The sequence below is a fragment of the Paracoccus sp. 08 genome (assembly GCF_024105395.1).
GTDB classification, from domain to species: Bacteria; Pseudomonadota; Alphaproteobacteria; order Rhodobacterales; family Rhodobacteraceae; genus Paracoccus; species Paracoccus marcusii.
In genome coordinates this window covers 1-41925 of sequence record NZ_WEKR01000032.1, presented here as the reverse complement: position 1 = coordinate 41925, position 41925 = coordinate 1, and the positions used below count along the sequence as shown (strand labels likewise).

Genomic DNA, 41925 nt, shown 5'->3' with positions numbered 1-41925 from the left:
GGGTTGCTCCTGACCGGCTGGCTGGCCGAGGGGCGGCGTCGTCCCGCCTGACCCGCTTGCCATCCGGCCCCCCGGTTGGTAACCCCGACGAAACCGTCTCAAGGAACGCAAATGGCTGACGACACGCGCAATCCCGCCCCCTATACCGAGGCCGACCTGTCGCTGATCAAGCGGATCATCCCCCACCGGTATCCTTTCCTGTTCATCGACAAGGTGCGCGACATCGTCCCGTTCGAGAGTGCGGTGGGCATCAAGAACGTGACCAGCAACGAGCCGCATTTCCAGGGCCATTTCCCAAACCACCCGATCATGCCCGGCGTGACCATCATCGAGGCGATGGCCCAGACTGCGGCAGTCGTGGTGGGCATCAGCATGAACGTCATCGACGAGGAAATGCAGACCTATTTCATGGGCATCGACAACTGCAAGTTCCGCCGCATGGTCGTGCCGGGCGACGTTCTGGAGCTGCATTGCCGCGCCATCCGCGGCGGCGGCAAGATCTGGAAGTTCGAGGGCAAGGCCATGGTCGACGGCCAGCTGTGCGCGTCGGCGGAATACACCGCGATGATGGCCCGCAAGGATGGCTGATGCCCTGATCCACCCTTCGGCCGTGATCGAACCCGGCGCCCAGATCGGCGCGGGGGTACGCATCGGCCCGTTCTGCGTGGTCGGACCCAAGGTCCGGCTGGCGGACGGGGTGGAGCTGAAATCCCATGTCGTCGTGACCGGCGACACCTCGGTGGGCGAGGGGACGGTGATCTTTCCCTTCGCCAGCATCGGTGAGGTCCCCCAGGACCTGAAGTTCAAGGGCGAGGACGTCCGCCTGCAGATCGGCGCCCGCAACCGCATCCGCGAATACGTGACGATGAACCCCGGCACCGCCGGCGGCGGCAGCGTCMCCACCGTGGGCGACGACGGGCTGTTCATGGCGTCCAGCCATGTGGGCCACGACTGCCGGATCGGCGACCGGGTGATCCTGGCCAACAGCGTGGCCATCGCGGGCCATTGCGTGTTGGAGGATGACGTGATCGTGGGCGGGCTGTCGGGCGTGCATCAATGGGTCCGCATCGGCCGCGGCGCGATGATCGGGGCGGTGACGATGGTGACTGCCGACGTGATCCCCTATGGCCTGGTCCAGGGGCCGCGCGGGCATCTGGACGGTCTGAACCTGATCGGGCTGAAGCGCCGCGGCGCGACCCGGTCCGACATCGCGGCGCTGCGGTCCCTGCTGGGCGATCTGGGCCGCGGATCCTTCCGCGATACGGCCCGTACGCGTGCCGAGGCGCAGGTGGCCGGCATGGAACGCGACGTGCTGGACTTCATCCTTGGCCCGTCCGACCGCAGCTTTCTGGCGCCCAAACCCGAATGAGCCGGATCGCCATCATCGCGGGGCAGGGCGCCCTGGCCCCGGCCGTTGCCGCCTGCCTGGACGATCCGTTGGTCTTCGCCTTGCCGGGCTTTGCCCCGGACGGCCTGACCGCCACGACGTTCCAGCTGGAACGCCTGGTGCCGTTCCTGGATGATCTGCATGCCAAAGGAGTGACCCGCGTGGTCTTTGCCGGCGCGATCCGGCGACCGCGGCTGGACCCCGAGGCGTTCGACCCGCGGACCGCGCAGCTTGTCCCCCGCATCCTGACCGCCATGCAGTCGGGCGATGACGCCGCACTGCGAACGGTCCTCGGCATTTTCGAAGAAAATGACCTTACGATTTGTTCCGTTAGTGAAATTTCGCCTGACCTTATCCCGGCGGAAGGCATCCTGACCGGAGAGCCGACCGATGCAGACCGCAGGGACGCGGGCCGGGCCGCGCGGATCCTGGCCCAGACCGGGCCGCTGGACCTGGGCCAAGGGGCGGTCGTTGCGCAGGGCCTGTGTCTGGCATTGGAAACGCTGCCTGGCACTGCCGCGATGCTGGATTTCGCCGCGCGCCATGCCGACCTGCGCCCCAATCCCAAAGGCGCCCGCGGCGTCCTCTACAAGGCGCCAAAGCCGGGACAGGATCTGCGCATCGACCTGCCGACCCTTGGGCCCGACACGGTGGATCAGGCCGTATCGGCGGGACTTGCCGGCATTGCCTGGGCGGCGGGACAGGTGATCCTTCTGGACCGCCCGGAAATGGTGCGCCGTGCACAGGCGGCGGGCCTGTTCCTGTGGGCAGCAGGCGGGCTGGACTGAAAAGGCTGGCCCTTTCGCGTCCGTCCCAATACCCATGGCTAGGCAGCAACAAGGCAGCACGGCATGCATTATTTCCTGATCGCGGGCGAGGCTTCGGGCGACCAGTTGGGCGCCGCGCTGATGGCGGGACTGCGTCAGCTTGATCCGCAGGCAGAGTTCCTGGGCGTCGGCGGCCCTGCGATGACGCCCCTTGGCCTGACCAGCCTGTTCCCCATGGACGAGCTGTCGATCATGGGCATCTGGGAGGTTCTTCCCAAATACCGCCACCTGAAACGCCGCATCGCGCAGACCGCGCAGTCGGTCATCGATGCCGCCCCCGACGTCCTGATCACCATCGACAGCCCCGATTTCGGCCTGCGCGTCGCACGTCTGGTCCGTGCGAAGCGTCCCGATCTGCGGACGGTGCATTACGTCGCGCCCTCTGTGTGGGCCTGGCGGCCGGGGCGGGCGCTGAAGATGGCGCAGGTGATCGATCACGTGCTGGCGATCCTGCCGTTCGAACCGCCGCTGATGCAGGCCGCGGGCATGACATGCGATTTCGTGGGTCATCCCGTCGCCACCGCCGACGTGGCCGGCCCGGACGAGGCGCAGCTGTTCCGCAACGCCCATGGCATCGCGCCCGACGCGCCGGTGGTCCTGTGCCTGCCCGGTTCGCGCCGCGGAGAGGTCACCCGCCTTGGCCCGCGCTTCGACGAGGCGCTGATCCGCCTGCGGGACCGCGTGCCCGAGGTCCGCGTTGTCCTGCCGACGGTTCCGGGCGTGTCCGGGATGGTCCGCGACATGATCCGCCGCTGGCCAACAGCCCCCATCGTGATCGAGGAGCCGGACGAGAAGCGCGCCGCCTTTGCCGCCGCCGATCTGGCGCTGGCGGCGTCGGGGACCGTCAGCCTGGAACTGGCGGCCAACCGCATCCCGATGGTCATCGGCTATGACATGGCGCCGCTGTCGCGCCTGATCGTGGGGGCGCTGCTGCGCACCGACACCGTCACGCTGGTCAATCTGGTCAGCGAGACGCGCGCCGTGCCCGAGTTCCTGGGCAGCCGATGCCAGCCGGGCCCCATGGCGCAGGCGCTGCAGGACGCGCTGGAGAACCGTGCAAGGCGGGGTGCCCAGCTGGACGCCATGGACCTGACCATGGACCGCTTGGGCAAGGGGGGAGAGGCGCCGGGCCTGCGCGCGGCGCGCTCTGTCCTTCAGGCGATCACAGGACCGCGGTGACGATGATCTCGACCGCGTAGTCGGGGGTCGCCAGCGCGGATTCGCCGGTGGCGCGGGCAGGCGTGTGGCCCTGGGGCACCCACGCATCCCAAACGGCGTTCATCTCGGCGAATTTCGCCATGTCGGCCATCCAGATCTGGGCAGAGACGATGCGGGTCTTGTCGGTCCCGGCCTGCGCCAGCAGCGCGTCGATCTGGTTCAGGATCGCGGTGGTCTGGTCCGTGACCGAGGTGCCCGGCTCTCCGACTTGGCCTGCCAGAAAGACGAAGCCGTTGGCGATGACCGCCTGGCTCATCCGCGGGCCGGTTTCCAGACGCTTGATATCGGTCATGATGCTCTCCTTTGGCGATATGCGCGCGGACGCTATACGGGGGGCGCTGGGGCGGCAAGGCGGGTTGCGGACGTTCCGGTTGCGTTCTATCCTGCGCCCATGTCCGACCTGTCCCCCTTGCCCGCCATGCCCGGCCAGCGCCTTGCGCGTGGCACTGGGCGGCTGCTGCGCAGCCTTGACCACGCGGTGCTGACCGAGTTCACCCCTGTCCGGGGCCTGCGCGTCGACCTGATCAGCCTTGGCCCCAAGGGAGAGCTGTGGGTCGTCGAATGCAAAAGCTGTCGCGCCGATTTTCAGGCCGACCGCAAGTGGCAGGGGTACCTTGACTGGTGCGACCGGTATTTCTGGGCGGTCGACTGCGACTTTCCGACCGATCTGCTGCCCGATGACACCGGCCTGATCCATGCCGATGCCTTTGGCGCCGAGATCACCCGCATGGCCCCCGAACATCGCCTGTCGGGTCCGCGCCGCACCAAGGTGCAGCGCGACTTTGCGCGGGCCGCAGCACTGCGGTTGCAGGTGATGTGCGACCCGGGCGCGCTTATCGCCGGGGCTTCTTAGGCTTGCCGCCCTGTGCCATGGCGCGGGCGGCCTCGGCCGCGGCCATCAGCTCTTCGGCGATCTCGGTCGCCTCCTCGGGGTCGAAGTCCATCGGCAGGTCCACGCCCTCTCCCTGCACATAGATCCGCACCATCCCAAGGTCGGTCGGGCCGATCTGGATGTTCGCGGTGATGTCGCTTTCGCTGTTGATGCCCATGGCTTGTCCTTTCGCGGTGAAACTTTCTGTATCGCGGACGCAATTTCACGGCAAGCGGGGCTTGCAACCCTGCGGACACGGGGCTAAAGAACCGCCCTGTGCCGCCTTAGCTCAGTTGGTTAGAGCGCTAGATTGTGGATCTAGAGGTCCCCCGTTCAAGCCGGGGAGGCGGTACCACCTTTCCCCAGCATCCGGCCACTTTCTGCACTGCAGCATCTTGCGCAGCGCGTCCCGCGCGTGAGACCATGCGCGCCATTGCAACCGGGAGAGGGACGCCGCATGGGCCTGCTGGGAATATTTCTGTCGCTGATACTGCTGATGTATCTGGCCTATCGCGGGATCAACGTGCTGATCCTGGCGCCACTGCTGGCGCTGCTGGCAGTGGTGATGTCCGGGGACCTGCCGATTCTGGCGACCTATACCCAAGTCTTCATGAATTCGCTTGGCGGCTATGTCATCACCTACTTCCCGCTGTTCCTGTTGGGCGCGATCTTCGGCAAGGTCATGGCCGACAGCGGTGCCGCGCGATCGATCGCGGAATGGATCGTCGACAGGCTGGGCGCTCAGCGCGCCGTGCTGGCGGTCGTCCTGTCCTGCGGCGTGCTGACCTTCGGCGGGGTGTCGCTGTTCGTGGTGGCCTTTGCGGTCTATCCCATCGCCAACGCGCTGTTCCGTCGCGCCGACATCCCCAAGCGCCTGCTGCCCGCGGCCATCGCGCTTGGGTCGTTCACCTTCACCATGACGGCATTCCCCGGCACGCCCGCGATCCAGAACGCCATTCCGATGCCGTTCTTCGGCACGAATGTCTTCGCGGCGCCGGTGCTGGGCACGCTGGCCGGGGTCATCATGCTGGCGGGCGGCACGATGTGGCTGAACCGCCGCGCCCGCGCCGCAGGAGCCGAGGGCTATGGCGACCACCCCGTCACCGCCGCTGACGCGACCCTGCCCGAGGATGCGGACCTGCCGCCCTTCGCGCTGGCGATCCTGCCTGTGGTGTCGGTGATCGTTCTGAACGCGGTCCTGACCTGGTTCGTCTTCCCGAACATGTCCGCGGACTATCTGGCCGAACCGCGCTATGGAGAGACGACCCTGTCGTCGGTCGCCGGCATCTGGGCGATCATCGTGTCGCTGGTCGCGTCGATCCTGCTGGCCGTCGGCCTGAACCTGCGCCGCTTTGCCAACCTGCGCGAGAGCGTCAATTCCGGCACGATGGGGTCGCTGCTGCCGATCTTCAACACCGCGTCCGAAGTGGGCTATGGCGCCGTCATCGCCTCGCTGCCGGCCTTTGCGCTGATCCGCGACGCCGTGCTGGGCCTCTTCCCGAACAACCCGGTGGCGTCGCTGTCGGTGGCGGTGAACGTGCTGGCCGGCATCACCGGATCGGCCTCGGGCGGCATGTCCATCGCGCTGAACACGCTTGGCGAACAGTTCGCCACGATGGGCCAGGAACAGGGGATCAGCATGGAACTGATGCACCGCGTCACGGCGCTGTCCTCGGGCGGGTTCGACGCGCTGCCGCATAACGGCGCGGTCATCACGCTGCTGGCCATCACCGGGCTGACCCACAAGAAAAGCTATCCAGACATCTTCGTGGTCGCGGTGCTGATCCCGGTCATCGCGCTGATCACGGTGATCGTGCTGGGGACCGTGCTTTAACGGTACCCCTGGGCCTGCAGCTCGAACAGCTCCTTGTAGCGGCCGGGCCGGGCGACCAGCTCGGCGTGGCTGCCCTGATCCTGGACGCGGCCGCCCTCCAGCACGATGATCCGGTCGGCCATCCGCACGGATGAGAAGCGATGAGAGATCAGCAGCGCCGTCCGCCCCTGCGTCAGGTCGCGGAACCGCAGGAAGACCTCGTATTCCGCCCGTGCATCCAGCGCCGCCGTCGGCTCGTCCAGCACCAAGAGTTGCGCGTCGCGCATATAGGCGCGCGCGATGGCCAGCTTCTGCCACTCGCCCCCCGACAGGTCCAGGCCGCGGGCAAAGCGCTTGCCCACCATCTGGTCATAGCCCTTGGGCAGCTTGGCGATGACCTGATCGGCCAGGGACCGTTCGGCGGCGGTCACGATGCGGGGGCGGTCGTCGCGCGCCTCGATCCGGCCGATGGCGATGTTCTCGGCCGCGGTCACCGCATAGCGGACGAAATCCTGAAAGATCACGCCCACCGTGCCGCGCAGCTGGTCCAGGTCATAGTCGCGCAGGTCGCGCCCATCCAGCGTGATGCGGCCTTCATCGGGGTCGTAAAGCCGCGCCAGCAGCTTGACGATGGTGGTCTTGCCCGCGCCGTTTTCGCCCACCAGGGCGACCGTCTCTCCGGCGCGCAGGTCCAGCGTCATGCCCCGGATCGCCCAATCGTCGCGGCCCGGATAGCGGAAGCCCACATTCTCGAAGCGGAACCCCTGCGCGATGGGCACCGGCACCGGCAGCGGATCGGCGGGGCTGGCGATGGCCGGGCGGGCGGKGAAGAAATCAAACAGGTCGTCCAGGTACATGGCCTGACCCGCCATGCTGGAGAACCCCGACAGCAGCCCCTCCAGCAAACCGCGCAGGCGCAGGAAGCTGCCCGACAGGAACGTCAGATCGCCGATCGACAGCTGCCCCGTCAGCGTGCGCGCGATGATCCATAGAAAGGCCGCGTAATAGGCCAGCGTGCCAAGCGCGGTCAGCACCGCCATCACCGACAGCTGGCGGCGCTGGATCACCCGGTTCTCCAGGTAGAACCGCCGGGCAAGGGTCAGATATCTGTCGCGCAGCCAAGGGCTTAGGCTGAAGATCTTCACCTCTTTCGCGGTCTCGGCGGTGGCTGCGATCATGCGCAGATAGTCGCGTTCGCGCCGGTCTGCGGCGCGGGCGTGGTTCAGCGCATAGGTGCGGGCGTTGAAATGCATCTCTCCCATCAGGGACGGGATCAGCGCCAGCGCCAGCAGCACCACCAGCCAGGGATTGTAGACCACTAGACCCACGCCAAAGCTGAGAACCGTAAGCGTATCCTGCATCTGCTGCATCAGTTGATTCAGCAGTGGAATGCGGCCCATCGTCTGGCGCCGCGCGCGGTCCAGGCGGTCCTGAAAGCTGGCATCCTCGAAGGAGGCCAGGTCCAGATCCGCCGCGTGATCCATCAGCCGGATCGAAATGTCGATGACCAGTTTCTCCTGCAGCAGCGCATCGACATAGGCGACCAACCGCCCCAGCACGTCCTGCGCGATCGCCAGCGCCAGCTCCAGCGCCACCAGCCCGATCAGCGGATGCGCCAGCCCACTGTCCCACCAGCCGGCCGGCGTGTCGGGCCCGCCCGAGGCCGACAGGGCCACGACCTGATCAATGATCAGCTTGCCCACCCACAACATCGCGACCGGCATCAGCGCCCGCATCAGGCGCAGCGCCACCATGGCCAGCGTCAGCGCGGGGCTGGCCCGCCAGACCATGACCAGGAAGGGCGGGATGTTCTTCAGCGCCGCCCAACGCGCCGCATAATCGGGGGATGCGGGCGCGTCGGGCGGCATCTCAGGCGGCCTCGGTCCGGCGGGCGTGGGCGATCTCGGCCTCGGTCAGGGGGCCGGGGAAATGGCAGGCGACCTGATGGTCGCCCACCGTCAGCTGCGGCAAAGACGCCGCGCATTCGGCCCGCGCCCGGGGACAGCGCGTCCGGAACACGCAGCCCGAGGGCGGGTTCATGGGCGAGGGCAGGTCGCCTGCCAGCGGCACGATGGTCTTGGCGGTCTCGATCGTCGGATCGGGCACCGGCACGGCGGACAGCAGCGCCTGCGTATAGGGGTGCTGGGGATCGGAATACAGCGCCTGCACCGGACCCATCTCCATCACCTTCCCCAGATAGAGGACCATCACCCGGTCGCTGATATGCTTTACCACCGACAGGTCATGCGCAATGAAGATCAGCGCCAGTCCCAGATCCTTTTGCAGCCGGATCAGCAGGTTGATCACCTGTGCCTGGATCGACACGTCCAGCGCGGACACCGGCTCATCGCAGATGATCAGCTTGGGCTCAACGATCAGGGCGCGCGCGATGCCGATGCGCTGGCACTGGCCGCCGCTGAATTCATGGGGATAGCGGTTGATCTGGTTGGGCAGCAGACCGACCTTTTCCATCATCGCCTTGACGCGCTCGCGCACCTGGGCGCGGGGCAGGTCGGGGCGGTGCGTGGTCAGGGGTTCGGCGATGATCTGGCCCACGGTCATGCGCGGGTTCAGGCTGGCCAGCGGGTCCTGGAACACCATCTGGATGTCCTGGCGATAAGCCATCATCTGGCGGGGCGTCAGCGCCAGAAGGTCCTTGCCGTCGATCCATTCGGCCTGGCCCGTGGCCGGGACCAGCCCGATCAGGGCGCGGGCCAAGGTCGATTTCCCGCAGCCGGATTCGCCCACCACGCCCAGGGTCTCTCCAGGCGCCAGGGCGAAATCGACGCCGTTCACGGCGCGCAGCGGGTTGGGGCGGGTCCAGGGCATCGCGCCCTCGGGGCGGATCTGGAAGGKCACGCGCAGGTCGCGCACGCTCAGAAGATCGCTCATGGCTTGGCCTCCGATCCGGGGGTCTGAGTGGCGCCGGCCGCACCGGCACCGGCGACGGCGCCCTCGGGCAGGTGGTCGTCCGGCGGCAGGGTGTCACCAGCGGCGACCAGGTCGGGCTGCGGGTCGTCGATCATGCGCCGGGCCAGCACCTCGGCCACGGGGGCGTGGCAGGCGCGGGCGCGGCCGGGGGCGAAGACCTCTAGGGCTGGGTCGATGCTGGCGCAGCCTTCGCGGCGATAGGGGCAGCGCGGCTCGAACGCGCAGCCCGAGGGCGGGCGGCTCATGTTCGGGGGCTGGCCGGGGATGGCGCGCAGATCCTCATCGTCCTGATCGACACGCGGGATCGCGTCAAGAAGGCCCTGGGTATAGGGATGCGTGGGTTCGGCAAAGATCGGGCGCACCGGCCCGGTTTCCCGGATACGGCCGCCATACATGACCGCGACCCGTTCGCATGACCCTGCGACCACGCCCAGATCATGGGTGATCAGGATCATCGCCATGCCGAAATCGCGTTGCAGGTCCGACAGCAGGGCCATGATCTGCGCCTGCACGGTCACGTCCAGCGCGGTGGTGGGTTCGTCCGCGATCAGCAGCTTGGGGCGGCACAGCAGCGCCATGGCGATCATCACCCGCTGCCGCATGCCGCCCGAAAATTCGTGCGGATAAAGCCGCACGCGCCCCTTGGCGTCGGGGATCTTGACGGCGTCCAGCATCTGCACGGCCTGCGCGACGGCATCGCGTTTCGACAGGCCTTTGTGCAGCGTCAGCACCTCGGCCATCTGGTCGGCCACCCGCATATAGGGGTTCAGCGAGGTCATCGGATCCTGGAAGATCATGGCGATCTGTTCGGCGCGGATGCGGTTCAGCACCTTGGGCGGGGCGTTCAGGATCTGCTGCCCGTCGAACAGGACGCTGCCCGAGGCGCGGCCGTTGCGCGCCAGCAGCCCCATGATCGCGAAGGACAGCTGCGACTTGCCGCTGCCGGATTCGCCGACGATGCCCAGGGTTTCGCCCGCATCGACGGACAGGGTCACGTCGTTGACGGCCCGCACCTCGGCATCGTTGGTCTGGAAGCGGACCGAAAGGTCGCGCAATTCGAGAAGGGCCATCTCAGCGCTCCTTTGGGTCGAGGGCATCGCGCAGGCCGTCGCCCACGAAGAAGAAGCCGAACAGGGTGATCACGAAGAAGAACAGCGGAAAGGCCAGCTGCCACAACGTGCCATAGTTCATCGTGCCGGCCCCTTCCGAGATCAACGCCCCCCAGCTGGTCAGGGGTTCCTGCACGCCCAGACCAAGGAAGCTGATGAAGCTTTCCGTCAGGATCATCAGCGGCACCAGCAGCGTCGCATAGACCGCCACCACGCCCAGCAGGTTCGGCACGATATGGCGGATGATGATGCGGAAGGACGACACGCCGGTGGCACGCGCGGCCTCGATGAATTCTCGGTTCTTAAGGCTAAGGGTCTGACCACGAACGATTCGGCTCATGTCCAGCCATGAGATCAGGCCGATGCCCAGGAACAGCATCGACATCGACCGCCCGAACATGACCAGCAGCAGGATCAGCACGAACATGTAGGGGATCGACATCAGGATATCGACCGTCCGCATCATGATCTGGTCGGTGCGCCCGCCGACATATCCCGCCGTCGCGCCATAGAGTGTGCCGACGATGACGGCGATGGCCGCCCCCACGACGCCGACCATCAGGCTGATGCGCGTGCCTTGCACGACGCGGGCATACAGGTCGCGGCCCAGGTTGTCGGTGCCGAAGAAGTGCCCGTTTTCCATGGACGGCTGACCCATCTCGGCGACCTGACCCATGACGCTGAAATCCAGTTCCTCGTTCGACCACTGGGCGAGATAGCCGCCGAAGATTGCGAACAGCGACACCAGCACCAGGATCGTCAGGCCCAGCATCGCGGCCCGGTTGCGAAAAAAGCGGCGACGCGCGTCGGCCCAGGGGCTGCGGCCGCGGACCTCTGCCTCGACGAAGCGGTCGGACAGGGACTGCATCTTGGATTGATCGATGACCATGACCTAGTACCTGATCTTGGGGTCGATCCATGCGTAAAGCACGTCGACGATGAGGTTGAAGAGGATGGTCAGCGCGCCCACCAGGATGGTGACGCCCATCATCACGGCATAGTCGCGGTTCAGCGCGCTATCGACGAAGGCCTTGCCGATGCCGCCGGTCGAGAAATAGATGTCGATCACCACCGACCCGGTGATCATGGACACGAAGACCGGCCCCAGATAGCTGATCACCGGCAGCATCGCGGGTTTCAGCGCGTGGCGGATGATGACGCGGTGTTCGGGCATCCCCTTGGCCCGCGCCGTGCGGATGTGGTTCGAGCCCAGCACCTCCAGCATCGACGACCGGGTGATCCGCGCGATCGACGCCATGTAGCTGGTCGAGAGCGCGATCACCGGCATGATCCAGAAGCTGGGATTGCTGAACGACCAGCCCCCGCCCGGCAGCAGGCCGTACCACAAGGTCAGGACCAGCACCAACAGCGGCGCCATCACGAAGTTCGGCAGCACCTGCGCGCCGATTGAGACACCGACAGCCAGATAGTCGACCCAGCTGTTGTGCCAGATCGCCGCCACCACCCCCAGGGCCACGCCCACGACGACGGCCGCCACGAAGGACAGCCCGCCATAGGTCAGCGTCACCGGAAATCCGCTGGCGATCAGCTGGTTCACGGTGCGGTCGGGATAGACGAAGCTGGGACCGAAGTCGAAATGCACGACTACGTTGACCAGATAATTCCAGATCTGCAGCCACAGCGGGTCGTTCAGACCGTACTGCGCCTCCAAGTTGGCAAGGACGGCCGGGGGCAGGGCGCGTTCGCCCGTGAAAGGTCCGCCCGGTGCGATCTGCATCAGGACGAAGGAGAAGACGATCAGCAGAAGCAGCGTGGGTATCGCCACCGCCAGCCGTCGCAGGATGAATGCGAACATCGCGTGGGGCCTTCCCTGCGGGATGGTTGAAAAATGACAGGGCCGGGGCGGTCGTGCCGCCCCGGCCCCCGGTCAGGATGGCTGCTTATTCCGCGACGCGGTACAGGTCCTTGGCGTACCAGGTATTCAGCAGGTTCTCGCGCGGCAGGCCCTTGATGGCCGGGTTGATCATGTCGACCTTGGCATAGTGATAGACGAAGACCGCCGGGTTCTCATCGGCCAGGATCTCCTCGGCGCGCTGATAGAGGGGGGTGGTGTCCTCTGCCGTGCGGGCCTCGACCAGCAGCTTGTCGTATTCCTCGTTCGACCACTTGCCGCTGTTGTAGCCGTCGGTGCGGAACCAGTCCAGGAAGGTCGTCGCCTCGTTGTAGTCGGCGCACCAGGCATAGCGTGCGATCTCGAAGTCCTGGTTCTGCAGGCGGTCGGTGTGGACGGCCCATTCGACGTTGTTCAGCTCGATCTCGATGCCAAGGGGGCGCCAAAACTGCTGGGCCGCGATGGCCAGCAGGCGGTGGCTGTCGTCGGTGTTGTACTGCAGCTGCAGGCGCACCGGGTTGTCGGGACCGTAACCGGCCTCGGCCAGCAGCTCGGCGGCGCGGGCCATGCGATCTTCCTGCGACATGTCCTTCATGCCGCCCTCGGGCGCGGCAAAGCCGTTGATGGCCCAGTGCGTCCAAGTATAGGCGGGCTCCTGTCCGCCCTGCAGGACCTGATCCACGATGACCTCGCGGTTCAGCGACAGGGCCAGTGCCTCGCGGACACGTTCGTCCTTCAGCGCCTCGGGGCCCTTCTCCGACAGGTTGAACACATAGGCGTAAGAGCAGCCGTAGGGCACAGACACGGCTTCTTCGGGGGACGCCTCGGACAGGCGCGGATACTGGCCGGCGGGGATCTGGACGCGGTCCAGCTCTCCGGCCTGATAGCGGGTCAGGGCCACGTTGTTGTCGTTGACGGTCACGCCGCGCACGGTCTGCATCACGACGTTCTCGGCATCCCAGTATTCCGGGTTCTTCTCGAAGACAATCTCGACGCCCAGATTGTGGCTGGCCAGGGTATAGGCCCCGTTGCCGACCAGGTTGGCGGGCTGCACCCAAGCATCGCCATGCTCCTCGACCACCGCGCGGGGCACGGGATAGGTCGTGGTGTGCGACAGGGTGTTCAGGAAATAGGGAGTGGGCGTGGTCAGCGTGACCTGCAGCGTCTTGTCGTCCAGCGCGACGACGCCCAGCTGGTCGGGCTCCATCTCGCCCGCGATGATCTGCGTGGCGTTCTGCAGGTTCATCAGCTCCATGTACCAAGCGTATTCCGACGCGGTCTCGGGCGTCACGACGCGCTGCCAGGCATAGACGAAGTCGTCCGCCGTCACCGGGTCGCCGTTCGACCACTTGGCGTCGCGCAGCGTGAACGTGTAGGTCAGGCCGTCCTCGGACATCTCGTGGCTTTCGGCGACGCCGGGGATCATGTTGCCGGCGGCATCCTCGATCATCAGGCCCTCGAACAGCGAGCGCAGCGCGTCCGAACCCTCGACGTCGGTGTTCTTGGCAGGGTCAAGCGACTTGATCGCGTCCAGCAGCCAATAGGTATAGGTCTGGTTCTCGGCCAGGGTCTCGCCTTCGGCAGGCTGCACGGCCCAAGCGGGCATCGCCAGCGCGGTCAGCAGGGCGGTCGTCGCGAAAAGCTTGGTCATCCCAACTCCTCCAAGTTGTCTGTCGGTGTCGTGTCGCACCGGAATGGCGTGAGGTTTAGTGAAAGCACGGGTGTGGGCAAGCGGCGTTTCGCGCTTTCCAACCCGACCGCCCTGTGGAAAACAGGCCCGCATGACGCAACGGGGACATATCACGCTGGTGACGGGCGGCGCGCGGTCGGGCAAGTCGGCCCTGGCCGAACGGCTGGTCCTGCGCCATGCGATGCCGCGCATCTATATCGCCACGGCCCAGGCCCGCGACGCCGAGATGGGTGAAAGAATCAAGGCGCATCAACAGGATCGCGGACAGGGCTGGCGCACCATCGAAGAACCGCTGGATCTGGCCGGCACGCTGCGCGCGACCGACGGACAGGGCGTGCGCCTTGTGGATTGCCTGACGTTGTGGATGTCGAACTGCATGGGTTCGGCGGATATCGGCGCATTGACGGTGACGTTACGTCAGCAATGCTGTCCTGTCGTGCTGGTCAGCAACGAATTGGGGCAGGGGATCGTGCCGGACAACGCCCTGGCCCGCCGGTTCCGTGACGATCACGGCCGGATGAACCAAGCGGTGGCGGCGCTGGCCGACCAGGTCTGGATGGCCGTCAGCGGCATGCCCCTGCGCCTGAAACCCATGGCAGAGAACCCCGATGACCCGATTTGACCAGACCGCCGCCGACCGTGCCGCCGCGCGCCAGGCCACGCTGACGAAACCCGCCGGATCGCTTGGTCGGCTGGAGGCGCTGGCCGTGTTCATGGCAGGCTGGCAGGGGACCGACCGCCCCACGCTGGACCGCGCGCAGGCGCTGGTCTTTGCGGGCAATCACGGGATCACGGTGCAGGGCGTCACGCCCTTTCCACCCGCGGTGACGGCGGCGATGGTCGCGAACTTTCGTGCAGGCGGCGCGGCGATCAATCAGCTGTGCCGTGTGGCGGGGGCCGATCTGGGAATCGTCGCGCTGGATCTGGACCGGCCCACGTCCGATTTCACCCAAGGCCCCGCGATGACGTCGGCCGAGGTCGATGATGCGATGGCGCAGGGTGCCGCCGCCGTCGATCCCACCGTCCAGGTCCTGCTGCTGGGAGAGATGGGGATCGGCAATTCCACCACCTCGGCCGCACTGGCGGCGGCGACCTTTGGCGGTCGGGCCGAGGACTGGGTCGGCCCCGGCACCGGCGCGCAGGGCGCGATGCTGGCCGCCAAGGTCCGCGTCGTGACGGAAGGGCTGGCCCGCCACGCCGTGACCGGCACCCACGACACGCTGGCCGCGTTCGGCGGTCGCGAACAGGCGGCCATCTGCGGCGCGGTACGCCGTGCACGGGACCTGCGCATTCCGGTGATCCTGGACGGGTTCATCTGCACCGCCGCTGCCGCCGTGCTGACCCGCGATGATCCCGACGCGCTGGCCCATTGCCTGATCGGCCATGAAAGCGCCGAACCGGGGCACCGACGCCTGATCGCGTCGCTGGCGATGCAGCCCGTCCTGTCGCTGGACATGCGCTTGGGCGAGGGGTCCGGCGCCGCCGTGGCCCTTCTGGTGCTGCGCGCCGCGCTGGAATGCCACAACGGCATGGCGACCTTTGCCGAGGCCGGGATTGTCTAGGTCGCACCAGATCGTCCTGGCGCTGGTCTTCCTGACGCGGCTGCCGTTTGGGCGCCTGCTGCCGCCCGAGGTTCTTCCGCTGTCCCGCGCGGCCTGGGCCTTTCCGCTGGCGGGGGCTGTGCTGGGACTGCTGGCCGGGGTGCCCCTGTGGATCATGGGGACGGGCCTGCTGCCGGCGGCGCTGTCCGTTGCCCTGACCGTCTGGCTGACCGGTGCGCTGCACGAGGATGCGCTGGCCGATTTCGCCGATGCGGGCGGCGGACGGGACCGCGCCGACCGGCTGAGGATCATGCGCGAATCGACAATCGGCAGCTATGGCGCGGCCGCGCTGGTGGCGACGGGCCTGGTCCGCGTGGCGGCGCTGGCGGCGCTTGGACCGCTGGCGCTGATCGCGGCGGCCGCGGCCGGGCGGGTGGCACCGGTGATGCTGATGCGTGCCCTGCCGCCGGCGCGGACCGACGGGCTGGGTCAGGGGGCCGGACAACCCTCGCGCCGGGCGGTGGTGGCGGCCACGCTGACGGGCATTCTGGCGCTGCTGCTGGGTGCGCCGGGACCGTGGGCCGCGGCCTTGGCGATGGCGCTGGTCGGGCTGTCGGTCGTGGCGGTCTCGCGCCGCGCCTGCCGCCTGCTGGGCGGGCAGACGGGCGATGTGCTGGGCGCGTCGGTGCTGCTTGCGGAATGTGCGGCGCTGGTCGGGATGGCCGCGCTGACCTAGGGTCAACTGGCGGAAAACCTTGACCCGCGCAGGCCGCTTGCCGCATATCCTGCCAGCCAGAACGACCGGGTCAACCGGACCGCGGCCGAAGGCCGTACCTTGAGGGAGGAGCATATCATGAGCGGCCTGTTGGCCCTTTCGCGCGGCATCGACCGCGTCACGACGCTGATCGGGCGCAGCGTCGCCTGGCTGATCCTGCTGGCCGTCGTCATCAGCGCCGTCAACGCGGTCGTCCGCAAGGTGTTCAGCATGTCGTCGAACGCTTGGCTGGAGGCGCAGTGGTACCTGTTCGGCGCGGCCTTCATGCTGGCCTCGGCCTGGACGCTGCTCGAGAACGAACATATCCGCATCGACGTGATCTATGGCCGCTGGTCGCGTCGGGTGCAGCATTGGATCGACCTTCTGGGCACGATCCTGTTCCTGATGCCCTTCACCACGGTCATGCTGTGGCTGACCTGGCCCGCCCTGATGGGCAGCGTCCGCACCGGAGAGATCTCGATGAACGCGGGCGGCCTGCCGCTCTGGCCGGCGCGGGGCGTGCTGGTGGTGGGCTTTGGCCTGCTGTTCGCCCAGGGCCTGTCCGAGATCGTCAAGAAGATCGCCGTCATGCGGGGCATCATTCCCGATCCGCACCAGAACACCGGCCCGAACGAGGCCGCCAATCACGAGGCCGGGCTGATGCTGACGGGCCGCACCGACCAGACCGATGAACCGGAGCGCCGCCCGTGATCGACCTTATCGCCCACAACCTTGCCCCCATCATGTTCTTCTCGATGGTGGCGTTCCTGCTGTTCGGCTATCCGATCGCCTTTGCGCTGGCGGCCAACGGGCTGCTGTTCTTCTTCTTCGGGGTGTTCCTGACGCCCCTGTCCGACCAGGTGAACTTGGGTTGGAACCTGCTGGGGGCGCTTGGCGACCGCGTCTTCGGCGTGATGCGCAACGACACGCTGCTGGCCATACCGTTCTTCACGCTGATGGGGATCGTGCTGGAACGGTCGCGCATGGCCGAGGAGCTGCTGGACACAATCGGCCAGCTGTTCGGCCCGGTGCGCGGCGGCCTGGCCTATGCGGTGATCCTGGTCGGCGCGCTGCTGGCGGCGACGACGGGCGTGGTCGCGGCCTCGGTCATCTCCATGGGTCTGATCTCGCTGCCGATCATGATGCGCTACGGCTATGACAAGCCGCTGGCGACGGGGGTGATCGCGGCCTCGGGGACGCTGGCGCAGATCATCCCGCCCTCGCTGGTGCTGATCGTGCTGGCCGACCAGCTGGGCCGGTCGGTGGGCGACATGTACAAGGCCGCCATGGTGCCCGCGCTGGCGCTGACCGGCGTCTACATCGTCTATGTCCTGATCCTGTCGGTCCTGCGGCCCAAAGCCATGCCCGCCCTGCCGCTGGAGGCGCGCAGCCTGGGCGGCGGCGGCTGGTCGCTGGCTGTGGTGATCGTGCTGGCCGTCGCGATCTTCCAGCTGGCCAGCCGCTGGATGGACGCCAACGGCGTCACGAACGCGCCCATCTGGGCGGCGACCCTGGCGGTCGTGGTCCTGCTGATCCTGGCGGTCGCCGACCGTGCCACGGGCGGACGTTGGCTGTCGCCGATGACGCGGCAGGTCATCATCGTGATGATCCCGCCCCTGGCGCTGGTCTTCCTGGTGCTGGGCACGATCTTCCTGGGCATCGCCACGCCCACCGAAGGCGGCGCGATGGGTGCGATGGGCGCGCTGATCCTCTCGGCGATCAAGCGCCGCCTCAGCTTCGACGTGCTGAACCAGGCGCTGCTGTCCACGGTCAAGCTGTCGGCCTTCGTGATGTTCATCCTGTTGGGCGCGACCGTCTTCTCGCTGACCTACTATTCGGTCAACGGCCATATCTGGGTGCGCGACCTGCTGACCGCGCTGCCCGGCGGGGTCACGGGCTTCCTGATCGTGTCCTGCATCATCATCTTCATCCTTGGCTTCTTCCTGGACTTCTTCGAGCTGGCCTTCGTCATCGTGCCGCTGCTGATCCCGGCGGCGAATGCGCTTGGCGTCGATCTGGTCTGGTTCGGAGTGATCCTGGCGGTGACGATGCAGACATCGTTCCTGACGCCGCCCGTGGGCTTTGCGCTGTTCTATCTGCGTTCGGTCGCGCCGCGGAAATCCTATCGGGACAAGATCACCGGTCTGATGATGGACCCGATCACCACCCTGAACATCTATCGCGGCGCGGTTCCCTTCGTGGGGCTTCAGGTCCTGATGATCGCGGCGGTGATCGCGTTCCCGGGGATGGTCATGCATTACAAGGGACCGGTCGTGGACACGTCGAACATGCGGATCGAGATCCCCATGGGCGGCGGCCTTGGCGGGGGGCTTGGCGGCGGTCTCGGTGGTGGGCTGGGCGGCGGCGCCGCGGCCCCGCAGGGTGGCAGCGGCGGGTTCGGTACGCTTGGCGGGGCGGATTGGGCGGATCGCCCTTCGGCCAGCAGCAGCCGGCTCCGGCGACGCCGACCCCGGACGCAACCGCCCCGGACGCACCCGCACCTGCCAGCCCTACGCCGGAAACTGCGGCACCCGAGGCGGCGGCGCCCTCCGGCGGTATGGGCCTGGGCTTCGGCGGGCCTCCTCCGGGCCTGTCGGGGAACTGACGGGCGGGCCCGTCACCGCGGGCCCGATGCACCAACGAAAAACCCCCGCGCAGCACCTGCGCGGGGGTTTCGCATTCCGGTCGGGTCGACCGATCAGCCGCCGACGGCTAGGGTGCCGTTGCGCTGCTGGATCATCATGAACGTGTCGAACGTGTATTCCGCTGTCTGCTGGTACAGGTACCAATCGTCGCGGAACTGCAGCATCGCCTCGTACTGCGTCTTGAAGGACTCGTTCTCGGCCGAGACCTCGGCATAGACCTCGTTCGCGGCGGCGAAGGATGCGGCCAGCACCTCCTCGCTGAACGAGCGCAGCTGAGCGCCCGAACCGACCAGCTCCTTGAGCGCGGTCGGGTTCTTCATGTCGTATTTCGCCAGCATGTTCTGGTCGGTAGCCTGCGCGCAGGTCCGGAACAGCGACTTGTAGTTCTCCGGCAATTCGTCCCACTTGCCCTTGTTCACGAAGAAGCTGACCGTCGGGCCGCCCTCCCAGAAACCGGGATAGTAGTAATAGGGCGCGACCTTCTGGAAGCCCAGCTTGCTGTCGTCATAGGGGCCGACCCATTCGGCCGCGTCGATCGTCCCGCGCTCCAGCGAGGGATAGATGTCGCCGCCGGCGATCTGCTGCGGCACCACGCCCAGCTTCTCGACGACCCGGCCCGCCAGGCCGGAAATGCGCATCTTCAGGCCCTGCATATCGGCCAGAGAGTTGATTTCCTTGCGATACCAGCCGCCCATCTGCACGCCGGTGTTGCCGCCCGGATAGCTGACCAGATTGTACTTTTCCAGGAAGGTGTTGTAGTTCTCGATGCCGCCACCCTGATAGTTGTAGGCGTTCTTGGCGCGGGCCGAGAAGGTGAACGGCAGGTCGGCACCGCAGGCGAAGGCCGGGTCCTTGCCCCAGTTGTAGTAGCCCACCGAATGCGAACATTCGACGGTGCCATCGGTGGTCGCGTTGATGGCGTCCAGGCCCGGCACGATCTCTCCGGCCGAGAACACCTGGATCTGGAAGCGGCCGTCGGTCGCCTCGGACAGGCGCTGAGAGATTTCCTCGGCGCCGCCATAGATGGTGTCCAGCGACTTGGGAAAGCTGGAGGCCAGGCGCCAGTTGATCTGCGGTGCCTCTTGCGCGATGGCGGGCGCGGCCAGCACGCTGCCGGCTGCCGCCGCAGCACCGCCGATGGACGCCCGCGCGATGAAGGACCGCCGGTCCAACGCTTTGGAATCTTTCATTCTGTCTCCTCCGCTTGGGTCGGTGGGCCCCCTCGGCCCGCAACTTCCCACCCTGCATGGCCGACAGTTTAGCCCCGCTTTCGGGCCTGTCGAGTGTTCTGAGACCGGTCCCCCAAAGTTATTTCACGCCGCCGGCCCTGATGCGGTCGCGCAATTGTACGCAGGCGATTGTGCCCGCAAAAACGGCGCATTATCAGGGATGTCGCGGCAAGGAGGCTCAGATGCGCATCGAGGATTGGCAGCCCGACCTGACCGGCCAGCCCGGACCCAAGTTCCGCGCCCTGGCCAACGCCCTGCGCGAGGCCGCGCGGTCGGGCCAGTTGGCGCCCGGCACGCGCCTGCCGCCGATGCGCGACCTGGCCTGGCGGCTGAAGGTCACGACCGGGACCGTCGCCCGGGCCTATCAGGTGGCCGCCGCCGAAGGCGTCGTGGAAAGTCATGTGGGACGCGGCAGCTTCATCGCCGGGGCGCGCCCCCGTCGCCCGGTGCCGCAGCCGCTGCTGTACGAAAGCCTGGACCACCCTGCATCCCCGCAGGGCCCGGCTGACCTGCGCATCCCGCAGCTGCCTGATTGCGGTCAGGCGCGGGTCCTTGCCACGCATCTGGCGGCGATGGCGGCGGACATGGACGCATCGGTCCTGGATTACACCCCGCTCAGCCGCGACCAGGATTGCCGGGGCGCGGCATTGGACTGGATGTCCGTCCGACCCCTGGGGACGGTGGCCGACCACGACATGGTCCTGACGCACGGCGGTCAGCACGCGATCACGCTGGTCATGGCGCTGTGCCTGGCGGATCAACCTGCGCAGGTCATGGTCGAGGCGCTGACCTATCCCGGCATCACCCACGCGGCACGCCTGATGCGCGCCCAGACACAGGCGGTGGCGCTGGACGATCAGGGCATGATCCCCGAGGATCTGGACCGCGTCGCCCGCGCCACGGGGGCGCGGCTGGTGTGCCTGACGCCCTCGGCGCAGAATCCGACGCTGGCGTCGATGGGGGCCGCCCGGCGCGACCGCATCGTCGAGGTGGCGCGCCGCCACGACCTGCAGATCATCGAGGACGAATGCTATGCGCCCAGCCCACGTCCCGATGCGCCCCCCAGCCTGCGCGCCCTGGCGCCCGAGCGGGTCTGGCATGTCAGCAGCCTGTCGAAGATCATCGCCGCGGGCCTGCGCTTCGGCGTGCTGATCTGCCCCGAGGGGATGGGCCAGGCGGGGCGCGTCGCCGCGCAGCACAGTCATATGGGCCTGTCGCAGCCGATCACCGGGCTGGTGACGCGGCTGCTGCGATCCGGCGATGGCGATCGGATCGCCCGCGAGGTTCAGGCGCAGGTGGCCGATCGGCTGGCCTTGGCGCAGGAGGCGTTGGCGGGTCTGGATGCGCGGGGTCAGGCCGGCGTGCCGATGGTCTGGCTGCCGCTGCCCGCGCCGTGGACGGCCGCCGATTTCGCGTCGCGCGCGGCGGCGGCGGGGGTGATCGTGCGCCCGTCGTCGGATTTCTGCGGACCGGCACAGGCGCCGGTGCAGGGAGTGCGCATCGCGCTGAACTGTCGGATGCCGCGCGACAGGCTGGCCGCCGCGCTGCAGACCCTGGGCCAGATGGCAAGGTCCGGCCCCGAGGCGGGGCCGGACTGAAGGGTCAGCGCAGGATGCTGCGGCCGGCGTATTCGGCGGTGGCGCCCAGCATTTCCTCGATGCGGATCAGCTGGTTGTACTTGGCCAACCGGTCGGAACGGGCCAGCGAACCGGTCTTGATCTGACCACAGTTGGTGGCGACGGCCAAGTCAGCGATGGTCGCGTCCTCGGTCTCGCCCGAACGGTGCGACATGACGCTGGTATAGCCCGCGCGGTCGGCCATGCGCACGGCGTCCAGCGTTTCCGACAGCGTGCCGATCTGGTTGACCTTGACCAGCAGGCTGTTGCCGCAGCCGCGCTCGATCCCCTGGGCCAGGCGCACGGGGTTGGTCACGAACAGGTCGTCGCCGACCAGCTGCACGCGGTCGCCCAGACGGTCGGTCAGCTGCTTCCAGCCGTCCCAGTCATCCTCGGCGCAGCCATCTTCGATCGACAGGATCGGATAGGCGTCGCAGAGCGCGGCCAGATAATCGACGTTCTCGCCGGGGGTCAGGGACTTGCCCTCGCCCTTCATCTCGTACTTGCCGCCCTTGAAGTATTCGGTGGAGGCGCAGTCCAGCGCCAGCATGATGTCGTCTCCGGGACGATAGCCGGCCTTCTCGATGGCCTTCAGGATGAAATCCAGGGCGTCGCGGGTGGACGACAGGTTCGGGGCAAAGCCGCCCTCGTCGCCGATGCCCGTGGACAGGCCCGCCGCCGACAGCTCCTTCTTCAGCGTGTGGAAGATTTCCGACCCCATGCGCACGGCTTCGCGGATGTTCTCCGCGGCGACGGGCATGATCATGAATTCCTGGATGTCGATCGGGTTGTCGGCATGCTCGCCGCCGTTGATGATGTTCATCATCGGCACCGGCAGGATGCGCGCGCTGGTGCCACCGACATAGCGGTAGAGCGGCTGGTTGGTCGCATCCGCCGCCGCCTTGGCCACTGCCATCGACACGCCCAGGATCGCGTTGGCGCCCAGGCGGCCCTTGTTGGGCGTGCCGTCCAGCTCGCACATCATCATGTCGATGGCGCGCTGTTCGGTCGAATCCTCGCCCACCAGGTTCTCGGCGATCTCGCCGTTGACGGCGGCCACCGCCTCCAGCACGCCCTTGCCCATATAGCGGGACTTGTCGCCGTCGCGCTTTTCGACCGCCTCGTGCGCGCCGGTCGACGCGCCGGAGGGAACGGCCGCGCGGCCCATGGTGCCGTCTTCCAGGGTCACGTCGACCTCGACGGTCGGGTTGCCGCGGCTGTCCAGGATTTCACGGGCGAAGATGTCGATGATGGCGGTCATAAGCGCACTCCGGTTGATGCTTGGCGCCTTGTTAGCGCCGCAAGCCCGGTTTCGCAATCTTCACGGAAAGCGGATGCGCGCCCAGATCGGCAGGKGGTCGGACGCGTCGCGCGCGCCCGCCTCGTTGAAGACGCCGGTTTCCAGGACGTGCAGGTTTGTGGACAGGGCCATCCGGTCCAGCCGCAGCCGGGGCAGGGGCGCGGGCCAGGACGGTCCCGGCGCCACGACCCGGAACCCGGCCAGCGATTCAAGCCCCCGGTCGTCGCGCCATTCGTTGAAATCGCCCATCATCACGATGTGGTCGTCCGCGATCCGAGAGGCCTGCGCGGTGATCCGGGCCAGCTGCGCACGCCGCGACGACCGCGCCAGCCCCAGATGCGCGCCGATCAGCGTCAGGCCGGGCAGGCGCAGGGCCACCGCGCCGCGCGGCTCCAGACCCGGCAGGGGCAGGCGGCGCAGCACCGCCTGTTCGGCCAGATGCGGGCGCATCAGGATCGTCTGGCCATGCCAGCCCAGGCTGCTTTCGGTCGTGCCGTAGATATCTGCAGGCACCAAACCCGTTTCCGACTGGATCAGGTTGCGCGGCAGGGCTTCGGGGCGGGCGCCAAGGCGAAAATCCACCTCCTGCAGGGCGATGATGTCCGGGTCCAGCGACCGGATCACCGCCAGATTGCGCAGCGGCGCATGCGGGCCGGTCATCCCGCGGCACTTGTGCAGGTTGTAGCTTGCGATCTTCAGCATCAATCCATCCGAGCTGGCGTTGCGGGTGATCTTGGCGGGGTCCGCGTCACGCGCAAGGGGCAGGCGCGCACAACCCCGTCAGGTGCCGCAGAACGTCTGGCGAACCGCCTGCGCAGGTGTCGGTGCCTGCGCCAGATCTGCCCAATCGGTGCGCAGGTCGCGCGGATGGGTGATCGCGTCGAACAGTCGTTCGAAAGGCGCCATGTCGCCCGCCACGGCGGATGCGATCGCCTGTTCGACCCGGTGGTTGCGCGGAATGCGCCGCGGGTTGGCCCGGACCATCACCGTCGTGTCGGGCGACAGCGCCTGCCAGTCGCGCGCCCAAGCGTCAAAGGCTGCGGGGTCTGCAAATTCGTCGCGCGCGGTCCCGTCCGACAGGCCCGCGAAGACACGGGTGAAATCGGCCCGCTGTTCGGCCATCATCTGCAGCAGGCTCTCGATCAGCGACTGGTTCGCGGCACCGTCGATGCCCAGCTTGTCGCCGAACCGGCGCAGCCATGCGGCCTGATACAGCGGTGCAAAGCGATGGACGGCGGTGGTCGCGGCCTCGACCGCGGCCTCCTCCTCTCCCATCAGGGGGATCAGGCAGGTCGCGAACTGGGCCAGGTTCCAGACGGCGATCTGGGGCTGGTTCGCCCATGCATAGCGGCCCTGGCGATCGATCGAGGAAAAGACCGTGTCGGGGTGATAGACGTCCATGAAGGCACAGGGCCCGTAGTCGATCGTCTCGCCCGAGATCGCCATGTTGTCGGTGTTCATCACCCCGTGGATGAAGCCCAGCGCCATCCATTGCGCGATGGTTTCGGCCTGCGCGGCGACGACCCGGTCCAGCAGGGCCAAGGGGCCGTCCGCATCGGGATAGTGGCGCGCGATCACGTGGTCGGTCAGGGCCGCCAGTGCATCCCTGCGGTCGCGCACGGCAAAAAACTGGAACGTGCCGACGCGGATGTGGCTGGCGGCGACGCGGGTCAGGACGGCACCGGGCAGGCCGCCCTGTTCGCGCCACACCTGATCGCCGGTGGCGACGGCGGCCAGCGCGCGGGTCGTGGGGACGCCCATCGCCGCCATGAACTCGCTGACCAGGTATTCGCGCAGCACCGGCCCCATCCAGGCCCGCCCGTCGCCGCGACGAGAGAAGGGCGTCGGCCCCGATCCCTTCAGCTGGATGTCAAAACGCGCCCCGTCGGGGGCCACGATCTCTCCCAGAAGGACGGCGCGCCCGTCGCCCAACTGCGGCACGAAGCCACCGAACTGGTGCCCGGCATAGGCTTGGGCCAGCGGCGCCGCACCCTGCGGGACGGCATTGCCCGACAGCATCTCGACCGTCAGCGCGTCGCGGTCCAGCCCCAGACGATCCGCCAACGGTCCGTTCAGCGCAAGCAGGCTGGGGGCGGTCACGGGGGTGGGGTCCACGCGGGCAAAGAACCCTTGCGGCATCCGGGCATAGCTGTTGTCGAAACGGATCATCGCGGTCTCCTTTGACCATTACATAGGCGCACATCCCGGCATTGCCAGCCCGGAACCCTTGCGCCACAGGCGTCAAGGGCGTATCGGCATCCGGCAAAAGGAGCTGTCCCATGAAATTTCTCGACCTCGCCAAAGTCTATATCCGCTCGGGCGGGGGTGGCGCGGGCTGCGTGTCGTTCCGCCGCGAGAAGTTCATCGAATACGGCGGTCCTGACGGCGGTGACGGCGGCCGCGGCGGCGATGTCTGGGCCGAGGCGGTCGATGGGCTGAACACCCTGATCGATTTCCGCTATCAGCAGCATTTCTTTGCCAAGTCCGGCCAGCACGGCATGGGCAGCCAGATGACCGGCAAGTCCGCCGACGACGTCGTGCTGCGGGTGCCCGTCGGCACCGAGATCCTGGACGAGGACGAAGAGACCGTGATCGCGGACATGACCGAGGTCGGACAGCGCGTGCTGTTGGCCAAGGGCGGCAACGGGGGCTGGGGGAACCTGCATTTCAAGTCCTCGACCAACCGCAGCCCGCGCACCGCCAATCCTGGGCTGGAGGGGGTCGAGCGGACCATCTGGCTGCGGCTGAAGCTGATCGCGGATGCGGGCCTGGTGGGTCTGCCCAATGCCGGCAAGTCGACGTTTCTGGCCGCCGTGTCGAACGCGCGTCCCAAGATCGCCGACTACCCCTTCACCACGCTGCACCCCAACCTTGGCGTCGTCGGCGTGGACGGGCGCGAATTCGTGATGGCCGACATTCCGGGCCTGATCGAGGGCGCGAGCGAGGGCCGGGGCCTGGGCGATCAGTTCCTGGGCCATGTCGAACGGTCGAACGTGCTGCTGCATCTGGTGGACGGCACATCCGAGACCGTGGCCGAGGATGCGCGCACCATCCTGACGGAACTGGAGGCCTATTCGCCGGTCCTGATGCAGAAGCCCCGCGTGACCGCGCTGAACAAGATCGACGCGCTGGAGGAGGAGGAGATCGCCGAGCGCCGCGCCGCGTTGGAGGCAGAGCTGGGCCATCCGGTCATGCTGATGTCGGGCGTGGCCCGGACCGGCGTGACCGACGTGCTGCGCGCGCTGTGGACCCAGATCGAGCCGTCGCGCGCGCCCGCCGCCCCCGAAACGCCCGAGGGGACATGGCAGCCGTGAGCGTGCCGCAGCTTGGCGGGGCCCGCAGGCTGGTCGTCAAGATCGGCTCGGCGCTGCTGGTCGGCCCCGAGGGCCTGCGCGGCGACTGGCTGCGCGGTCTGTGCGACGATGTGGCGGCATGGCGGGCGCAAGGCTGCGACGTCGTGCTGGTCAGTTCGGGGTCGATCGCGCTAGGGCGGCGGGTGCTGGGCCTGCCTTCCGGCGCGCTGCCGCTGGAACAGGCGCAGGCCGCGGCGGCCGTCGGCCAGATCCGCCTGGCCCGCGCCTATGAGGAGGCTCTGGCACCCCACGGCGTCATCACCGCACAGGTTCTGCTGACGCTGGAGGACAGTGCCGACCGTCGCCGCTATCTGAACAGCCGCGCGACGATGCAGACCCTGCTGGGCCTGGGCGTCGTGCCCATCGTGAACGAGAACGACACCGTTGCCACCGACGAGATCCGCTTTGGCGACAACGATCGCCTGGCCGCGCAGATCGCCGTGACCTGCGGCGCGGACCAACTGCTGCTGCTGTCGGATGTCGACGGGCTCTATACGGCGAACCCTAAGACCGATCCGACGGCCCGCCATCTGCCGGTGATCGAGACGATCACCCCCGAGATCGAGGCGATGGGCGGCGACCCCGTGTCGGGCCTGTCCAAGGGCGGCATGAAGACCAAGCTGATGGCGGCGCGCACCGCGGTGGCGGGCGGGTGTGCGATGGCGATTGCCGAGGGGTCGGTCCTCCGCCCGCTGTCGGCCGTTGCACAGGGCGCCCGGACTACGTGGTTCCTGCCCGAGGCGGATCCGCAGCTTGCCCGAAAGCGCTGGATCGCCGCGATGAAGCCCAAGGGCACGGTCATCGTGGACGATGGTGCGCGCCTGGCGCTTGGCCGTGGCAAATCGTTGCTGCCTGCGGGCGTGACGCAGGTGCAGGGCGATTTCGGGCGCGGCGATCCGGTGGCGATCACCGACCGCGCCGGCCAGCGTCTGGCGACCGGGCTGATCCGCTATACCGCAACCGAAGCGCGGGCCATCGCCGGTCATCACTCGGCACAGATCGAGACGATCCTGGGCTATCCCGGTCGGGCGGCATTGATCCATCGTGATGACATGGTGACGTGACGGGCCTCTGACGTCCCATCGGGCACAGGCACCGGGCGGGGGGTCCGGGGGGCTGGCCCCCCGGCCGTCGCGGGACGCAATCAGCCGCCGACGGGGCGCCGTGCTCCGGTCAGGCGGGCGACGCCGCGGCTGCGGGTTAGGCGGATCGCGGTGCTGCCCGGCGTGGGCAGGGACAGGACGGCCTGCCGCAACGCCAGGATCGCCTCGTCGCTGCTGCGCGGCAGATCCGCGGGCATGATCGGTGCGCCGATGGTCACGCGATAGGGTTGGCCGGTCTTGTTCAGCACCTCGTTGAACAGCGTCACGTCGCGCAGCGTCGGATGGATCTTGTCGAACAAGTAGAAAAGCGCCGAATTTCGCGCCCGGATGCGCAGCGGGATCACCGGCAGGTCAAACTTGCGGGCGATCATTGCGGCGCTTGCCATCCAGGGACGCTCGTTCAGGGTCAGGCCGGTGCGCTTGGCAAGGCGGCCCGACGGAAAGATCAGACCTATCCGGCCCGCCGCAATCGCGTCGCGGGTATAGTCCATCGTCGCGCGGGTCTTGGCATGGCTGCGCTTTTCGACCCGCCATTCGACGGGGGCGATCATGTCGATCATCTGCGGCAAGACGCGGATCATGTCGTGGTTGGCATAGATGAACACGTCGTCGCGCAGCTGCGAGATCACCGCATTCAGGAAGATCCCGTCCGCGATGCCGGTGGGATGGTTGGCCACGATCAGGGCAGGGCCGGTGGCAGGGATATGCTCCAACCCTTCGACCTGCAGATCGCGGACGATCAGGTCGCTCATCCGGCGGAAGATCTCGGCCGGCGGCAAGTCGCGAAACTCGGCGCCCAGATCGACGGTGCGGGGATAGCGCAGAAGATGCATCATCGCCCACCGCGCCACGCGATCGCGGGGACGGCCCGAAAACAGCCAGGGCGCCCGCTCCGCGATCAGCGGGTCCAGGCGCGCCTGCATCTCGGCGCGGGCCTCCTCATGCTTGCCCATCGCGTCCCCCTCAGCGTCCCGCAGCGATCATGCGCGAGACCATCTCGCGTGTATTGCGGCTCAAACCCGCGAGAGATGCGATCCGTTCCAATGCATTGCGCGCGTGATCGCGGCGCGCGGCGTCATAGCGGGGCCATGTCTCGAACGCGGTGGACATGCGCGCGGCGATCTGGGGATTGACCGCATCCATGCGCATCAGCCAATCCGCCGTGAACGCATAGCCCGACCCGTCGGCCGCGTGAAAGCCCGCATGGTTCGCCGCCAGACCGCCCAGCAGCGCGCGAAAGCGGTTGGGGTTCTTCCAGTCGAAATCGGGGCGCGCGGCCAGCCGTTCCGCGATGGCGACGGCGTCAGACGGGGGCGCGGCCATGACCTGGATGCCGAACCATTTGTCCATGACCAGCCGGTTGTCGGCGAACTCGTCGTGCAGCATCCGCAACGCGTTGTCGCCGCGGCCAATGCGCAACAGCACGGCCAGTGCGGCCATGCGTTCGGTCATGTTGCCCGCGATGCCGAACAGCACCTCGGCCCGGTCGCCGCCGTCGATCCGCCCCAGCAACCCCAGCGTCGCGATGCGCAGCGACCGTCGCGCAGCCGCGTTCGCATCGGGGGAATAGGCGCCCGGCACGGTCATCGTGTCGTACAGTTCCGCCAGCAGATCCTGATGCGCCATGGCAATGCGGCGGGCCAGCCCTGCGCGCGCGTGATGGATCGCATCGGGGTCGGGCGTGGTGCCGGTGGCGGCCAGACGGGTCGCGATCTCCTCCTCGCCGGGCAGGTTCAGGCACAGCGCACGGAATGCCGGATCGGCATCGGCATCGCCGGCCAGCGCGCCGATCGCGGTGATGTAGTCGTCGCCCGCATCCTCTCCGCGTGCCAGCTGGGTCAAGGCGGACAGCGCCAGTTCGCGCCCCGCCTCCCACCGGGCAAAGGGGTCGGTGTCATGGGCCAGCAGGAAGGCCCGCGTCGCATCGTCCATCTGCCGCTGCAGCATCACGGGGGCAGAGAACCCGCGCAGGACCGAGGCGACGGGCCGTGCACCCAGACCCTCGAAGCTAAAGCTTTGCCGATCCTCGGTCATCTCCAGGACGCGGGTCGGCGCGACCTCGTCACCGTTCGGGCCGATCAGGCCGACCGCGATCGGGATGACGCGGGCGGGCTTGTCAGGTTGGCCGGGAGTGGGCGGCGTCTGCTGCGTGAAGTTCAGCGTCAGCGTGCCGTCCTGCCAGGTTTCCTGCAGGGTCAGGACAGGGGTCCCGGCGTCGGTGTACCAGCGCTTGAATTGGGCAAGGTCGCGGCCGGTGGCATCCTCGAAGACCTTCAGCCAATCCTCGATGGTGGCGGCATCGCCGTCGTGGCGGTCGAAGTACAGGTCCAGCGCGCGGGCATAGCCGTCGTCGCCGACCAGCCGCTTCAGCATGCCGATGACCTCGGCGCCTTTCTCATAGACCGTCGCGGTATAGAAGTTGTTGATCTCCTCGTACCGGTCGGGACGCGGGGGATGGGCCAGCGGACCCTGATCCTCGCGGAACTGCCGTGCTCGCAAGGTCTGCACATCCTCGATCCGTTTGACCGCGGCCGAGCGCAGGTCGCTGGTGAACTGCTGGTCGCGAAAGACCGTCAGCCCTTCCTTGAGGCACAGCTGGAACCAGTCGCGGCAGGTGATGCGGTTGCCGGTCCAGTTGTGGAAATACTCGTGCGCGATCACCGCCTCAATCCGCTCGTAGTCGCCATCGGTCGCGGTATCCGGAGAGGCCAGCACCAGTTTCGAGTTGAAGATGTTCAACCCCTTGTTTTCCATGGCGCCCATGTTGAAATCGTCGACCGCGACGATGTTGAACACGTCCAGGTCATATTCGCGGCCATAGACGTCCTCGTCCCAGCGCATCGATTTGATCAGGCTCTCCATCGCAAAGCCCGCGCGGTCCTGATCGCCGGGACGGACCCAGACGTTCAGATCGACCGCGCGCCCCGACCGGGTGGTAAAGCTGTCGCTGACCGCCACCAGATCGCCCGCCACCAGTGCGAACAGATAGGCAGGCTTGGGCCAGGGGTCGTTCCATTCCGCGACGCCGTCCTGGGCGCGCACGGGGTTGCCGTTCGACAGCAGCACCGGCAGGTCGCTGCGCAGCGTCACGCGGAACGTGGTCATCACGTCCGGGCGGTCGGGATAGAAGGTGATGTGGCGAAACCCCTCGGCCTCGCACTGGGTGCAGAAGATGCCGCCCGACAGATACAGGCCCTCGAAGGCGGTGTTGTCCTGCGGATCGATGCGCACGTCGGTCGCCAGCGTGAAGGGCACGCGGGGCAGGGCGGCGGCGCGGATGGTCAGCGTCTCGTCGTCGCGAAGGACGTGGGCCGGGTCTACGGTCAGCCCGTCGATGCGCAGCGACTGCAACCGCAGCCCCGCGCCGCCATCCAGCACCAGATCGACCGGCTGGTCCGACGGTTCCAGGTCCAGTTCGGTCAGAACGACCGTGTCGCGGGGGGCCAGGGTCACGTCCAGCCGGGTCTGTGACAGGGTGAACGGCCAGGGACGGTAATCGGCAAGGTGCTGGACAGGCTGCGGTTTCTCGACGGACATGGTCAGCGGCCTTTCGTAAAAATGCGGCCGCAAGCGGAACCCCGGCCTTTAGTCGGTGTTAATCGCCTGAACGCCGGCTCGCAAGGCGTGGCGTCGGGCGTTGGCGGTTGACAGCCGAACGGTCACACGCCACAGCTTCGCGACCTAACCCGGTCAAAATACAGTCTGAATCGGAGACCTGCATGAGCTATGATCCCAACGATCCGAACCGCGTGAAACCCGGCACCACCCCGAAGGAAACCTATGTCGAGCCGGTGGAGCGCAAGTCGTCCGCGCTGCCGCTGATCATCGGTGTCCTGCTGGCGCTGGCGCTGGCCTATTTCGTGCTGCAGCGTTTCATGGCTGATGACACGACCGTCGTTGAAGGTGACACCACCACGGTGACGACCACCGAACCCGCCCCCGAGACGACCACGGCCCCCGCCGTCGTCGAAGAACCCGAAGTCGATGCCGCGGCGTCCGAGGCCGAAGCCGCTGCCGACAACGCGGCAGCCGAAGCAGAGGCCGCAGCCGAGAGCGCGTCCGAGGCCGCCGATGACGCCGCCGCCGGTGCCGCCGATGCAGCCGACGACGCAGCCGATGCGGCTGGCGCCGCTGCCGACAGCGCGGTCGAAGCTGCAGGCAACGCAGCCGACGCAGCCGGCACCGCGATCGATAACGCCGTTGACGGTGCAGGCGAGGCCGCATCGAACGCAGCGGATGCCGCAGCAGAGGCAGCCGACAGTGCGGCTGACGCTGTTGACGACGCCGTCAGCGTCGAAGAACCCGCGACCACCCCTGCGCCGCCTGCGACCACCGCGCCGGCGACCACCACGACGCCGGCCCCGGCCAACTGATCCGACCGGTCAGGTCACGGAACGGCCCGGATGCATCCACATCCGGGCCGTTTTCACATGCGCTGGACCGGTTGTTCCCAAGCCGCCGCAATGGTCTTTCCGAGCCGGTCGCGACAGCGCAGCCTTGTGAAACAATATTTCGCGATGCTATGACGTTTGCGACGAAAGATCACCAGACCGGGGGGCATCAGAGCCATGAAGATTGGCGCAACGAGGGAAAGCTTCGAGGGCGAGGCGCGGGTGGCGATCACGCCATCCACCGCCGCGCATCTGGGCAAGCTGGGACATGACGTGTTCGTGGAAAGCGGCGCGGGCGCGCGCGCAGGTTTCGCTGACGACGACTATCGCAGTGCCGGCGTGACAGTCTGCCAGACCGCGGCGGAGCTGATCGATGCGGTGGACGTGGTGGCCAAGGTACGCCAGCCGACCACAGCCGAGATCGGCCAGATGAAGGCGGGGCAGACTCTGATCTCGTTCTTCTATCCGGCGCAGAACGCCGAACTGCTGGCGCAGGCCAAAGACCAGGGCATCACCGCGATCGCCATGGACATGGTGCCGCGCATCAGCCGCGCGCAGAAGATGGACGCGCTGTCGTCGATGGCCAACATCGCAGGCTATCGCGCCGTCATCGAGGCGGCGAACAACTTTGGCCGCTTCTTCACCGGACAGGTGACGGCGGCAGGCAAGGTCCCGCCGGCCAAGGTGCTGGTCGTGGGGGCAGGGGTTGCGGGTCTTGCGGCCATCGGCACCTCGGTCAGCCTTGGCGCGCAGGTCCATGCCTTTGACGTGCGCCCCGAAGTGGCCGAACAGATCGAATCGATGGGTGCCGAGTTCGTCTATCTGGACTTCGACGCGCCCGCGCAGGACGGCGCCGCCACCGGCGGTTATGCCGCGCCGTCGAGCCCCGAGTTCCGCGAGAAGCAGCTGGCCCGGTTCCGCGAGCTGGCGCCCCAGATGGACATCGTCATCACCACGGCGCTGATCCCCGGACGCGACGCGCCCAAGCTGTGGACCGCCGACATGGTGGCCATGATGAAGCAGGGCAGCGTCATCATCGATCTGGCGGCCGAAAAGGGCGGCAACTGCGACCTGACCGTGCCGGACGAACGCATCGTCACCGACAACGGCGTGGTCATCGTCGGCTATACCGACTTTCCGTCGCGCATGGGCGCGCAGGCCTCCGAGCTGTACGGCAACAACATCCGCCATTTCGTGGCCGACCTGACGCCCAAGAAGGATGGCGTCATCGTCCACAACATGGAGGACGACGTCATCCGCGGTGCGACGGTCGTGCATGACCACGACGTCACCTGGCCGCCCCCGCCGCCCAAGGTCGCCGCCATTGCCGCGCAGAAGCCCAAGGAGAAGAAGAAGGAGCTGACCCCCGACGAACGCCGCGCCGCCGACGCCGCGGCCTTCAAGGCCGAGACCGCCAGCCAGATCAAGCTTCTGCTGGGCGGTGGTCTGGTCGTGCTGCTGATCGGACTGATCGCGCCCGCCAGCTTCATGTCGCATTTCATCGTCTTCGTGCTGGCCTGTTTCGTGGGCTTCCGGGTAATCTGGAACGTAGCGCATTCGCTGCACACGCCGCTGATGGCCATCACGAACGCGATCAGTTCGATCATCATCCTGGGCGCGCTGATGCAGATCGGGTCGGGATCGGCCTGGGTCGTGATCCTGGGCGCGCTGGCCGTGCTGATGGCATCGGTCAACATCTTTGGTGGCTTCATGGTCACCCGGCGCATGCTTGCCATGTTCCAGAAGTCGTAAGGGGTCGGGACAATGGAATACGGATTTACCACTGCGGCCTATGTGGTCGCCTCGGTCCTGTTCATCCTGTCGCTCGGCGGGCTGTCGGGACAGGAAAGCGCCAAGCGCGCGATCTGGTACGGGATCGTCGGCATGGGCCTTGCGGTCGTGGCGACGCTGTTCGGGCCGGGCGCGGGCAACTGGCTGCTGTCGCTGATCATGATCGCCATCGGCGGCACCGGCGGCTGGCTGGTCGCCAAGCGCGTGCAGATGACCGAGATGCCCCAGCTGGTCGCGGCAATGCATTCGCTGGTCGGTCTGGCCGCGGTCTTTGTCGGCTTCAACGCCCAGATCGAGCTGTCGCGCGTCCTGCGCCTGCGTGCCGAAGGGTTCGAGGCCGAACTGACCGGTTTTGCGGCCCTGCTGGCCCACAAGACCGCCCCCGAGATCGCCATGCTGAAGATCGAGGTCTTCCTGGGAATCTTTATCGGCGCGGTGACCTTTACCGGGTCGGTCGTGGCCTTTGGCAAGCTGGCGGGCCGTGTCGACGGCAAGCCCAAGAAGCTGCCGGGCGGCCACATGCTGAACGCGGGTGCGCTGGCGCTGTCGCTGCTGATCGGGGTGCTGTATTTCACCGGCGTCGGTCCGGCGGTGTTCTGGCTGATCTTGGTGACGCTGCTGGCGTTCTTCATCGGCTATCACCTGATCATGGGCATCGGCGGCGCGGACATGCCGGTCGTGGTATCGATGCTGAACAGCTATTCCGGTTGGGCGGCGGCGATGATCGGCTTTACCCTGTCGAACGATCTGCTGATCGTGACGGGCGCGCTGGTCGGATCGTCGGGCGCGATCCTGTCCTACATCATGTGCAAGGCGATGAACCGGAACTTCGTCAGCGTGATCCTGGGCGGTTTCGGCGGAGAGACCGGCCCCGCAGCCGAGATCGAGGGCGAGCAGATTGCCATCGATGCGGACGGCGTGGCATCCGCGCTGAACGAGGCGGACAGCGTCGTGATCGTGCCGGGCTATGGCATGGCGGTCGCGCAGGCGCAGGGTGCGGTCAGCGAACTGACGCGCAAGCTGCGCGCGGCGGGCAAGACGGTGCGTTTTGCCATCCACCCCGTCGCGGGGCGTCTGCCCGGCCACATGAACGTGCTGCTGGCCGAGGCCAAGGTCCCCTATGACATCGTGCTGGAAATGGACGAGATCAACGAGGATTTCCCCTCGACCGACGTCGTCATCATCATCGGGTCCAATGACATCGTGAACCCCGCGGCCCAAGACGATCCGAACAGCCCCATCGCCGGCATGCCCGTGCTGGAGGTGTGGCGCGCCAAGCAGGTCTTCGTGTCCAAGCGCGGGCAGGGCACCGGCTATAGCGGCATCGAGAACCCGCTGTTCTTCAAGGAGAACACCAGGATGTTCTATGGCGACGCCAAGGACAGCATCAACAAGCTGCTGCCCATGATCGACTGATCCGGCGCAATCGTGCCACGGACGCCCGCCGGTTCACAGCCGGCGGGCGTTCCCACTTGTGCCGCCTGTCGCGGTGGTCTTGAAATGGGGCAGGGGCCGTTGCCCCGTCTTCAGGAGCGGCAGATGAACCCGGCCACAGAACATCCCCTGCGTTATGCGCTGGTCAACGAACTGCATGCCCGGCCCTCGCCGCGGATCACCGCGCCGGCGACCGCGGTCTTCGTGGCGTTCAAGGAGCCGCGCGACGCCGCCAACCGCGACCGAGCGCAGGATCTGGCGCATCTGGGCGAGCTGGTCAGCCGCCATGGCGGTCCACGCCCCGATCCCGATGACAGCCACTATCAGGGCCAACTAGGCCGTCACGAACTGAAATGGGAGAGCCACACCGAGTTCGTGACCTATATGGCGATGACGCCGGGTCTTCCGATCCGTCCGTTCGATCCGTCGGCAGCGGCGATCTTTCCCGACGCCTGGCAGCACGCCGCGCCGGGCAAGCGCGTCGCGGCGGTGATGATCCAGGTCGACCTGCTGCCCGATGACCCGGCCGAGGCGCTGGCCCGCATCGACGGCTGGTTCGCGCGCGACAGCCTGGCCGCGATCTGGGTGCTGGACGAGACCGCGATGGTCGCGGGTGATTTCCGCATCGACGCGGACGGCTGGATGCGGTTCGCGATCTTCGTGCGACCCGGCACGTCGGACGGCCGCATCGGGCGCCTGGTGCATCGCCTGGTCGAGCTGGAGACCTATCGCGCCATGTCGATGCTGGGCCTTGGGCGCGCGCGCGGTCTGGGCAACCGCCTGAACGAACTAGAGCCGCGCCTGACCGCGATCCTGGAATCGATGACCGACGACGCGCAGCCCGCCGAACAGCTGCTGCATGACCTGCTGGCGGTCTCGACCCAGCTGGAGGCGCAGGCCGTCCTGCATTCCTTCCGGTTTGGTGCCAACAGCGCCTATGAGGCGATTGTGCATGATCGGATCGCCGCCCTGCGGGAGACGCGGTTTCTGGACCGCCAGATGCTGACCGAATTCATGCGCAGGCGGTACCAGCCGGCCATGCGCACGGCGAAATCGGCGGAACGGCGGCTGGCCACGATGCTTGAACGCACAGCCCGCGCGGCCGAGCTGCTGCGCACGCGTGTCGACGTGGAACGCAGCGCCCAGAACCAGAAGATCATGCACCGCATGGACCGCCGCGCCGACATGCAGCTGCGGCTGCAGCACACGGTCGAGGGGCTGTCGGTCGTCGCCATCAGCTATTACGCGGTGGGCCTGCTGAGCTATGCGCTGGCGCCGCTGGCGGGGCGCGCGGGGCTGGACAAGACGCTGGTCGTCGCCGTGCTGACGCCCCTGACGGTGCTGGGCGTTTGGTGGGCGATGCGCCGGGTGCGCGCGCAGTTCCACGACCCCGGCAGCGACGATTTGTGACTTGTGGCACCTGCTGCGGGGGGGATACATCAGGCCTGACCCATGAAGGACCACGACCGATGCGCCTGACCCTTGCCCTGCTGGCGACCCTGACCCTGACTGCCTGCGGCGTGCCCTTCGTTCCCCTGATCTGACGAGGTATCCATGTCCAAGACGCTGACGATGTACGGCCTTGCCCATTGTTCGACCTGCCAGAAGGCGCAGGCCCACCTGCAGGACAACGGATGGACGGTACAGTTCCGCGATGTCCAGAAGGAGCCGCTGTCCGCTGACGAGCGTGCAGCCCTTGTCGCGCAGTTCGGTGACAAGATCATCAACCGCGCAAGCCTGACATGGCGCGGCATGTCCGAGGACGAGCGCGCGGCAGATCCGGTCGCCATGATGGGCGAAAAGCCGAGCGTGATGAAGCGCCCGGCGATTCGCGCCGATGATCTTTCCGGACTTGGTTGGACTGCAAATGTCAAGCGGTCATTTGGCGTACCTGCCTGACGACACGGGGCAGGGCAGGGGACATTGCCCTGCCCGGTCTATCCCTTGCGGCTGGCCAGCGAGGCGATCAGCGGCCGCACGCCGCTGAGGTCGTACCCGGCGGCGTCGGCCGTCTTGAGGATCTCATCCTCGGGCATGCGCCCGGCCTGAGTCAGGGCCCAGAGGACCGTGCTGCGGTTGCCGGACCGACAATATGCGATCACCGGCCCCTGTCCCACGGTCGCCGTCCCGAAATCCGCGATCAGCTGCGGCGTGATCTGGCCCGGGTGGAACGGCAGGTAGTGATAGCGCATTCCGGCAGCCTCTGCCGCCTGCGCCATCGCATCGTGATCGATCTCGGCCTCGACCTCCTCGTCGGGGCGATTGTTGACCAGGACCTTGAACCCCGCATCGGCCAAGGCCGGGACATCCTCGGGCAGGATCTGCGGAGAGACGGCAAGGTTGGGGCTGATTTGGCGCAGATCCATCATAGGGCCTTTCGTGCACGGGTCCGCCCCGAAGTGGCGTCTTTCGCCGCCGGTTGTCAAGCCGGCTGCCTAGAGCGCCATCGCCTGATCCACCAGACCCGGCAGATCGTCAAAGCGATCGAAGGCTGCGTGATGCGGCAGATCGGCGATGGGCGTCATGCGATAGCCGCCCGAATAGATCAGGAACGGCACCGGCACCGCCGCCGCGCAATTCGCGTCAAATTCACTGTCACCGACATAGAGCGCACGGGGTGCATTCCCCTCGACGCCCAGCATCTGCAGGGCCAGGCGCAAGGGCGCGGGGTCGGGCTTGCGCTGCGGCAGGCTGTCCCCTCCGACAACGACAGGGAACAGACGATCCAACGCGAAATGCTGCAGCACGCTGCGCGTCGGTCCCATCGGCTTGTTGGTGCAGATGCCCAGGGGATGACCCGCATCGGCCAGCCGTCCCACAGCCTCGATCACGCCCGGAAACAGGCGCGTCAGGGCCGTGGCATCGTGATAGCGCGCCATGAAGGCCGCGATCAGCGCGGGCCGATGCACCGGTTCGATACCGCAGGCGGCGATGATCCGGGTCCACAGCAGCTCGACACCGCCACCGATGAAGCTGCGCACCCGCGCCAGGGGCAGCGGTGCGATCTGATGCTGGCGCAGGACCGCGTTCACGCAGGCGTGGATGTCGGGCGCGCTGTCGATCAGCGTGCCGTCCAGGTCGAATACGATCGGGCAGGGTCTGTCCATGGTCATGCGGCCTTCCATTTGATCGAGCATCCCATCGATGCGACCTGATCGCGCGGACCTTGCCCGGTTTCCGCGATCTGCACCATGGCCAGATACAGGTCGCGGCGGGCGTCCGTCGCCGCCGCCGCACGGGTCGAGGCATCCAGTCGACCGCGATACTGCAGTCGACCGTCGGCGGAATAGCCAAAAAAGTCCGGCGTGCATTCGGCGCCATAGGCCCGTGCGACCGACTGATCCGCATCATACAGGTAGGGAAAGCGAAAACCGTTTCGCTGCGCCAAGTCCTTCATAAGCGCCGGGCTATCCTCCGGATAGGCCGCGACGTCGTTCGAAGATATGGCGACGACGCCGATGCCGTGGTCCATCAGGGCATGCGCATCGCGGATGATGCGGTCCAGGATCGACCTGACATAGGGGCAATGGTTGCAGATGAACATCACCAGCGTCCCGCGCGATCCGGCGACCTGCGAAAGCGCCACGACGCTTCCGTCCGTATCGCGCAGCGCAAAGTCGTGCCAAGGCGCATCGAAATCGCAGACGGGTGGCGATACGGCCATGTGATCCTCCGATCCATTTTCCGGAACCTTGAAAGATACGTGCCATAGGGACAAGTGGTGAAAAGGTTGAAAGGCTAACCGGAGAGACATTTCTGGTACATAATACAGATTATCAGGAAGAAATTTTCCCCTGCTTTCGATCGCCTTTCTACGGCAATCCCGGAACCTGTGACCCTTGGTTTGCGTCTGTTTTACAGAACCTGACATCAAAGGACATTCATCATGAAATATGTGGCTGTGGGACTGTGCGGCGCGATGCTGGCGCTTTCGGCATGCGGAACGACGGTTGGCGAGCGCGCCGCGACCGGCGGTCTTGGCGGTGCGGCTGTGGCGGGTCCGGCCGGCGCGGTTGTCGGCGGAACCGTGGGTGCGGTCAGCGCGACGCAGTAAACCTTGATAAGATTAATCGTGGCGGCCGCGTTTCTCTGGAACGCGGCCGTTTTCGTGCCGGTCTTGCAGCCTTTGCCGGCATCCCCTACATCATGTGTGACACAGACAAGGATCCGCCCATGGCCATGGAAGCGCATGATATCGAGGCCCTTCTGCGGGTCTCTTTTCCCCAGGCAAAGATTACGATCACTGATCTGGCCGGTGATGGAAACCACTATGCCGCCGAAGTTATCGATGAAAGCTTTCGCGGGCTGAACCGCGTGCAGCAACAGCGCGCCGTCTATGCCGCCCTTCAGGGCAAGATGGACGGCCCTGCCGGAGAGTTGCATGCGCTTGCCCTGACCACCAAGGCGCCTGACTGACGCGCCCCCTGCCCCCTTACAAGGATTGCCGATATGAGCGACGCGAACACGCGCATCCAGGACATGATCGACCGCAACGACGTGGTCCTGTTCATGAAAGGCACGCCCGAGATGCCCCAATGCGGCTTTTCGAGCAGAGTTGCCGGCGTTCTGAACTATATGGGCGTGCCCTACGAGGGCGTGAACGTATTGTCGGACGCTGACATCCGCCAAGGCATCAAGGATTTCTCCGACTGGCCCACCATTCCCCAGCTTTACGTCAAGGGTGAGTTCGTAGGTGGCTGCGACATCATCACCGAGATGACATTGTCAGGAGAACTTGATCAGCTGCTGGAAAAAAAGGGCGTCGCGTTCGACAAGGATGCAGCCAACAAGATCCGGGAGGCAAATGCCTGATCTGGAATAAAAAAAAGGGCGCCGAGGCGCCCTTTTTCACATCATGTCGTCGGGATCGTAATCCATCCTGTCGTGTCGACGTTGCTGCATTGCTGCGGCCAACGTGACACCGACAGCGAACGCTCCAACCAGCTTGGTCATCGTTCCAGCATTGCTGTCGGTCGCTTGGCGTAACTGATGCGCGCCGTTTTGAAGCGACTGCCTTGCAGCAGTAACGTTGGAAGACGTAAGACCCGCAGCGCGAGCGGTATTGCGGACGCTGCCGAACAGCTTTTCTTCTGCATCAGAAGCAAGTTTGGTCGCGCGAGAGCCAGCCTGATCCATCAGCGAATGTGCCTTCGCTTCGGCCAGTTCGACAATTCGCGTCGCTTCCGCCCGCGCACGAGTCGCCGCCGCATCGGTCGCCAAAGAAACCCGAGCTTCGACCTCACGTTTCAGATCATCAGTTGTCGGCATAGTGTGCTTGCGCTTTGCCGCCATGGCCAGAAGGATGATCATCAGCACGATCAAACCTCCGCCGATGGTCAACGACGCCAAGGTCGAGCCCCAATCCAGATCGTTGGCAAGCCACGACCACAGGGCAGCCGTCAAGAATCCGCCAGCCATCAGTCCGACCAATCCGGCGACGGCCTTCATCGCCGTGCGCCGGACCGTGTCGCCGACAGCTTCCTGAACGCGTCGGGCGAAATCGAACATATGCCCGACCTCAGCGACGCGAGATCAGCAGACCGACTAGGAAGCCGACACCGGCCGCGATACCCAAGGCCTGCGCCGGGTTGCGGCGAACCATCTCGGACACTTCGTCATAACGCTCTTCAGCGTAGTGAGCGACTTCGGTCGCCTTCTGCTGGCCTGCTTCGTACAGGCGCTCTGCCTCAAGACGCGCGCGATCGGCGTATTCCTGACCGGTCTCGCGGGCGCGTTCGGCATAGTACTTGCCCGTTTCGACGGCATCATCGGCCAGTGCTGCGCCACGCTCTTTCAGGCGTGCCGCACCCGAATTGTCGGACAGTTCGCGCGCGGTGTCCCGAACGTCGTCCGCGATCTTGCGGGCACCATCCTTCAGGTCGCCGTGGGCTTCGTTCGCAGCCGAACGGGCGTCGCGTTTAATGTCGTCAGCAGTGGGGTTATGTGCCATGGTAATGTCCTTTCATCGGCGTCTTGTCACCGTCGATGGACAAACCGTCACAGGGTCTGGATTGTTCCCGAACTGCTGCAAAATCTTTGCGCACGACAACCGCACGGTGACACCGCTGGCGCTTTCAGACCAAGTCAATGTTTACTTTTAACAAAGTCTTACGACCACTATTGACATACAATAGAGGATCAATATCTTTTCGCAAAGATTAAAAATTTTGCACTTCTTTAAAAAAAGTATAAGTTAAGATAAGCTGGGATTTTAAGGGTATATTTATAAAAATAAGAGTGATAAAATATACAATTTAGATAAATATTCTATATTTAAAACTATGAATTTACTAAGGATAAAAATTTAATGCATGCTGGAAATTTTAAAAGGCACTGGAGGGTAAGTGATCGTCGGCCATGTTGACATACAAGTATTAATGCTAATTTATACCAAAAGGCACTTGCTCTCCATTGTAATAACTTACAAATCGTAAAGAATTTTAAATATCGATTTACGTCAAAAAATAGTTAATCAATAAAACCGTTATTGGGATCATATTGACCAAGATGATCAGGTGCGTGACCCTATACTACCGAACGATAGTATCTATGCGATTAGACCACTGCAAATTTGGTCAGTGAATAGTGTAAGTGTCACTGCCTATACATAAGCAATACCAAAGCTGCGACACAAAATTATAGCCTATACACTGTCAACTCCACAGCCGCCCGGGTTACATGTTCTTAATACGACAGAACGCCATTCCATACGTAAAGCCTAGGGCCATGACCCATTAATCGGGTTTCGACCCCCTTGCCGGCGTGTTTCACGCTCCCGAACTGATGGGGGCATGCTGAGCAATCTTTTTTGGCTGAGTGATGAGCAGATGGCGCGGCTGCGGCCGTTCTTTCCAAAGAGCCATGGCCGCCCACGGGTCGATGATCGGCGGGTCTTGAGCGGGATAGTCTTCATCAATCGTAATGGCTTGCGTTGGTCCGATGCGCCGCCAGAGTGTGGTCCACCGAAGACCCTCTACAACCGATGGAAGCGCTGGAGCGACATCGGTGTTTTCGCCCGGATGATGGAGGTTCCGAAGCCGCCGACCGGAAGACAGTGATGATTGACGCCA

40 protein-coding genes, 1 tRNA gene and 2 pseudogenes are annotated in these 41925 nt (G+C 66.2%); 24 read left to right on the top strand and 19 right to left on the bottom strand.

The annotated features are described in order from the left end of the window. Positions 1–111: 111 nt before the first annotated feature. The 4 genes from fabZ to lpxB all read left to right on the top strand — a co-directional run bounded on the left by fabZ (position 112) and on the right by lpxB (position 3393). Positions 112–588 carry a 3-hydroxyacyl-ACP dehydratase FabZ gene (gene fabZ, locus GBO37_RS12155; RefSeq protein WP_045981419.1) on the top strand — a complete coding sequence of 159 codons (477 nt, stop codon included), beginning with the start codon at positions 112–114 and terminating at the stop codon, positions 586–588. Beyond that, positions 581–1369 carry an acyl-ACP--UDP-N-acetylglucosamine O-acyltransferase gene (gene lpxA / locus GBO37_RS12150; RefSeq protein WP_252929184.1) on the top strand — a complete coding sequence of 263 codons (789 nt, stop codon included), beginning with the start codon at positions 581–583 and terminating at the stop codon, positions 1367–1369. The genes fabZ and lpxA overlap by 8 nt, the downstream gene beginning before the upstream one ends. Continuing rightward, on the top strand, positions 1366–2175 hold the full coding sequence (locus GBO37_RS12145; protein ID WP_252929182.1) for an LpxI family protein: 810 nt from the start codon (positions 1366–1368) through the stop codon (positions 2173–2175). The genes lpxA and GBO37_RS12145 overlap by 4 nt, the downstream gene beginning before the upstream one ends. A 63-nt stretch (positions 2176–2238) precedes the next feature. Then, positions 2239–3393, top strand: coding sequence for a lipid-A-disaccharide synthase (lpxB, locus tag GBO37_RS12140; RefSeq protein ID WP_252929180.1), 1155 nt, complete (start codon positions 2239–2241; stop codon positions 3391–3393). On the opposite strand, the gene GBO37_RS12135 is transcribed toward lpxB, so the two are convergent. Continuing rightward, the gene (locus GBO37_RS12135; RefSeq protein ID WP_045981415.1) at positions 3377–3724 is read right to left on the bottom strand and encodes a RidA family protein; all 348 of its coding nucleotides are present in this window, start codon (positions 3722–3724) and stop codon (positions 3377–3379) included. The genes lpxB and GBO37_RS12135 overlap by 17 nt on opposite strands. 99 nt (positions 3725–3823) lie before the next feature. On the opposite strand from GBO37_RS12135, the gene GBO37_RS12130 reads away from it, so the two are divergent. Next, the gene (locus tag GBO37_RS12130; protein ID WP_252929178.1) at positions 3824–4285 is read left to right on the top strand and encodes an MmcB family DNA repair protein; all 462 of its coding nucleotides are present in this window, start codon (positions 3824–3826) and stop codon (positions 4283–4285) included. On the opposite strand, the gene GBO37_RS12125 is transcribed toward GBO37_RS12130, so the two are convergent. Continuing rightward, entirely contained in the window at positions 4266–4481 is a 216-nt protein-coding gene (locus GBO37_RS12125; RefSeq protein WP_045999198.1) for a DUF6324 family protein, read from the bottom strand. The genes GBO37_RS12130 and GBO37_RS12125 overlap by 20 nt on opposite strands. Before the next feature lie 100 nt (positions 4482–4581). On the opposite strand from GBO37_RS12125, the gene GBO37_RS12120 reads away from it, so the two are divergent. Further along, positions 4582–4658: transfer RNA gene (locus GBO37_RS12120), tRNA-His, on the top strand. Between the two features lie 102 nt (positions 4659–4760). Beyond that, positions 4761–6137: a GntP family permease gene (locus GBO37_RS12115; RefSeq protein WP_252929177.1), complete on the top strand. Its 1377-nt coding sequence runs from the start codon at positions 4761–4763 to the stop codon at positions 6135–6137. On the opposite strand, the gene GBO37_RS12110 is transcribed toward GBO37_RS12115, so the two are convergent. The 6 genes from GBO37_RS12110 to GBO37_RS12085 form a co-directional block, all read right to left on the bottom strand. Beyond that, complete coding sequence (locus tag GBO37_RS12110) at positions 6134–7984, bottom strand: ABC transporter ATP-binding protein (protein WP_252929175.1); 1851 nt, start codon at positions 7982–7984, stop codon at positions 6134–6136. The genes GBO37_RS12115 and GBO37_RS12110 overlap by 4 nt on opposite strands. A 1-nt stretch (position 7985) precedes the next feature. Beyond that, positions 7986–9008: an oligopeptide/dipeptide ABC transporter ATP-binding protein gene (locus GBO37_RS12105; protein WP_252929173.1), complete on the bottom strand. Its 1023-nt coding sequence runs from the start codon at positions 9006–9008 to the stop codon at positions 7986–7988. After that, entirely contained in the window at positions 9005–10117 is a 1113-nt protein-coding gene (locus GBO37_RS12100) for an oligopeptide/dipeptide ABC transporter ATP-binding protein (protein ID WP_252929171.1), read from the bottom strand. Before GBO37_RS12100 ends, GBO37_RS12105 begins: the two co-directional genes overlap by 4 nt. A 1-nt stretch (position 10118) precedes the next feature. Continuing rightward, on the bottom strand, positions 10119–11045 hold the full coding sequence (locus GBO37_RS12095; protein WP_252929170.1) for an ABC transporter permease subunit: 927 nt from the start codon (positions 11043–11045) through the stop codon (positions 10119–10121). A 3-nt stretch (positions 11046–11048) separates the two neighbouring features. Next, positions 11049–11972, bottom strand: coding sequence for an oligopeptide ABC transporter permease OppB (oppB, locus tag GBO37_RS12090; protein ID WP_045981409.1), 924 nt, complete (start codon positions 11970–11972; stop codon positions 11049–11051). A gap of 85 nt (positions 11973–12057) precedes the next feature. Next, entirely contained in the window at positions 12058–13659 is a 1602-nt protein-coding gene (locus GBO37_RS12085; protein WP_045981408.1) for a peptide ABC transporter substrate-binding protein, read from the bottom strand. A gap of 130 nt (positions 13660–13789) precedes the next feature. Here GBO37_RS12085 and cobU point away from each other — a divergent pair, with 130 nt between their 5' ends. The 5 genes and pseudogenes from cobU to GBO37_RS12060 all read left to right on the top strand — a co-directional run bounded on the left by cobU (position 13790) and on the right by GBO37_RS12060 (position 18598). Next, positions 13790–14320, top strand: coding sequence for a bifunctional adenosylcobinamide kinase/adenosylcobinamide-phosphate guanylyltransferase (gene cobU / locus GBO37_RS12080; RefSeq protein ID WP_045981407.1), 531 nt, complete (start codon positions 13790–13792; stop codon positions 14318–14320). Beyond that, complete coding sequence (cobT, locus tag GBO37_RS12075; protein ID WP_045981406.1) at positions 14307–15260, top strand: nicotinate-nucleotide--dimethylbenzimidazole phosphoribosyltransferase; 954 nt, start codon at positions 14307–14309, stop codon at positions 15258–15260. Before cobU ends, cobT begins: the two co-directional genes overlap by 14 nt. After that, on the top strand, positions 15253–15975 hold the full coding sequence (cobS, locus tag GBO37_RS12070) for an adenosylcobinamide-GDP ribazoletransferase (protein ID WP_252929169.1): 723 nt from the start codon (positions 15253–15255) through the stop codon (positions 15973–15975). Before cobT ends, cobS begins: the two co-directional genes overlap by 8 nt. Before the next feature lie 117 nt (positions 15976–16092). After that, a complete protein-coding gene (locus GBO37_RS12065; RefSeq protein ID WP_252929168.1) occupies positions 16093–16704 on the top strand; it encodes a TRAP transporter small permease subunit in 612 nt (203 codons plus the stop codon). After that, a pseudogene (locus GBO37_RS12060) lies at positions 16701–18598 on the top strand (TRAP transporter large permease subunit). Before GBO37_RS12065 ends, GBO37_RS12060 begins: the two are co-directional and overlap by 4 nt. Positions 18599–18691: 93 nt before the next feature. Here the strand turns inward: GBO37_RS12060 and GBO37_RS12055 are convergent. After that, positions 18692–19810, bottom strand: coding sequence for a TRAP transporter substrate-binding protein (locus tag GBO37_RS12055; RefSeq protein WP_139598623.1), 1119 nt, complete (start codon positions 19808–19810; stop codon positions 18692–18694). A 239-nt stretch (positions 19811–20049) separates the two neighbouring features. On the opposite strand from GBO37_RS12055, the gene GBO37_RS12050 reads away from it, so the two are divergent. Continuing rightward, the gene (locus GBO37_RS12050) at positions 20050–21465 is read left to right on the top strand and encodes a PLP-dependent aminotransferase family protein (protein WP_252929167.1); all 1416 of its coding nucleotides are present in this window, start codon (positions 20050–20052) and stop codon (positions 21463–21465) included. A gap of 4 nt (positions 21466–21469) precedes the next feature. On the opposite strand, the gene eno is transcribed toward GBO37_RS12050, so the two are convergent. The 3 genes from eno to GBO37_RS12035 form a co-directional block, all read right to left on the bottom strand. Then, complete coding sequence (gene eno, locus GBO37_RS12045) at positions 21470–22744, bottom strand: phosphopyruvate hydratase (protein ID WP_252929166.1); 1275 nt, start codon at positions 22742–22744, stop codon at positions 21470–21472. Positions 22745–22804: 60 nt separating this feature from the next. Further along, positions 22805–23485, bottom strand: coding sequence for an endonuclease/exonuclease/phosphatase family protein (locus tag GBO37_RS12040; protein WP_252929165.1), 681 nt, complete (start codon positions 23483–23485; stop codon positions 22805–22807). 78 nt (positions 23486–23563) lie between these two features. Continuing rightward, complete coding sequence (locus GBO37_RS12035; protein WP_252929164.1) at positions 23564–24952, bottom strand: YdiU family protein; 1389 nt, start codon at positions 24950–24952, stop codon at positions 23564–23566. A 110-nt stretch (positions 24953–25062) separates the two neighbouring features. On the opposite strand from GBO37_RS12035, the gene obgE reads away from it, so the two are divergent. Both obgE and proB read left to right on the top strand, forming a co-directional pair. Beyond that, the gene (gene obgE / locus GBO37_RS12030; RefSeq protein ID WP_194885443.1) at positions 25063–26097 is read left to right on the top strand and encodes a GTPase ObgE; all 1035 of its coding nucleotides are present in this window, start codon (positions 25063–25065) and stop codon (positions 26095–26097) included. Beyond that, positions 26085–27200: a glutamate 5-kinase gene (gene proB / locus GBO37_RS12025; protein ID WP_252929162.1), complete on the top strand. Its 1116-nt coding sequence runs from the start codon at positions 26085–26087 to the stop codon at positions 27198–27200. The genes obgE and proB overlap by 13 nt, the downstream gene beginning before the upstream one ends. An 80-nt stretch (positions 27201–27280) precedes the next feature. Here proB and GBO37_RS12020 read toward each other — a convergent pair whose 3' ends face one another. Further along, positions 27281–28192: a 1-acyl-sn-glycerol-3-phosphate acyltransferase gene (locus tag GBO37_RS12020; RefSeq protein ID WP_240542399.1), complete on the bottom strand. Its 912-nt coding sequence runs from the start codon at positions 28190–28192 to the stop codon at positions 27281–27283. Between the two features lie 10 nt (positions 28193–28202). Next, complete coding sequence (gene pepN / locus GBO37_RS12015) at positions 28203–30776, bottom strand: aminopeptidase N (protein WP_252929161.1); 2574 nt, start codon at positions 30774–30776, stop codon at positions 28203–28205. A 182-nt stretch (positions 30777–30958) separates the two neighbouring features. Between pepN and GBO37_RS12010 the strand changes: the two genes are divergently transcribed. The 5 genes from GBO37_RS12010 (at position 30959) to GBO37_RS11990 (ending at position 36754) form a co-directional block, all read left to right on the top strand. Continuing rightward, a complete protein-coding gene (locus GBO37_RS12010; protein WP_252929159.1) occupies positions 30959–31612 on the top strand; it encodes a hypothetical protein in 654 nt (217 codons plus the stop codon). A gap of 195 nt (positions 31613–31807) precedes the next feature. After that, positions 31808–33382, top strand: a complete 1575-nt coding sequence (locus tag GBO37_RS12005) for a Re/Si-specific NAD(P)(+) transhydrogenase subunit alpha (protein WP_127898450.1) — start codon at positions 31808–31810, stop codon at positions 33380–33382. A gap of 12 nt (positions 33383–33394) precedes the next feature. After that, entirely contained in the window at positions 33395–34837 is a 1443-nt protein-coding gene (locus GBO37_RS12000; RefSeq protein WP_045980869.1) for an NAD(P)(+) transhydrogenase (Re/Si-specific) subunit beta, read from the top strand. A gap of 123 nt (positions 34838–34960) precedes the next feature. Continuing rightward, positions 34961–36265 (top strand): DUF3422 family protein, encoded by a 1305-nt coding sequence (locus GBO37_RS11995; protein WP_045999217.1) that lies wholly within the window; start codon positions 34961–34963, stop codon positions 36263–36265. A 144-nt stretch (positions 36266–36409) separates the two neighbouring features. Beyond that, entirely contained in the window at positions 36410–36754 is a 345-nt protein-coding gene (locus GBO37_RS11990) for an arsenate reductase family protein (RefSeq protein WP_252929157.1), read from the top strand. A 38-nt stretch (positions 36755–36792) separates the two neighbouring features. Here GBO37_RS11990 and GBO37_RS11985 read toward each other — a convergent pair whose 3' ends face one another. From GBO37_RS11985 to GBO37_RS11975, 3 genes are all read right to left on the bottom strand, one after another. Continuing rightward, positions 36793–37221 carry a TIGR01244 family sulfur transferase gene (locus GBO37_RS11985; protein ID WP_045980867.1) on the bottom strand — a complete coding sequence of 143 codons (429 nt, stop codon included), beginning with the start codon at positions 37219–37221 and terminating at the stop codon, positions 36793–36795. A gap of 69 nt (positions 37222–37290) precedes the next feature. Beyond that, complete coding sequence (gene gph / locus GBO37_RS11980) at positions 37291–37968, bottom strand: phosphoglycolate phosphatase (protein WP_052715094.1); 678 nt, start codon at positions 37966–37968, stop codon at positions 37291–37293. Then, positions 37965–38519 carry a thioredoxin family protein gene (locus tag GBO37_RS11975; protein ID WP_252929156.1) on the bottom strand — a complete coding sequence of 185 codons (555 nt, stop codon included), beginning with the start codon at positions 38517–38519 and terminating at the stop codon, positions 37965–37967. Before GBO37_RS11975 ends, gph begins: the two co-directional genes overlap by 4 nt. A gap of 222 nt (positions 38520–38741) precedes the next feature. Here GBO37_RS11975 and GBO37_RS11970 point away from each other — a divergent pair, with 222 nt between their 5' ends. The 3 genes from GBO37_RS11970 (at position 38742) to grxD (ending at position 39667) form a co-directional block, all read left to right on the top strand. Continuing rightward, on the top strand, positions 38742–38909 hold the full coding sequence (locus tag GBO37_RS11970) for a hypothetical protein (protein ID WP_176695092.1): 168 nt from the start codon (positions 38742–38744) through the stop codon (positions 38907–38909). 119 nt (positions 38910–39028) lie between these two features. Then, positions 39029–39271, top strand: coding sequence for a BolA/IbaG family iron-sulfur metabolism protein (locus GBO37_RS11965; RefSeq protein ID WP_045999221.1), 243 nt, complete (start codon positions 39029–39031; stop codon positions 39269–39271). Between the two features lie 33 nt (positions 39272–39304). Then, entirely contained in the window at positions 39305–39667 is a 363-nt protein-coding gene (gene grxD / locus GBO37_RS11960; RefSeq protein ID WP_045999222.1) for a Grx4 family monothiol glutaredoxin, read from the top strand. A 36-nt stretch (positions 39668–39703) separates the two neighbouring features. Here the strand turns inward: grxD and GBO37_RS11955 are convergent, their stop codons facing one another. Beyond that, complete coding sequence (locus tag GBO37_RS11955) at positions 39704–40363, bottom strand: phage holin family protein (protein ID WP_252929155.1); 660 nt, start codon at positions 40361–40363, stop codon at positions 39704–39706. 10 nt (positions 40364–40373) lie between these two features. Next, entirely contained in the window at positions 40374–40805 is a 432-nt protein-coding gene (locus GBO37_RS11950) for a YqjD family protein (protein WP_045980861.1), read from the bottom strand. 844 nt (positions 40806–41649) lie between these two features. Between GBO37_RS11950 and GBO37_RS11945 the strand changes: the two are divergent. Further along, positions 41650–41925, top strand: a pseudogene (locus GBO37_RS11945) (transposase); the annotation flags it as partial.

Coding starts and splice junctions, on each gene's coding strand:
- lpxB (WP_252929180.1), top strand. CDS start 2,239: ATGCATTATTTCCTGATCGCGGGCGAGGCTTCGGGCGACCAGTTGGGC.
- GBO37_RS11990 (WP_252929157.1), top strand. CDS start 36,410: ATGTCCAAGACGCTGACGATGTACGGCCTTGCCCATTGTTCGACCTGC.
- pepN (WP_252929161.1), bottom strand. CDS start 30,776: ATGTCCGTCGAGAAACCGCAGCCTGTCCAGCACCTTGCCGATTACCGT.
- GBO37_RS11965 (WP_045999221.1), top strand. CDS start 39,029: ATGGCCATGGAAGCGCATGATATCGAGGCCCTTCTGCGGGTCTCTTTT.
- GBO37_RS11955 (WP_252929155.1), bottom strand. CDS start 40,363: ATGTTCGATTTCGCCCGACGCGTTCAGGAAGCTGTCGGCGACACGGTC.
- GBO37_RS12050 (WP_252929167.1), top strand. CDS start 20,050: ATGCGCATCGAGGATTGGCAGCCCGACCTGACCGGCCAGCCCGGACCC.
- GBO37_RS11970 (WP_176695092.1), top strand. CDS start 38,742: ATGAAATATGTGGCTGTGGGACTGTGCGGCGCGATGCTGGCGCTTTCG.
- GBO37_RS12115 (WP_252929177.1), top strand. CDS start 4,761: ATGGGCCTGCTGGGAATATTTCTGTCGCTGATACTGCTGATGTATCTG.
- proB (WP_252929162.1), top strand. CDS start 26,085: ATGGCAGCCGTGAGCGTGCCGCAGCTTGGCGGGGCCCGCAGGCTGGTC.
- GBO37_RS11950 (WP_045980861.1), bottom strand. CDS start 40,805: ATGGCACATAACCCCACTGCTGACGACATTAAACGCGACGCCCGTTCG.
- GBO37_RS12145 (WP_252929182.1), top strand. CDS start 1,366: ATGAGCCGGATCGCCATCATCGCGGGGCAGGGCGCCCTGGCCCCGGCC.
- GBO37_RS12125 (WP_045999198.1), bottom strand. CDS start 4,481: ATGGGCATCAACAGCGAAAGCGACATCACCGCGAACATCCAGATCGGC.
- GBO37_RS12085 (WP_045981408.1), bottom strand. CDS start 13,659: ATGACCAAGCTTTTCGCGACGACCGCCCTGCTGACCGCGCTGGCGATG.
- GBO37_RS12095 (WP_252929170.1), bottom strand. CDS start 11,045: ATGGTCATCGATCAATCCAAGATGCAGTCCCTGTCCGACCGCTTCGTC.
- GBO37_RS12065 (WP_252929168.1), top strand. CDS start 16,093: ATGAGCGGCCTGTTGGCCCTTTCGCGCGGCATCGACCGCGTCACGACG.
- GBO37_RS12020 (WP_240542399.1), bottom strand. CDS start 28,192: ATGGGCAAGCATGAGGAGGCCCGCGCCGAGATGCAGGCGCGCCTGGAC.
- GBO37_RS12130 (WP_252929178.1), top strand. CDS start 3,824: ATGTCCGACCTGTCCCCCTTGCCCGCCATGCCCGGCCAGCGCCTTGCG.
- GBO37_RS11975 (WP_252929156.1), bottom strand. CDS start 38,519: ATGGCCGTATCGCCACCCGTCTGCGATTTCGATGCGCCTTGGCACGAC.
- eno (WP_252929166.1), bottom strand. CDS start 22,744: ATGACCGCCATCATCGACATCTTCGCCCGTGAAATCCTGGACAGCCGC.
- GBO37_RS12005 (WP_127898450.1), top strand. CDS start 31,808: ATGAAGATTGGCGCAACGAGGGAAAGCTTCGAGGGCGAGGCGCGGGTG.
- gph (WP_052715094.1), bottom strand. CDS start 37,968: ATGACCATGGACAGACCCTGCCCGATCGTATTCGACCTGGACGGCACG.
- obgE (WP_194885443.1), top strand. CDS start 25,063: ATGAAATTTCTCGACCTCGCCAAAGTCTATATCCGCTCGGGCGGGGGT.
- oppB (WP_045981409.1), bottom strand. CDS start 11,972: ATGTTCGCATTCATCCTGCGACGGCTGGCGGTGGCGATACCCACGCTG.
- GBO37_RS12010 (WP_252929159.1), top strand. CDS start 30,959: ATGAGCTATGATCCCAACGATCCGAACCGCGTGAAACCCGGCACCACC.
- GBO37_RS12000 (WP_045980869.1), top strand. CDS start 33,395: ATGGAATACGGATTTACCACTGCGGCCTATGTGGTCGCCTCGGTCCTG.
- cobU (WP_045981407.1), top strand. CDS start 13,790: ATGACGCAACGGGGACATATCACGCTGGTGACGGGCGGCGCGCGGTCG.
- GBO37_RS11995 (WP_045999217.1), top strand. CDS start 34,961: ATGAACCCGGCCACAGAACATCCCCTGCGTTATGCGCTGGTCAACGAA.
- cobT (WP_045981406.1), top strand. CDS start 14,307: ATGACCCGATTTGACCAGACCGCCGCCGACCGTGCCGCCGCGCGCCAG.
- fabZ (WP_045981419.1), top strand. CDS start 112: ATGGCTGACGACACGCGCAATCCCGCCCCCTATACCGAGGCCGACCTG.
- GBO37_RS12100 (WP_252929171.1), bottom strand. CDS start 10,117: ATGGCCCTTCTCGAATTGCGCGACCTTTCGGTCCGCTTCCAGACCAAC.
- GBO37_RS11985 (WP_045980867.1), bottom strand. CDS start 37,221: ATGGATCTGCGCCAAATCAGCCCCAACCTTGCCGTCTCTCCGCAGATC.
- grxD (WP_045999222.1), top strand. CDS start 39,305: ATGAGCGACGCGAACACGCGCATCCAGGACATGATCGACCGCAACGAC.
- GBO37_RS12035 (WP_252929164.1), bottom strand. CDS start 24,952: ATGATCCGTTTCGACAACAGCTATGCCCGGATGCCGCAAGGGTTCTTT.
- GBO37_RS12135 (WP_045981415.1), bottom strand. CDS start 3,724: ATGACCGATATCAAGCGTCTGGAAACCGGCCCGCGGATGAGCCAGGCG.